At 66.4% G+C, this 56,085-nt stretch carries 50 protein-coding genes and 3 pseudogenes (1 of these 53 only partly in view); 29 read left to right on the top strand and 24 right to left on the bottom strand.

Annotation, left to right across the window (positions count from 1 at the left end; translation table 11 throughout):
• Nucleotides 1-231, bottom strand: partial view of a hypothetical protein gene (locus AB4Y72_RS10235; RefSeq protein WP_441426052.1) — the 5' portion only. It extends 453 nt beyond the left edge of the window; the window shows 231 of its 684 coding nt (coding positions 1-231); its start codon is at nt 229-231; its stop codon lies beyond the left edge, outside the window.
• Nucleotides 232-402: 171 nt separating this feature from the next.
• On the opposite strand from AB4Y72_RS10235, the gene AB4Y72_RS10230 reads away from it, so the two are divergent.
• Nucleotides 403-1,698: a cation:proton antiporter domain-containing protein gene (locus AB4Y72_RS10230; protein WP_441426051.1), complete on the top strand. Its 1,296-nt coding sequence runs from the start codon at nt 403-405 to the stop codon at nt 1,696-1,698.
• A 355-nt stretch (nt 1,699-2,053) separates the two neighbouring features.
• Nucleotides 2,054-2,257, top strand: coding sequence for a hypothetical protein (locus tag AB4Y72_RS10225; RefSeq protein ID WP_441426050.1), 204 nt, complete (start codon nt 2,054-2,056; stop codon nt 2,255-2,257).
• A 91-nt stretch (nt 2,258-2,348) separates the two neighbouring features.
• Here the strand turns inward: AB4Y72_RS10225 and AB4Y72_RS10220 are convergent, their stop codons facing one another.
• Nucleotides 2,349-2,606, bottom strand: a complete 258-nt coding sequence (locus AB4Y72_RS10220) for a hypothetical protein (protein WP_441426049.1) — start codon at nt 2,604-2,606, stop codon at nt 2,349-2,351.
• Nucleotides 2,607-2,697: 91 nt separating this feature from the next.
• On the bottom strand, nt 2,698-3,462 hold the full coding sequence (locus tag AB4Y72_RS10215; protein ID WP_441426048.1) for a carbohydrate kinase family protein: 765 nt from the start codon (nt 3,460-3,462) through the stop codon (nt 2,698-2,700).
• A 191-nt stretch (nt 3,463-3,653) separates the two neighbouring features.
• On the opposite strand from AB4Y72_RS10215, the gene AB4Y72_RS10210 reads away from it, so the two are divergent.
• Entirely contained in the window at nt 3,654-4,178 is a 525-nt protein-coding gene (locus AB4Y72_RS10210; RefSeq protein ID WP_441426047.1) for a GNAT family N-acetyltransferase, read from the top strand.
• Here AB4Y72_RS10210 and AB4Y72_RS10205 read toward each other — a convergent pair.
• From AB4Y72_RS10205 to AB4Y72_RS10190, 4 genes are all read right to left on the bottom strand, one after another.
• Nucleotides 4,175-4,417 carry a CDGSH iron-sulfur domain-containing protein gene (locus AB4Y72_RS10205; RefSeq protein ID WP_441426046.1) on the bottom strand — a complete coding sequence of 81 codons (243 nt, stop codon included), beginning with the start codon at nt 4,415-4,417 and terminating at the stop codon, nt 4,175-4,177. The genes AB4Y72_RS10210 and AB4Y72_RS10205 overlap by 4 nt on opposite strands.
• Nucleotides 4,418-4,474: 57 nt before the next feature.
• Entirely contained in the window at nt 4,475-5,530 is a 1,056-nt protein-coding gene (locus AB4Y72_RS10200; protein WP_441426045.1) for an iron-containing redox enzyme family protein, read from the bottom strand.
• 74 nt (nt 5,531-5,604) lie between these two features.
• Nucleotides 5,605-6,033 (bottom strand): hypothetical protein, encoded by a 429-nt coding sequence (locus AB4Y72_RS10195; protein ID WP_441426044.1) that lies wholly within the window; start codon nt 6,031-6,033, stop codon nt 5,605-5,607.
• A 5-nt stretch (nt 6,034-6,038) separates the two neighbouring features.
• Nucleotides 6,039-6,296, bottom strand: a complete 258-nt coding sequence (locus AB4Y72_RS10190) for a hypothetical protein (protein WP_441426043.1) — start codon at nt 6,294-6,296, stop codon at nt 6,039-6,041.
• 272 nt (nt 6,297-6,568) lie between these two features.
• Between AB4Y72_RS10190 and AB4Y72_RS10185 the strand changes: the two genes are divergently transcribed.
• A complete protein-coding gene (locus AB4Y72_RS10185) occupies nt 6,569-7,300 on the top strand; it encodes a TetR/AcrR family transcriptional regulator C-terminal domain-containing protein (RefSeq protein WP_441426215.1) in 732 nt (243 codons plus the stop codon).
• The gene (locus AB4Y72_RS10180) at nt 7,297-7,560 is read left to right on the top strand and encodes a zinc-ribbon domain-containing protein (protein ID WP_441426214.1); all 264 of its coding nucleotides are present in this window, start codon (nt 7,297-7,299) and stop codon (nt 7,558-7,560) included. Before AB4Y72_RS10185 ends, AB4Y72_RS10180 begins: the two co-directional genes overlap by 4 nt.
• An 82-nt stretch (nt 7,561-7,642) precedes the next feature.
• On the opposite strand, the gene AB4Y72_RS10175 is transcribed toward AB4Y72_RS10180, so the two are convergent.
• From AB4Y72_RS10175 to AB4Y72_RS10150, 6 genes are all read right to left on the bottom strand, one after another.
• Nucleotides 7,643-7,957: a hypothetical protein gene (locus tag AB4Y72_RS10175; RefSeq protein WP_441426042.1), complete on the bottom strand. Its 315-nt coding sequence runs from the start codon at nt 7,955-7,957 to the stop codon at nt 7,643-7,645.
• A 723-nt stretch (nt 7,958-8,680) separates the two neighbouring features.
• Entirely contained in the window at nt 8,681-9,331 is a 651-nt protein-coding gene (locus AB4Y72_RS10170) for a hypothetical protein (protein ID WP_441426041.1), read from the bottom strand.
• A gap of 175 nt (nt 9,332-9,506) precedes the next feature.
• On the bottom strand, nt 9,507-10,943 hold the full coding sequence (locus AB4Y72_RS10165) for an MFS transporter (protein WP_441426040.1): 1,437 nt from the start codon (nt 10,941-10,943) through the stop codon (nt 9,507-9,509).
• Between the two features lie 131 nt (nt 10,944-11,074).
• On the bottom strand, nt 11,075-11,884 hold the full coding sequence (locus tag AB4Y72_RS10160; protein ID WP_441426039.1) for a creatininase: 810 nt from the start codon (nt 11,882-11,884) through the stop codon (nt 11,075-11,077).
• 104 nt (nt 11,885-11,988) lie between these two features.
• The gene (locus AB4Y72_RS10155; protein ID WP_441426038.1) at nt 11,989-13,245 is read right to left on the bottom strand and encodes an aminopeptidase P family protein; all 1,257 of its coding nucleotides are present in this window, start codon (nt 13,243-13,245) and stop codon (nt 11,989-11,991) included.
• A gap of 56 nt (nt 13,246-13,301) precedes the next feature.
• Nucleotides 13,302-14,846 (bottom strand): purine-cytosine permease family protein, encoded by a 1,545-nt coding sequence (locus tag AB4Y72_RS10150; RefSeq protein WP_441426037.1) that lies wholly within the window; start codon nt 14,844-14,846, stop codon nt 13,302-13,304.
• Between the two features lie 123 nt (nt 14,847-14,969).
• On the opposite strand from AB4Y72_RS10150, the gene AB4Y72_RS10145 reads away from it, so the two are divergent.
• Nucleotides 14,970-16,496 carry a PucR family transcriptional regulator ligand-binding domain-containing protein gene (locus AB4Y72_RS10145; RefSeq protein WP_441426036.1) on the top strand — a complete coding sequence of 509 codons (1,527 nt, stop codon included), beginning with the start codon at nt 14,970-14,972 and terminating at the stop codon, nt 16,494-16,496.
• Here the strand turns inward: AB4Y72_RS10145 and AB4Y72_RS10140 are convergent.
• The gene (locus tag AB4Y72_RS10140) at nt 16,493-17,176 is read right to left on the bottom strand and encodes a GntR family transcriptional regulator (RefSeq protein WP_441426035.1); all 684 of its coding nucleotides are present in this window, start codon (nt 17,174-17,176) and stop codon (nt 16,493-16,495) included. The genes AB4Y72_RS10145 and AB4Y72_RS10140 overlap by 4 nt on opposite strands.
• A gap of 137 nt (nt 17,177-17,313) precedes the next feature.
• Here AB4Y72_RS10140 and glyA point away from each other — a divergent pair, with 137 nt between their 5' ends.
• The 9 genes from glyA to AB4Y72_RS10095 all read left to right on the top strand — a co-directional run bounded on the left by glyA (nt 17,314) and on the right by AB4Y72_RS10095 (nt 29,757).
• On the top strand, nt 17,314-18,654 hold the full coding sequence (gene glyA, locus AB4Y72_RS10135; protein ID WP_441426034.1) for a serine hydroxymethyltransferase: 1,341 nt from the start codon (nt 17,314-17,316) through the stop codon (nt 18,652-18,654).
• Nucleotides 18,651-19,871, top strand: a complete 1,221-nt coding sequence (locus tag AB4Y72_RS10130) for a sarcosine oxidase subunit beta family protein (protein WP_441426033.1) — start codon at nt 18,651-18,653, stop codon at nt 19,869-19,871. The genes glyA and AB4Y72_RS10130 overlap by 4 nt, the downstream gene beginning before the upstream one ends.
• Nucleotides 19,872-19,901: 30 nt before the next feature.
• Complete coding sequence (locus tag AB4Y72_RS10125) at nt 19,902-20,246, top strand: sarcosine oxidase subunit delta (protein ID WP_441426032.1); 345 nt, start codon at nt 19,902-19,904, stop codon at nt 20,244-20,246.
• Entirely contained in the window at nt 20,243-23,212 is a 2,970-nt protein-coding gene (locus AB4Y72_RS10120) for a 2Fe-2S iron-sulfur cluster-binding protein (protein WP_441426031.1), read from the top strand. The genes AB4Y72_RS10125 and AB4Y72_RS10120 overlap by 4 nt, the downstream gene beginning before the upstream one ends.
• Nucleotides 23,205-23,840 (top strand): sarcosine oxidase subunit gamma, encoded by a 636-nt coding sequence (locus AB4Y72_RS10115; RefSeq protein ID WP_441426030.1) that lies wholly within the window; start codon nt 23,205-23,207, stop codon nt 23,838-23,840. Before AB4Y72_RS10120 ends, AB4Y72_RS10115 begins: the two co-directional genes overlap by 8 nt.
• Complete coding sequence (locus AB4Y72_RS10110; RefSeq protein WP_441426029.1) at nt 23,840-25,213, top strand: L-serine ammonia-lyase; 1,374 nt, start codon at nt 23,840-23,842, stop codon at nt 25,211-25,213. Before AB4Y72_RS10115 ends, AB4Y72_RS10110 begins: the two co-directional genes overlap by 1 nt.
• Nucleotides 25,214-25,216: 3 nt before the next feature.
• Nucleotides 25,217-26,101, top strand: coding sequence for a formyltetrahydrofolate deformylase (purU, locus tag AB4Y72_RS10105; RefSeq protein ID WP_441426028.1), 885 nt, complete (start codon nt 25,217-25,219; stop codon nt 26,099-26,101).
• An 828-nt stretch (nt 26,102-26,929) separates the two neighbouring features.
• Nucleotides 26,930-29,140 carry a hypothetical protein gene (locus AB4Y72_RS10100; RefSeq protein ID WP_441426027.1) on the top strand — a complete coding sequence of 737 codons (2,211 nt, stop codon included), beginning with the start codon at nt 26,930-26,932 and terminating at the stop codon, nt 29,138-29,140.
• 134 nt (nt 29,141-29,274) lie between these two features.
• Complete coding sequence (locus AB4Y72_RS10095) at nt 29,275-29,757, top strand: sensor histidine kinase (protein WP_441426026.1); 483 nt, start codon at nt 29,275-29,277, stop codon at nt 29,755-29,757.
• Between the two features lie 49 nt (nt 29,758-29,806).
• Here the strand turns inward: AB4Y72_RS10095 and AB4Y72_RS10090 are convergent, their stop codons facing one another.
• Nucleotides 29,807-30,277: a hypothetical protein gene (locus AB4Y72_RS10090; protein ID WP_441426025.1), complete on the bottom strand. Its 471-nt coding sequence runs from the start codon at nt 30,275-30,277 to the stop codon at nt 29,807-29,809.
• Nucleotides 30,278-30,503: 226 nt separating this feature from the next.
• Nucleotides 30,504-32,492: an aconitate hydratase gene (locus AB4Y72_RS10085; RefSeq protein WP_441426024.1), complete on the bottom strand. Its 1,989-nt coding sequence runs from the start codon at nt 32,490-32,492 to the stop codon at nt 30,504-30,506.
• A gap of 381 nt (nt 32,493-32,873) precedes the next feature.
• Between AB4Y72_RS10085 and AB4Y72_RS10080 the strand changes: the two genes are divergently transcribed.
• Both AB4Y72_RS10080 and AB4Y72_RS10075 read left to right on the top strand, forming a co-directional pair.
• Nucleotides 32,874-33,794 (top strand): LysR family transcriptional regulator, encoded by a 921-nt coding sequence (locus AB4Y72_RS10080; protein ID WP_441426023.1) that lies wholly within the window; start codon nt 32,874-32,876, stop codon nt 33,792-33,794.
• Nucleotides 33,795-33,910: 116 nt separating this feature from the next.
• Nucleotides 33,911-34,210 (top strand): hypothetical protein, encoded by a 300-nt coding sequence (locus tag AB4Y72_RS10075; RefSeq protein WP_441426022.1) that lies wholly within the window; start codon nt 33,911-33,913, stop codon nt 34,208-34,210.
• 368 nt (nt 34,211-34,578) lie between these two features.
• Here the strand turns inward: AB4Y72_RS10075 and AB4Y72_RS10070 are convergent, their stop codons facing one another.
• Both AB4Y72_RS10070 and AB4Y72_RS10065 read right to left on the bottom strand, forming a co-directional pair.
• On the bottom strand, nt 34,579-36,057 hold the full coding sequence (locus AB4Y72_RS10070; protein ID WP_441426021.1) for a DUF222 domain-containing protein: 1,479 nt from the start codon (nt 36,055-36,057) through the stop codon (nt 34,579-34,581).
• Between the two features lie 55 nt (nt 36,058-36,112).
• Nucleotides 36,113-37,015 (bottom strand): aminoglycoside phosphotransferase family protein, encoded by a 903-nt coding sequence (locus AB4Y72_RS10065; RefSeq protein ID WP_441426020.1) that lies wholly within the window; start codon nt 37,013-37,015, stop codon nt 36,113-36,115.
• Nucleotides 37,016-37,500: 485 nt separating this feature from the next.
• Here AB4Y72_RS10065 and AB4Y72_RS10060 point away from each other — a divergent pair, with 485 nt between their 5' ends.
• On the top strand, nt 37,501-37,683 hold the full coding sequence (locus tag AB4Y72_RS10060; protein WP_441426019.1) for a hypothetical protein: 183 nt from the start codon (nt 37,501-37,503) through the stop codon (nt 37,681-37,683).
• 122 nt (nt 37,684-37,805) lie between these two features.
• Nucleotides 37,806-38,594 (top strand): annotated as a pseudogene (locus tag AB4Y72_RS10055) (restriction endonuclease); the annotation flags it as partial.
• 402 nt (nt 38,595-38,996) lie between these two features.
• On the opposite strand, the gene AB4Y72_RS10050 reads toward AB4Y72_RS10055, so the two are convergent.
• On the bottom strand, nt 38,997-40,136 hold the full coding sequence (locus AB4Y72_RS10050; RefSeq protein ID WP_441426018.1) for a LacI family DNA-binding transcriptional regulator: 1,140 nt from the start codon (nt 40,134-40,136) through the stop codon (nt 38,997-38,999).
• A gap of 179 nt (nt 40,137-40,315) precedes the next feature.
• Here AB4Y72_RS10050 and AB4Y72_RS10045 point away from each other — a divergent pair, with 179 nt between their 5' ends.
• The 5 genes from AB4Y72_RS10045 (at nt 40,316) to AB4Y72_RS10025 (ending at nt 45,103) form a co-directional block, all read left to right on the top strand.
• The gene (locus tag AB4Y72_RS10045) at nt 40,316-41,176 is read left to right on the top strand and encodes an ABC transporter substrate-binding protein (RefSeq protein WP_441426213.1); all 861 of its coding nucleotides are present in this window, start codon (nt 40,316-40,318) and stop codon (nt 41,174-41,176) included.
• 120 nt (nt 41,177-41,296) lie between these two features.
• Nucleotides 41,297-42,085, top strand: coding sequence for an amino acid ABC transporter permease (locus AB4Y72_RS10040; RefSeq protein ID WP_441426017.1), 789 nt, complete (start codon nt 41,297-41,299; stop codon nt 42,083-42,085).
• On the top strand, nt 42,082-42,879 hold the full coding sequence (locus tag AB4Y72_RS10035) for an amino acid ABC transporter ATP-binding protein (RefSeq protein WP_441426016.1): 798 nt from the start codon (nt 42,082-42,084) through the stop codon (nt 42,877-42,879). Before AB4Y72_RS10040 ends, AB4Y72_RS10035 begins: the two co-directional genes overlap by 4 nt.
• Nucleotides 42,879-43,919 carry a Gfo/Idh/MocA family protein gene (locus AB4Y72_RS10030; RefSeq protein ID WP_441426015.1) on the top strand — a complete coding sequence of 347 codons (1,041 nt, stop codon included), beginning with the start codon at nt 42,879-42,881 and terminating at the stop codon, nt 43,917-43,919. Before AB4Y72_RS10035 ends, AB4Y72_RS10030 begins: the two co-directional genes overlap by 1 nt.
• Nucleotides 43,920-43,981: 62 nt before the next feature.
• A complete protein-coding gene (locus AB4Y72_RS10025; protein WP_441426014.1) occupies nt 43,982-45,103 on the top strand; it encodes an NAD(P)/FAD-dependent oxidoreductase in 1,122 nt (373 codons plus the stop codon).
• Between the two features lie 377 nt (nt 45,104-45,480).
• Here AB4Y72_RS10025 and AB4Y72_RS10020 read toward each other — a convergent pair.
• From AB4Y72_RS10020 to AB4Y72_RS10010, 3 genes and pseudogenes are all read right to left on the bottom strand, one after another.
• A pseudogene (locus tag AB4Y72_RS10020) lies at nt 45,481-45,579 on the bottom strand (PDDEXK nuclease domain-containing protein); the annotation flags it as partial.
• A gap of 222 nt (nt 45,580-45,801) precedes the next feature.
• Nucleotides 45,802-47,859 carry an ABC transporter ATP-binding protein gene (locus AB4Y72_RS10015; protein ID WP_441426013.1) on the bottom strand — a complete coding sequence of 686 codons (2,058 nt, stop codon included), beginning with the start codon at nt 47,857-47,859 and terminating at the stop codon, nt 45,802-45,804.
• Nucleotides 47,856-49,598, bottom strand: coding sequence for an ABC transporter ATP-binding protein (locus AB4Y72_RS10010; protein ID WP_441426012.1), 1,743 nt, complete (start codon nt 49,596-49,598; stop codon nt 47,856-47,858). The genes AB4Y72_RS10015 and AB4Y72_RS10010 overlap by 4 nt, the downstream gene beginning before the upstream one ends.
• Before the next feature lie 152 nt (nt 49,599-49,750).
• Between AB4Y72_RS10010 and AB4Y72_RS10005 the strand changes: the two genes are divergently transcribed.
• On the top strand, nt 49,751-50,485 hold the full coding sequence (locus tag AB4Y72_RS10005) for a VOC family protein (RefSeq protein WP_441426011.1): 735 nt from the start codon (nt 49,751-49,753) through the stop codon (nt 50,483-50,485).
• A gap of 46 nt (nt 50,486-50,531) precedes the next feature.
• Here the strand turns inward: AB4Y72_RS10005 and AB4Y72_RS10000 are convergent, their stop codons facing one another.
• Nucleotides 50,532-51,452, bottom strand: a complete 921-nt coding sequence (locus AB4Y72_RS10000) for a 2-hydroxyacid dehydrogenase (protein ID WP_441426010.1) — start codon at nt 51,450-51,452, stop codon at nt 50,532-50,534.
• A 188-nt stretch (nt 51,453-51,640) separates the two neighbouring features.
• On the opposite strand from AB4Y72_RS10000, the gene lhgO reads away from it, so the two are divergent.
• The gene (gene lhgO, locus AB4Y72_RS09995; RefSeq protein ID WP_441426009.1) at nt 51,641-52,855 is read left to right on the top strand and encodes an L-2-hydroxyglutarate oxidase; all 1,215 of its coding nucleotides are present in this window, start codon (nt 51,641-51,643) and stop codon (nt 52,853-52,855) included.
• A gap of 63 nt (nt 52,856-52,918) precedes the next feature.
• Here lhgO and AB4Y72_RS09990 read toward each other — a convergent pair whose 3' ends face one another.
• A complete protein-coding gene (locus tag AB4Y72_RS09990; RefSeq protein ID WP_091254283.1) occupies nt 52,919-53,098 on the bottom strand; it encodes a hypothetical protein in 180 nt (59 codons plus the stop codon).
• 501 nt (nt 53,099-53,599) lie between these two features.
• Here AB4Y72_RS09990 and uraD point away from each other — a divergent pair.
• From uraD to AB4Y72_RS09975, 3 genes and pseudogenes are all read left to right on the top strand, one after another.
• Nucleotides 53,600-54,097, top strand: coding sequence for a 2-oxo-4-hydroxy-4-carboxy-5-ureidoimidazoline decarboxylase (uraD, locus tag AB4Y72_RS09985; RefSeq protein ID WP_441426008.1), 498 nt, complete (start codon nt 53,600-53,602; stop codon nt 54,095-54,097).
• Nucleotides 54,094-54,435 carry a hydroxyisourate hydrolase gene (gene uraH, locus AB4Y72_RS09980; protein ID WP_441426007.1) on the top strand — a complete coding sequence of 114 codons (342 nt, stop codon included), beginning with the start codon at nt 54,094-54,096 and terminating at the stop codon, nt 54,433-54,435. The genes uraD and uraH overlap by 4 nt, the downstream gene beginning before the upstream one ends.
• Before the next feature lie 304 nt (nt 54,436-54,739).
• Nucleotides 54,740-56,085: pseudogene (locus AB4Y72_RS09975) on the top strand (pyruvate dehydrogenase (acetyl-transferring), homodimeric type); the annotation flags it as partial.

Here is a 56,085-nt window from a genome sequence, read left to right as displayed (position 1 = left end):
CGCGTGGATCGCGATCCACAGGGTGTTGGCGGCCAGCACCCACCAGCTCTGGACGATCGCGGCGAGGGCCAGCCAGCCCAGCCCGGTCCCGGCGAGCACGCCCAGGCTCATGCCGCTGACGCCGTCGCTGGTGCCGGTGCGCTGCACCCGCCGGAGCGCGGGGATTGACCGGACGAGCTCGACGGCGATCAGGACCAGCCCGGCGAGCGCGGCGGACGTTTCGGCGGACAACTGACTCCTTCAGATCGCTGTGGCTATTGCGCAATTGAAGCCACCATAGCCGAGCCGGGAGCGGCACCGAGCGGGCGTTGCCCCCGGACCGGCCCTATGGACTTTGGACGGGGGACTTTGGACAGGGGACCTGACATGGCCGCCGCGCCTAAAATTGAGCATGGATCCGCTATGGAGCTGACGGTCCTGGTCCTCATCACTGCCGCCCTGTTCGGGTGGGCGCTGGTTTCGGCGCGGCTGCAGCAGGCGGACCTGACCGCCCCGATGGTGTTCATTGCTCTCGGCGCGGCCCTGACCTGGTCCGGCCTGGTCGATGGCTCCGCGCCCCCGGAGGCTGTCACTCCGGTGGTCGAAATCACCCTGGTGTTGGTGCTGTTCTCCGACGCCGCCCGCCTGCCGCTGCAGCAGTTGCGCCAGGACGTCGGCCGCTATGTGCGGCTCCTGGGACTTGGCCTGCCCCTGACGATCGTGTTCGGGTGGGCGCTGGCCGCCTGGTTCTTCCCCCACTTCGGGCTATGGCTGGCCCTCCTCGTCGGCGCGGCGCTGGCCCCCACCGACGCCGCACTGGGGGTCCCGGTGGTGACGAATCCGGTGGTGCCTTCGCGGATCCGGCAGCTGATCACGGTCGAGAGCGGCCTCAACGACGGCATCGCCACCCCGGTGGTCATGGTCGCGATCGCCGGCGCGGCCGCCGCAGCGGGCTTGGAGAGCGCCGAGGCCCCGGGCAGCGCGGCCGTCGAGCTGCTCATCGGCGCCGGCGTCGGCGTAGCGATCGGCGCCGCGGGCGGGTGGCTGCTGCAGCTGGCGGGCCGGCGCGGGACCGTTGCCGAGGACTTTGCCGGCATCGGGGTCCTTGCCCTGAGCCTGCTCGCCTACACCTCCGCTGTCGCCGTGGGCGGCAACGGATTCGTCGCGGCGTTCTGCGGCGGGCTGGCCTTCGGCACGTGCGCCGGGCACCGGGCCCCGGCCGCACTGGCCTTCGTCGAGCAAGTGGGCGGCCTGGCTTCCCTGCTCGTGTGGCTGGCCTTTGGAGCCATCGCCGTTCCGACCATGCTGGCGCACTTCGTCCCCCTGAGCATCGTGTACGCGGTGCTCAGCCTCACGGTGGTGCGCATGCTGCCGGTGGCGCTGGCCTCGATTGGTGCCGGTCTCGACCGGAACACCATCCTGTTCGTGGGCTGGTTCGGTCCGCGCGGCCTGGCTTCGCTCGTGTTCGCGCTGCTGGCGCTGGAAGCCGTCGGACCGATCTCCGACGAGGCGGTGGGCGTCATCACGGCCACCGTGCTGCTCAGCGTCGTGGCCCATGGCGTCAGCGCCGCCCCTTTGGCCGCCCGCTACGGACGCGCCGCGGCCGCAGCCGGACCGGAGCCCGGCGGCCCGGTGACGGTCACCCGGGCTCCCACCCGGGGCCTGAGCCGCAGGCACACGCCCCGCGCAAGGGTCCGGCCGGGGCGGGCCCGCCACTAGTCCGCACCGCGCCCGGCCCCGACGCCGGCGCCGCACCTCCCCCGCTGCACCCCTGTGATGAGTCTCACGCGCAATCTTCGCCATCTGGCTTGAGCCTCCGCCGCCGCGCTGTGCACTATGGAAAGGCAAGGCAGGGAAGCGACTTCCCGGGCCGACGCAGCCCCGGCCACCCCGACGCACAGCGTGCGCGGCGGACCGGCGGCAAAGATTTACCCATCCTGGTGGACGCAATGAGGCCAAACCGGTGAGCTCGCAGAGCTGCCCCGAGGTCTCAGGCGTTCCTGGTTTGGCCCACGGCGGCTCCGCATCGGTGCGGCAGCCGGACCTCCGGAATCATGAATGGAAGCACTGAACAATGACGTTTGAAACTGCCCACTCCGTTACCCACAAGCTCTGGGACCGCTCCACCATGCACCACGAACTGGACGCGCTGATCCTCGACCTCTCCGAGCGCCACAACATCGCCAAGAGCAACATCGCGGTCCACGCCAGCGGACCCGGCACCTTCACGCTCAGCCTGAACCACAGCGCAGCAAACCTCGAGGCAGTTTCCGCCTAACAGCACCTCACGACGCAACAGAACGACGACGGCGGGAGCCAGCTCCCGCCGTCGTCGTCGTGTCAGTCCCCCGGATGCCACTGCGGCCCGGTCAGCGGAGTGCCAGGTCCGCGCGCATTTCGGTCTTGACCCGGTACATGTCCTGGTCGGCGGCGAAGAGCAGGGTCCTGGCCAGTTCCTTGTGCCCTGCCGCATCGGCATCCGCCGGGACGGCCGTCTCCGCCCGGCCCACGGACAGGCCCAGCCGGAGCTCGTTCCCGGCGACGGTGACGGTGCCGGCCAGGCGGTTCCGGACACGCCCGGCCACCGTCTCCAGCTCCGCCGGGTCTTCCAGCCGGCGAATCAGCACCGGTGCGCGCTGGCGAGCTCCCGCTCGTACCGGCGCCCTACGGAAGCCTCGGCCGGCCCAGTGTCCGCATCGACCCGGGGGTGCTGCGGAGTCAACGGCCCAGGACGGGGTGCAGATGCTCACTCTCAATGGCGATACGGGCCTGAGCGGCCGCCCCCTTGAGCGCGTCAGGAATCGACGCACCCTGCAAGATCGGACCGAGAAAGCCAGCCATGAACGCGTCCCCGGCGCCGTTCGTGTCCACTACATGGGCGGGAACAGCAACAATCTCATGCTGCGTCCCGTCCGCTTCCAGCGCTATCGCACCTTCCGCCCCGAGTGTGCACACCGCCAGGCGAGGGCCCCGCGCGAGGCAGGCGCTCATAAGCTCCCACGGGTCGTCTGTCCGGTCGCCGTTCATGAAGACGGTGTCGGCCGCCCGAAGGAATGGCTCATGGAACGCGGACGATCCGTCGTAGTCATGCAGGTCCACCCATAACGGTGTTTGCCGGACCTCGTCGCGTTCGAGCAGTGCCAAGCCAAGTTCGCTCAGGTCGATCACGGCGAGATCCGCCGCAGCCACTCTTGCCGCGACAGCGTCAAGTTCATCCTGCGGCGGCGGGGATGGCACCGAAATGTAAAGGGATACCCGGCCTCCGCCGTCGGCCATGAGGTTGACGTGGCGTTCCGTGCGGTCAGACGCAATCGCTTCGATTGTGACGCCGGCCTGGGCGAGGGCGCCGCGTACCAGGTCGCCGGCGTCGTCGGCGCCTAAAGGCGTGCACAAGCGCACGTCTATGCCGATATCCGCCAGGTGCAAAGCCTTGCCCGCTGAGGTGCCCCCGACCGTATGCCAGGAGCGCCGGGCGAATTGCATGTGCGGGACTGGTTCCGGGAGATGGTCAAGGAGGATGAGGTGATTCCACGAAGCGGGGCCACAGACGGCGACCATCGGAGAGACAGACATTTCCTCAGCCTATCCGGCCGTCGTCTCGCTCCCCCAGGCTGTTTCCAGCCGTCTTGTTTGTACCCTAGGACCTGACGCCAAGGTGAGGGGCGAATCGACAAATGCGAATCGGTGAACGCCGTCCTGTCCGGGCTGCCAGGCCCGAGTTGATCGCGCCGACAGGACGTCTGCGTGCGGCCTGGCTGGAGGCGCACGGCGAGTGGGGCCCGGGCGTCCATGAGGATGGTTTCGGGCTGCTGGAAACTGACGACGTCGAATCGCCGGCCGGGTTTGAGGCGTGGATGGTGCGGCTCGCCAGCGAGGCGGGCTGCTGCACTTACCGCTGGATCGTCGACGGCGGCCAGGTCCTGGGCGGGATCGCGTTGAGGCACGAGTCTCACAAGGGGGTGGCGCGGGCCGGCCATATTGGCTTCGGCATCAGGCCCTCCGCCCGTCGCCGCGGATTGGCTGCGTGGGCGTTGGGCCGGATGCTCGCCGAAGCGAAGGCGCTGGGAATGGACCGGGTACTGGTCGTGTGCGAGGTCGGGAACATCGCCTCTGCGAAGACGATCGAAAGCCAATGCGGCGTGCCGGCCAAGCCAAATGTCGCCGATGAGTCCGCCTGGCGGTACTGGATACGGCTCTAACGCGTCCGGTCAGTGGGCGCCGGGACTTCAGTTCGGAACCCGATCAATTTGTGGGTGCCGTCGCAGTAGGGCTTGATCGCGGAGGCGCCGCAGCGGCAGAGCGCGACGGTTTTGCGCTGCCGCGGCACGGCTTCCCCGGACGGGGTGACGATGTCGAAGTCGCCGCGGACCAGGATCGGCCCGTCCGGGCAGACCACGATGGAGCCGTTCTGGGTGGATTCCTGCGGATTCTGGTTCATGGGTGCTCCCTGGCTGGGGTTCGTGTGCCGGCGGGCTGGGGCAGGCGGGATGCCAGGTCAGGCCGCGGCGGGAACGGGCGAGTCGAGCGAGGATCTGCCGCTTTCCCAGGCCCCCATGATGTGCGCCGTGAGGCGCGCGTCGATGGCGAGCACCGCCGTCGCGCCGAACAGGACATCCGGGAAGAGGTCCGGCTCAGCCTCGACGAGACCTCCGGCGAGATCCCTGCCCGCGATCTGTTCGTGGACGGCGTCCGCTTCGACGTGCTCGTCGAAGTAGGCCGTCACTTCGGCCTCGAATCCGAGGCGCCTGAAGCCGTTGCCGTACAGCTGGTTCGGCCGGGAGGACGTCATTTCGTAAATCGCCAGATGCCCTGCGATGGCACCGCGAAGTCTGCGGTTCAGCGCGAACAGGGACATCATGTTGACCGAGGCGAGTGAAATCGCCGGAACGGCGTCCGCGTAGGCTCCGTAGCTGTCATCCAGCCCCAGCCCCCGCATGGTCCGGGCGAAGAGGGCGCTGTGCATACGGTCCGGACGGCCGCCGCCGTACTCGTCAGCTTGAATCTCCACCAGCGCAGCCTTGGCCCGGCCGTTCAGCCTGGGGATCGCCCAGGTGTGCGGATCGGCTTCCTTGAGCTGATAAATCGATTTGTGGACCAGGAATTCACGGAGCTGCCCGAGGGTCGCCTTCTTCGCCACGTGGCGGGACATGCCCGGGCCGCCGTCCTGGGACGCGAGCCCGAACAGAATATCCGCCACGGCGTCGCTGTCCAGCGCCTTGCCAGCCGGGGCCCCGACTGTCCCGGCGGACAGGCTGGCTGCGGATCGCAGCGCCTGCTCGAAAGGTTCCTCCAGGAGCTGGCGGAGCGTGATCAGCCCCGGGTTCCATTCCCAGCGGTCATCCACCCCGTCCAGGCCTCCGTAATGCAGCTCATACAGGCAGAACAGGGCCAACTGCGCGTCGCCGTCGTCGATGATGTCATCGACGAGCGGCAGCTGCCGCTCGGTGAGAGTGTGCAGGGCGTCGTGTGCGGCGGAGTCATGGCTCGGCCCGCCAGCCAGTAGCCGGAACAGGCCCCCACTGATGGGTCCCCGTGCGTCAGGTATCTTCATTTTTTCTCCTACGTCGGCCCCAGCGGCATGGCTGAGGCCGGGACGCGTCGTCGATATGCGGTCAGGCCGCCCGCTCAGGGGTGGCGTATATCCATCTGGAACCCGCACCGGCACCGCAGGACGCGCGTCCTGAGGTAATCGCCCAGAAGATCCCGGGCTCCGGGGTAGGTGGAAACGGGACGCTGCGCGCTACGCCGTTCGGGGTCCACCGCGGACATTGGCTCCTGGCAGTGCCGGTACGTGGCGTCGCGGAGCGCGGCGCCGGCGGTGTTCCCGTTCCGCCCCGGAATGGATGCGAGCAGGGCCGCCGTCGTGGCCATCACGTGAGCGCTGCCGCATTTGGTGCAGCTGATGGCCGCCGCCAGGGTTTCCTGCTGCAGATTCATCACGGTGACGGAGTCTACGAGGACGTGCCGGTCGGTGGCGCAGGCCGCGCACCACGGCCGGCGGCCGCGGGGCTGATGCGCGTCCCGGGGCAGATAGGTGTTTGACGCGGTGGTCACCCGGGTCAGACCAAGCCCGGGTAACTGGCCAGAATGTAGTCCTCTGCGGCCGGCCCTTTCATGCGGAGACCGGTGCGCCTGGGATGGATCTGCTTTTTCTTCATGGCCGCCCAGAAGGCGTCCTCGGGGCGGGGTGCGGCCTGGCCCAGGAAGCACCAGCTGGTGTAGAGGCCGTAGAGCGGGTCACGGCCCAGGCCGTGGTCGGATGCAGGATCACTGGCGGTGGCTTCCTGCAGGAATTGGTCATAGTGAGAAGTTGCCATGAGTGGCTCGCTTCCTCGCGGTGCATCGTGTGCCGCCGTGTGGCTACAGCAGCTAGGCCTCGAGGCCGTGCACGCGGCGCCGAAGCAGTTCCGGTTTGCCGCGTCGCCGCAGATCCGGGATAGAGCGTTGCCGGGCTGGAATCCACGTGCCGCAGACACCAGTCGGAACAACATTTCTACGCTGTAGACTCTAGGCGTAGACTACACATTAAGCAACCTCCTTATTTCCAGGGAAGTCTGCCGTGTTCTCACACCGATCCGAACGGAAGACCATGTCGCCCGAAGCCAATCCGGCACCCTCAACGGGGGCCGCCGCGCCCCCAGCGGTTCCCGGCAAGAAGCGACTCAGCCGCGAGATTGTTCTGTGCGCGGCCCTGGCCCTGGTGGACGCCGAAGGACTCGACGCCCTCACCATGCGCAGGCTCGGGCAGGAACTCGGGCGGGATCCCATGGGCCTGTACCGTTACGCCGAAAACCGCGCGGCCCTGCTGGACGGGGTCTCCGAACTCGTCCTGAACGAACTGGCCGTCATCCCCGATGACCCCGACTGGCAGGCCCAGCTCCGCCGCATTGCCCACGACCTGCGGCACCTGGCGCTCCGACACCCCAACGTCGTGCCGCTCCTCGTCACGCGCCCCCTGTCAACACCCCTGGGCCTCCGGCCGCTGGGGACGCTGCGGCCGCTGGAGCAGATCCTGTCCCTGCTGATCGAGGCCGGGTTCGGCCCCGAGGACGCGTTGCACGTCTATCGCGCGTACTACGGCTACCTCTACGGGCACATCCTCAACGAGCTGCAGGAGTTCATCGTCGATCCCGACGAAAACGAGGCCCTCCTCCGCCTGGGCCTGCACCGCCTGCCGGCCAAAGAGTTCCCGCGCCTCCGCGCCCTCGCCCCGGTCCTCGCCGACTACGACGGGATGGCCGAGTTGGACGAAGGCATCACCATCCTGCTCTCCGGCCTCGCAGCCCGCCTACCGCTTCCGGGAGCCCAGCCCACCCCCTGATCGGGAACCTCTCTGGAAAGGCACCCGCCATCTTTCTCCTCTTTGGCCTCAAGACCGCCCTCCGCGACCTTCCCGGGCGGGCGGCCACCTGCCAGTACTGCCGCCGGCTCGTGCCGCACCGGCTCCAAGAGCGCGCGACAAAATTCACCCTGTTCTTCATCCCCGTCGTCACCACCTCCAGGGCCTACAACATCACCTGCTCCAACTGCGGGCAGCACTCAATGATCAAGGCCCGGCAGAAGAACGCCCTCCTGCGCTAGGAATTCTGCACCAGGAAGCCGCGAAGCGGACCTCTTGCCCGCAGAGGGTGACGGTCCGCAGCACGACGGCGGCCAGGGGTGTCTAGATCGGTGGAGGAACCGCGCCGTAGGAATGTGGCACCGCATGGGGATTGACCGGACGGTCCTCGTCGGATGTGGAGGGCTCCCTCGTGTCGTACGTGCGCGGCGTCCGCAGGTTCCGCGACCGTTTCCGCACCCCCACCGCGACAAATCCAAGACCAGCGAGCAGAAGACCGAGCCCGACGGCGAACATCACCACCGCACCCTGGCCGGCGCTATCCGAAAACACCTCAAACAGCGGGGTCGGCAGGACGAACACCGTGGCCGCCAGCAGTATCAAACCCACTGCAATTTGCCATGTCCCCTTGGACTGCATGGTTCCCCCTCCATGTGGTGCGTCTCAGCCTTGCGACCCAGTAAACCCGACACGTGCTCTTTTAGAAAGGGTTACTCCGGGCACCGGGTAACAGGAGACGCCGCGGTACCAATTCACCCGGGCACGACAAGGTAGGCTGCGTCGAAAGAATCACTGTGTGAATTGGGGAACCGTTGAGACTTGAGTTGTGGCATCTTCTTATCATTCTGCTGGTCGCGGCGGGTGTCGCCGTCGTATTTCTTGTGGCCCGGGTGGCGCGCCGGGTCCGGACCCGCAATCCTAATGGGGACCCGGGGAACGACTCGACCGGCTAACGCCTTGAGCGTTGCTGTTTCCGCCGTTTGACTGGCGAAGCGACATGAGAAGCTGTGCCAAACACAAATGCTCACAAGGGGGAAGCATGGTTTCAATAGGCGCGGCCATCGCGTGGTTCGTCATACCTGTGGTTCTTATCGCAACGGCGCTGTACTGGATCATTCGCCTGGGAGTGAAACACGGCCTTCGGTCGTATGAGGCAGAGAAGGCTAGAGACTCACAGTCCCTGATTTAGGCGGATCGGGCGCGCAAGGCGTTTCGCCCGCGCACCGTTGCCGGCTGGCGAAGGAGATGATCCTATCGGCAAGTCCGGGGACTAGGCTTTCGCCCAGGAAGCCCGGGCTGCAACCTCGGGACGCTTCCGAACGGCGGACACCGAGTACGGGGGGCGAGTGAAACGACCCCTGGTCAGAGGCGAAGGTCTTTGGTGGCGGTGACCCAGTTTCGCGCGATGGCCTTCTGCGCTGCAGCCAGAGTCACCCTGTGTGAGCAGACGGCCTTGTTCAGCCGGGTCTCGACGGCATCCTTGGGATTGGTGGTGCCCGGCGCACCGGCACGGTTCGGTTCGGGCCAGAGGTTAGATACGGCGTTGGTGCCGCCCAGCTGGAGGCTGATGAGGTGGTCGTATTCGGTGGACGCGGCGCGGGTCTGGCCGTACTGGGACAGGCTCAGGGCCTTGGTTTTGTTGGTGTCCGAAGCGGGGGCGCGGACCGTGGCCGTGTAACCGGACTTGCAGATGGTGGAGGTGAGGTTGCCTTCGGTGACGGCCGGGTCGACGGCGCCCGGAGTGCACACCGGATCCGGCAGGAACAACCCGGCGGCGGCGTCAACGGCGCGGGCCCTGCACTGGCCCGGGGCCAGGACCTCGTCAACGGCGACCTTGTGGGGGGAATGCAGCGACTTCACCGGCGGCGCCGATCCGGTGGCCGCCGACGGGGCCGAGGCTCTGGGCGCAGCGGCGTGGGACCTCTGCGCGCTGGTGTAGAGGAAACCGACAATCACCAGGCCGGCGACGAGCAGTGTGACGAACAGGGCAAGGCGCGTGCGGGAGACGGTCATGGTCCTCAGGTGTACGGCAGGTCAAGAGAGCGTGCCCGGTCGGGCAACAAAGAAGGGAAGCCGGGGTTCCCGTCTTCTGTTCTATCCCGCCGGGCCGTCCCGGGACGCGGCGCCGCGCCGATCAGGCTGCCCCATGCAGGGCAGCGACCAGATTCCTGTCAGCGCGAACGGTGGATCACTCCCGCGCGGCGGCGTGGACCTGGCTGACGGGTTTGGTGGCGGGCATGCCGATGACGGCGGCGACGGTGAGGACGGCGACGATCACGACGGCCAGGAACACTGCGGCAGAGGCCGCCACGATTGTCTGCGGATCCGTGTCGCCGTGCGGAGTTCCCGCGTAGACAGCGTTCGCTATCGCGCCGAAAACGGCGACGCCGATGGCGCTGCCGATGGATCGGGCGAAAAGGTTGGTGCCCGTGACCACGCCGCGCTCATTCCATTCGACGCTCGACTGGGCGGCGATGAGGGTCGGGGTGGCGACGAGCCCGAGTCCGAGCCCGACGATGAAGCAGCTGGCCGCGACCACCGCAACGTTGGGGACGGAGGCGGTAAGGGCCAGGACTGCCGTGCCGATGACGGTGACCGTGATGCCGATCAGGGCGGTATTCCGGAACCCGATGCGCAGATACAGGCGGCCGGACTGCGACGCACTGATCGGCCAGCCGATGGTGAGCGCCGCGAGGGCGAGGCCGGCCAGGATCGGGGAGGTCGAGAGAGCTCCTTCGAGGAACGTGGGAACGTAAGAGGTGAGGCCAAGCATGACTGCTCCGACGCCGAAGGCGATCATCGCCGTCGTCGCCAACAGCCGCCGGGACACAACCCACTGCGGCAGGACCGGCTCCGCCGCCCGCCGTTCGACGAGGATGAATGCGGCGAACAACAGCGCACCGCCCGCGAACACTGCGATGCTGACGGCGGAGTCCCAGGCCCAGGCCTGGCCGCCCTCGAGGGCCCCCAGAATGAGCAGGGTGAGCGAAACCGTGAGCAGCCCCGCCCCCAGGTAGTCGACCCGGTGCTTCACGGGCTCGATGTTCTCGTGGAACGATCGGGCCAGCATCCATCCGGCTACCAGGCACAGCGGGATGTTCACGAGGAAGATGCCGCGCCAGATTCCGAGTGCGGCAAACACTCCCCCGAGCGTCGGGCCCACCACCGAGGAGACCGCCCACACGCTCGCGAGGTAGCCCTGCACCTTGGCCCGCTCTGCCAGGGTGTAGATGTCGCCGGCGATGGTGACGGCCATCGGCTGGACTGCTCCCGCGCCCAGGCCCTGGACCACGCGGAAGGCGATGAGGACAGGCATGCTCCAGGCAACTCCGCAGAGAATCGAGCCGAGCAGGAACAGGCCGATACCGAGGAGCATGATCGGCTTGCGGCCGATGGTGTCGGAGAGCTTCGCGTAAACAGGCACCGACACGGCCTGCGCCAGGAGGTAGGCGGAGAACAGCCACGGGAACGACGCGAACCCGCCGATGTCGTGCACGATCGAGGGCACGGCCGTCGCCACAACGGTCGCATCAATCGCCACCAGCCCGGTGGAGAGCATCAGTGCGATGAGGACTGGTCCGCGTTTGGAGCGGAAGCCGACTCCCTCGGCCGTCGATGTCGTCATGTGGTCTTCGTTCCCATCCGCGTGCAGGGCGCGTTGCGCGCAGAACCGGTTGCGGCCCCGATTGCATAACTGCACGGTTCACCGAATTAGTCCCGGACGTCCCGACGACGTGGCTCAGCCGCTGATTGCGTCTACGCCACCCCGGGGACAGCCGTCACGGCCGGTTCGCGGGCCAGCTCGCTTGCGAGGTCTGCGGTCAGGTCCTCGACAACCTGCCCGTACAGCAGGTTCCCCTTGGCGGCGCTGGACCCGGCCGCCGAGGAGAGGCAGCCGGTGGCCGGCGTCCGGTCGGGCACCACCGGGAGTCTGTCGAAGCGCGGCAGGACCGCGGCAGGACCGTCGACTAGTCGGTCCATGGCAACCCTGGCCGGTTCCAGGTGCAGCATGAGTGAAGTTTCCAGGACGCCGCCGTGCTCAATGTCCCAGCCCGGGAAGCCGTCCGGGTAGACCTGAGTCAGTGTTTCCTGGCTGACAAAGTCCCAGTAGGACAACAGCAGCACGCTCTGCTTCGCCCCGGACCCGATCCCCAGCTCTTCCAGGGCGAGATCGATTCCCTCGTACAGGAACTGGTAGTTCTCGTAGTGGCCGTTGAGAAAGACCACGTGCCGCACGCCCTGGTTTAGGAAGGACTTGACGAGGTTGCGCGCCACGCCGATCAGGGTGCCGCCATCCAGGCTGGTGGTGCCAGGGAGGTGGTTGCCGCCGCCGGACTTCTGTTGCGACTTGTATCCGTAGGCGATGGGCTGGGCCACGAGCGCACCCAGCCGTCTGGCGACACCCTCGGCGAAACGGGACGACAGGATGGTATCCGTTCCAAGGGGAAGGTGTGGGCCGTGCTGTTCCAAGGAACCGACGGGGATGAGGACGATCGCCTTCCCGGAGGCGAGGGCCTCGCGGTAGCCGAAGGCATCCATGTCTTCCAGGAATACTGACTTGTTCATGCTGCTGGAGCTCCTTGTTTAGTGCGCCTGCAGGGTGCGGCACCACGGTGGCCGTGGCGCCGCACCCTCATCGCTGCCGCTGGCGTTGGTGTCAGGCGTTGGTGTCAGGCGCCGATGATGTTGTACTCGGGGCCGAAGGGGAACTTGGTGATGTTTTCGGCCCCGTCCTCACCGACCACGAGAATGTCGTGTTCCCGGTAGCCGCCGGCACCGGGCTGACCGTCCAGGACGGTGATCATCGGTTCCATAGAGACCACCATGCCCGCTTCCAGCACGGTGTCGATGTCCTCGCGGAGCTCGAGTCCGGCTTCCCGGCCGTAGTAGTGGCTCAGGACGCCAAAGGAGTGTCCGTAGCCGAAGGTCCGGTTGGCGAGCAGTCCGTGGCCTACGTAGATCTCGTTCAGTTCAGCGGCGATGTCCTTGCAGACGGCTCCGGGCTTGATCAGTTCCAGGCCGCGCTTGTGGACTTCGACGTTGATGTTCCACAGTTCCAGGGAGCGGGCGTCGGGTTCGCCGTAGAACAGGGTCCGTTCCAGGGCGGTGTAGTACCCGGAGGTCATCGGGAAGCAGTTCAGGGACAGGATGTCGTGCTCCCGAATCTTGCGGGTGGTGGCCCAGTTGTGGGCGCCGTCGGTGTTGATACCCGACTGGAACCAGACCCAGGTGTCGCGGATTTCCGAGTCCGGGAAGGTCCGGGCGATTTCGCGGACCATGGCCTCGGTTCCGATCAAGGCCACCTCATATTCGGTGATTCCGGCGGTGATGGCGTTGCGGATGGCCTCGCCGCCGAGGTCCCCGATGCGGGCGCCGTGCTTGATGACCGCGATCTCCTCGGCTGACTTGATCATCCGCTGGCGCATGGCTGCCTGGGCCACGTCCACCAAGGCGGCGGATGCGAAGGCTGCCTGGATCTTGTTGCGGTTGTCCAGCGGCAGCGAGTCGTCTTCGACGCCGATCCGGCGGGGGTTAATGCCGCGGGTGCGCAGCGCCTCCTGGATGGCGAAGATGTAGTTGTCCCGGCGCCAGTCCGTGTAGACCACATTGTCGCCGTAGCTGCGCCGCCACGGCATCCCGGCGTCGATGTTTGCCGTGACGGTCACGGTGTCGTCTTTGGTGACCACCATGGCATACGAGCGGCCGAAGTAGGTGAAGAGGAAGTCGGAGTAGTACTTGATGGAGTGGTAGCTGGTGAGGACGACGGCGTCGAGGTCCTTGTCTGCCATGATGCGGCGCAACCCGGCGAGGCGGCGCTCAAACTCGGCATCGGAGAACGTGAGGCTGACTTTCGTGCCGTTATTCAGGACCTTCAGGCGCTCCAACTCAGAGACGTTCGAGGCAAGGGCGGCGGTGGAGATGGTCACGGGTTATTCCTTTGCAATTTGGGGGGTAAACATTGGGGATTGGCATTTGCCGGCTCTCAGGCCACGGGGGCCGGTTCCTGAACGGGGATCTTTTCCTCGCAGGCGTCGCCGTACTCGGCCAGTACAGCTTCTTCCTCCAGGTCGAGGCGGATGCCGATAGGCACTCCGGCCCTGATGCGCCGGCGGAAGCGGGGATAGCCGAGGGCAAAATAGACGGCCGAGGAGGTAACCGTTCCGGCCAGCCAGGAGAAATCGACGCCGCCCATCGCAGTCGCAATCGGCCCCTGCAGGGCAGGGATCCCGCCGTACATGAACAGCCACGTCATGAAGATCCCGGCGAAGAAGGCGATGAACGCAGAGGGGTTCACGGATTTCAGGGCGGTCTTCTTCGAATCGAGGAACAGGTAGGAGAAGTCCTTGTGGTGCCGCTCGAAGATGAAGTAGTGGACGGCCATGATGCCGCCCCACGTCGCCACCCAGGCCACGATGGCGCCCAGCCAGGTGTCGAGGATCATCGCGAAGTCCTCCGCGAACATGAATCCGATAACCGCGAACATGGACAGTATGCCGACCATGATGGACAGCTTGCGCCGCGAGATCTTCACGTCCAGGGCCTGGAAGGCAACGCCGAAGGTGTAGAGGTTGATGATGTTCGTGGCGATCGGTCCGTGGATGACCAGCAGGATGACCGGGATGGCCAAGGTGCCGAAGTTGGAGACGATCAGTTCGCCGGGGTCGGCCTGTCCATTCTTGGTCGCGAGGCTGGCCCCGAGAATGCCCAGCCAGACTACGGGCAGGAACTGCCCCAGGACGCTGACGGCGAACAACTTGGCGGGCTTGACCTTGCGGCTGACGAAGCGGGAGTAGTCCGGGGCGTAAGTGAACCAGCCGATACCCCAGCCGATGCCGATCACGGTCATGATCGAAGACATTGCAGCGATGCGCGGCAGGCCCTCCAAGACGGCGCCGGCCGGTCCGGCGTAGCTCCAGTTGATATCGAGCTGGGTCCAGGCCACGATGGACATCCCCACGAGCACGATGATGGTGGGCGGCATCGTGATCCGCTCGAACTTGGAGATGGCATGGTATCCCCGGTAGCAAATGGCAACCTGGACGGTCATGATGACCGCGGCGACGGCGATGCGCACCATGATGTTTTGTTGGCTGGGGTCGACCCAGCCGATCATGCCGAACAGTGCCAGAATCAGGTCCAGGATGACCCACGTGTTCACTGCTGACCAGCCAATGGCGATGGTCGCCTGGATGGCGGCCGGCAGGTAGGCTCCCCGGCGGCCAAATGCGCCGCGGGCAAGCAGCATGCCGGTCGCACCGGTCCGCTGGCCGAGGATGACGAAGAATCCAAAGCCCGCCATGCCAATGATGTTTCCGACGATCAGGACTATCAGGGTGTCGCTCAGGCCCAGGCCGAGCTGGATGCCGAGGGCCCCGAGGATCCAGTTGATGGGGGCGACGTTGGCGCCGGCCCAGATCCAGAACTGGCCGGAAAGTTTCGTGGTCCGTGCGGATTCAGGAATAGGTTGCAGGACATCTTCAACCTCGACAGTGGCCGCTTCGTGCGTGCCTTGTTGAGCTTGGTTCATGCTGTGCCTCAATTCACTACGTTGTGATGAAGAACGGGAGTGGATCCAGTTTATTGGTGACCTGCCCCACAAAGTAGAGACCTTTTGATTACACTGAAGGCGTATTGAGTGACAATATGACGCATGCTCAAGGGGTCAACCATCATGATCACGCTCGCTGAAGTGCTTACTAACCCCTCCATGGCGGCCGCCAGCCCGCTGATGCGCAGCAGCGTCCCCGGGACCTTGGAGCGGGCTGTCCGCTGGGTACATTCCAGCGAGGTACTCGAAATCGCCCCGCTTCTGCGCGGCGGGGAACTGCTGCTCTCCGGCGGGGAGTCGCTCCTGGCCCTGCCGGCGAAGGAGCAGGAGGACTACATCCGCAGCCTTGCGGTGCGGCATATCGCTGCCTTGGCCCTGCAGACGGCCGGCCAGGCGGCCCCATTGTCGGAGCGGCTCGTTGCCGCGGCCGATGAGTACGGGCTGCCGCTGATAGAGCTGCGCTCCGTGGCCCCCTTTGTGGACATTGCCGAGGCCGTCAACCGGCTGGTGGTCAACGAGCAGGCGGCCGCCCACTTGGTGGTCGACGACGTCTCCCGGCGGATTGCGCGCCAAATCACCGACAGGGGACCCCACCTGCCGACCATCCTCGAATTGGTGGCCACGACCCTGGGGGCTGAGGTCTCGCTGGAGGCCCCCGACGGATCGCTCCTCGGCCGCGCGGGGGAGGCCGTCGACGAGGGAGGGTCGAGGGCCGAGGCCGGCATCGTGGTCGGCGGCCAGCTTGCTGCCCAACTAACGCTCCGCTCCCCGTCGGAGGACCCGCTGCTGCTCGAGCTTGCAGCCGACCGCCTGTCCGGAATCCTGGCCCTCGCCCTGGCGCAAGCCTTTCGGCCCACACCAGCGCAGGTGGCCGAGGCACGCCTGCTGGAAGCGGTGATCGAAGGTGGCGACGCCGAATCCGTCCAGCGACTCTGGCTGCAGGCCGGGCTCCAGGCAGGCCACGCGGCGATTGTGGCCGTTTTCCGCACGGCCGGAAGGGATGCTAATTTCCCTGCCGTGGAACGAGCGCTGCACGTGCGCGGAGTGCAGGTGAAGTCCCACCTATGGGACGGTGAGCGCGCGGTACTGCTCGCCCTGCCGCACCAAGGCGCCCGGGCGGCGCGCGAAGTGCTGCTCCGCGCCGCGCGGGAGTCGCTGGCCGGTTCGGACACGTGCGCCACCTTCGGACCAAACGTGGCCGACGGCTCCCGCGCGCACGACTCCTACGTAGAAGCGCGGGAAGTCATGAAGCTGGGCATGCCCGCAGCGGGCGATGTTCTGGATGCCATGGACTTCCTGGGCCGCCGGATTCTAGCCGCCGTGCCGCATGCGGCCTTCCTGGACTCCTATGTGGAGTCAGCGCTGGGAGAAGTGCTTGAGTGGGACCGGAAGCATGGCACTGCCCTGCTGGCCACCCTCCTGTGCTGGCTCGATACGGGGTGCAACACGACGGCGTCGGCCGTCGCCTTGAACGTTGAACGGCAGACAATGCACAAGCGGCTGAACAAGATCCAGGCCCTGCTGGGCGGGGACCCCCGCACCTCCGGCAGGTTGTTCGCCATCCATATCGCCGCGGCGGCCGCCGCCACCGCGGGGCCCGGGCCGCACCCGCCGGGGCGGACACTTTAGAGCACGCTGCGGACGGTTTTCTCGAAGCTGGTCACGTGCTCCAGTGCCAGGCTGGCGGCCAGCTCGGCGTCGCCGTCGGCAACGGCATTCAGCAAGTCGACATGTTCGGTGATGTGCCCGGCAACGGACGGGATCTTGTCCAGCACCAGGCACCAGATTCGGGTCGCGAGGTTGTCGTAGCGGATCAGGGTGTCTTCCAGATGGGGGTTGCCCGCGGCCGCATAGATCAGCCGGTGCACGGTGAGGTCATAGCGCATGAGCTCGCGCTTGTCGCGTGGCGTGGCGTCGATCCCGGCGTCGATCCCGGCGATGGTCCGGGCCACCTCCCGGAGCTCCGAGCGCATGTCCGCGCTGGCGTTCGTTGCGGCGCGGCGGGCCGCCAGCGGTTCCAGTAACTCGCGGATGTCCGAGACATCGGCCAGTTCCGTTATGTCAACGATGGTGGCGAACGTTCCCCGGCGGGGGTAGGAGACAACCAGGTGATCGATTTCCAGGCGCTTGATGGCCTCGCGGACGGGAGTCCGGCCCACTCCGAGCTCCGCGGCAAGCTGGCCGTCGTTGATCGGGGCGCCGGGCTTGATCTCAAGCATGATCAGTTTGTCCCGCAGACGGCGGTAGGCCGCCTCGGCCAAGGAGATCTCCCCCTCCTCCGCTGCCGGCATGAGGTGTGCTGCGCTCATCGAATATCCCCTTCCCCCCAGCGGCCCCTCCGGCCGGCGGCCGAGGACCTATTGACTCTCTTGTGAGTTTCACCATACCATTGCTCTCACACTGATATATCAATTAGTCAGAAGTAGTATTTCAAAGGAGCAGTCGAATGGTTGGGCAGCTGAATCACCGGTTATCAGAAGTGGACATTGAAGTAGCGGACGCCGTGAACAGGGAGCTCCTGCGGCAGCAGGCCACCCTCGAAATGATCGCCTCCGAGAACTTCGCCCCTGCCTCGGTCATGGAGGCGCAGGGCTCGGTCCTGACGAACAAGTACGCCGAGGGCTACCCCGGGAAGCGCTACTACGGCGGCTGTGAGCACGTTGACGTGATCGAACAGCTCGCCATCGACCGGGTCAAGGCCCTGTTCGGCGCGGAAGCGGCGAACGTGCAGCCCCATTCCGGTGCCCAGGCCAACGCCGCCGCCATGTTTGCCCTGCTGGAACCGGGCGACACCATCATGGGCCTCTCGCTGGCGCATGGCGGCCACCTCACCCACGGCATGCGCATCAACTTCTCCGGCAAGCTCTACAACGTGGTCCCGTACCACGTGAGCGAGCACAACCATCTGGTCGACATGGCCGAAGTCGAGGCCCTGGCCCTCGAGCACCGTCCCAAGATGATCGTCGCCGGCTGGTCGGCCTACTCCCGGCAGCTGGACTTCGCGGAGTTCCGCCGGATCGCGGACCTCGTGGGCGCCTACCTCATGGTGGACATGGCACACTTCGCCGGCCTGGTCGCCGCCGGGCTGCACCCGAACCCGGTGCCCTATGCCGACGTCGTCACCACCACCACGCACAAGACCCTCGGCGGCCCGCGCGGCGGGGTGATCCTGAGCAAAGAGGAGTACGCGCGCAAGATCAACAGCGCCGTCTTCCCGGGCCAGCAGGGCGGCCCGCTGGAACACGTGATCGCGGCCAAGGCCGTGGCCTTCAAGATCGCCGCGTCGGCCGATTTCAAGGAGCGCCAGGAACGCACGCTCGAGGGCGCCAGGATTCTCGCGTCCCGGCTCCTGAAGGATGACGTCGCGGCATCAGGGATCTCAGTGGTCAATGGCGGCACGGATGTCCACCTGGTTCTGGTGGACCTGCGGCACTCGGAGCTGGACGGTCAGCAGGCCGAAGACAGGCTGCACCAGATCGGCATCACGGTCAACCGCAACGCCGTTCCCTTCGACCCCCGCCCGCCCATGGTCTCCTCCGGGCTGCGGATCGGCACCCCCGCCCTGGCCACCCGCGGCTTCGGCGCCGCGGAATTCACCGAGGTGGCGGACATCATCGCCTCCGCGCTCATTTCACCGGCAACAGAGAACGAACTCGACGACGAAACCGCCGCAGGCCTCCGCGGGCGCGTCAGCGCCCTGGCGGCACGCTTCCCGCTCTACCCCCACCTTGGCGGCAACGCGGCCGCAACGGGTCTTGAGGCAGAACTGATTGGAGCAGCACAATGACCACCGAACACCTGCCGGAGCACCCGGACTTCCTCTGGCGCAACCCGGACCCCAAGTCTTCCTACGACGCCGTGATTGTCGGCGGCGGCGGACACGGACTCGCCACCGCCTACTACCTGGCCAAGAACCACGGAATGACCAACATCGCCATCCTGGAAAAGGGCTGGCTCGCCGGCGGCAACATGGCCCGCAACACCACCATCATCCGTTCCAACTACCTTTGGGACGAGAGCGCTGCCATCTATGAGCACTCCCTGAAGCTGTGGGAGATCCTGCCGGAAGAACTCGAATACGACTTCCTGTTCAGCCAGCGCGGTGTGATGAACCTGGCCCACACCCTGGGCGACGTCCGCGAAAGCGTCCGCCGCGTCGGGGCCAACAAGCTCAACGGCGTCGACGCAGAGTGGCTGGACCCAAAGCAGGTCAAGGAACTCTGCCCCATCCTGAACATCAACGACAACATCCGCTACCCGGTCATGGGTGCCACCTACCAGCCGCGCGCCGGCATCGCCAAGCACGACCACGTCGCGTGGGCGTTCGCCCGCAAATGCGACGAGCTCGGCGTGGACATCATCCAGAACTGCGAAGTCACAGGCTTCCTGAAGGACGGGAATCGCGTCGTCGGAGTCAAGACCAACCGCGGCACGATCCACACCGAAAAGGTCGGTCTCTGCGCGGCAGGACACAGCTCGGTGCTGGCGGAAATGGCCGGCTTCCGGCTTCCCATCCAGTCCCATCCTCTCCAGGCCCTGGTGTCGGAGCTCCACGAGCCCGTCCACCCCACCGTGGTCATGTCCAACCACGTCCACGTCTACGTCTCCCAGGCGCACAAGGGCGAACTGGTCATGGGCGCCGGCGTCGATTCCTACAACGGCTACGGCCAGCGCGGATCATTCCACGTGATCGAGCACCAGATGGCAGCCGCCGTCGAGCTATTCCCCATCTTCGCCAGGGCCCACGTGCTCCGGACCTGGGGCGGGATCGTGGACACCACCCTGGACGCCTCCCCGATCGTCGGCACCACCCCGGTGGAGAACATGTTCGTCAACTGCGGGTGGGGAACCGGCGGATTCAAGGGCACCCCGGCGGCCGGCCTGACGTTCGCGCACACCATCGCCACCGGAACACCGCACAAACTCAACAAGCCCTTTGCTCTCGAGCGCTTCGAAACCGGCGCCCTGATCGATGAACACGGCGCCGCCGCCGTTGCCCACTAAGAAACCTGCCCACTAGAAAGAGGTACGGACATGCTCCTGATTCCCTGCCCCAACTGCGGCCCCCGCGACGAGACCGAATTCCACTACGGCGGCCAGGCGCACATCGCCTACCCCGAAAACCCGGCGGACCTCACCGACCGCGAATGGGCCGAGTACCTGTTCTACCGCGACAACACCAAGGGCGCCTTCGCCGAACGCTGGCTGCACAGCACCGGCTGCCGGCAATGGTTCAACATGCTCCGCGACACGCTCACCTACGACATCCAGGCCGTCTACCCGATGGGCCAGCCTCGCCCTGACAAGGAAAACACAGCCACAGGATCCACGGCCCCCACCGTCACCAGCCCCGTCTCCCCGGAAGGAGCAATCAAATGACCGCTCAGAGCCAGCCCGCGCGTCTTGGCACCGGCGGACGCATCGACCGCAGTGTCACCTGGCGTTTCACCCTGGATGGCCGTGAATACACGGGCCACCCCGGCGACACCCTCGCCTCCGCCCTGCTGGCCAACGGCCGGCTGCGGGCGGGCAACTCCCTCTACGAGGACCGCCCCCGCGGCATCATGTCCTCGGGAGTCGAGGAATCCAACGCCCTGGTCAAGATCGCCGCCCGGTTCCCGGGCCACGTGGCCGAGTCCATGCTCCCCGCCACCACGGTGTCCCTCGTGGACGGCCTCAGCGCCGAATTCCTGAGCGGGCTGGGAAAGCTGGATCCGGGCGAGGACCGCGCCGAGTACGACAAGAAGTATGTCCACACCGATGTCCTCGTGGTCGGCGGCGGCCCTGCAGGCCTCGCCGCGGCACGCGAGGCCGTCCGTGCCGGCGCCCGCGTCATCCTCATTGACGACCAGCCCGAGCTGGGCGGCTCGCTGCTGTCCGGGTCCACCGATCCGGCCCTCGCGGAGAGCATCGAGGGGGTACCCGCCCTGGACTGGGTGTCCGACGTTGAGGCCGAGCTGATCTCCGCCGCCGAGTGCACTGTGCTGAACCGCACGTCTGCCTTTGGCTCCTACGACTCCAACTACGTCATCGCGGCCCAGAACCGGACGGACCACCTCCTGACCCCGGCCGCGCCCGGCGTGTCCCGCCAGCGGATCTGGCACATCCGCGCCGCCCAGGTGGTCCTGGCCCCCGGCGCCCACGAACGGCCCCTGGTCTTCGAGAACAACGACCGCCCCGGCATCATGCTCGCCTCCGCGGTCCGCAGCTACCTCAACCGCTACGCGGTGGCGGCGGGGAAGCGAGTGGTCATCAGCACCACCAACGACAGCGCCTACGCACTGGCCGCCGACCTCCGCGCCGCCGGCATCCGCGTCGAAGCCGTCGTGGACGCCCGTCCGCAGCTGAGCGACACCGCAGCGGCGGCAGCCGCCGCCGGCACGCGGGTGCTGATCGGCAGCGCCGTAGCCAACACCACGGCTGCTTTGTCCGGCGACGGCCGACTTCTCGGCGTCACCATCCGGAGCATCAACGACGACGGCGAACTCACCTCCGGCGTCGAACAGCTCGCCTGCGATCTGCTGGCCGTCTCCGGCGGCTGGTCCCCCGTGGTGCACCTGCACTCCCAGCGCCAGGGCAAGATCCGCTGGGATGATGAGCTGGCGGCGTTCGTGCCCAGCAGCGTGGTCCCGAACCAGCTGGTGGCCGGGGCGGGCCGCGGCAGCTTCGAACTCGACGACTGCATCGCCGAAGGCATCTCCGCCGGGGCAGCAGCGGCCGGCGCCGCCGGCTTCGACCCTGAAAACTCCGGCGCAGCCGCCGATCCGCTAGTCTTTTCCGAACCGAAAGCGTCCGGCCCGACCCGCCAGCTCTGGCTCGTCCCCGGACAGGACGGCGGCCCGGACGACTGGCACCACCACTTCGTCGACTTCCAGCGCGACCAGTCCGTGGCCGACGTCCTGCGCTCCACCGGGGCCGGCATGCGCTCGGTGGAACACGTCAAGCGCTACACCTCCATCAGCACCGCCAACGACCAGGGCAAAACCTCCGGGGTGAACGCAATCGGCGTCATCGCCGCGGCACTGCGGCAGGCAGGCGAAGCGTCCCGGGGCATCGGGGAAATCGGCACCACCGCGTACCGCGCCCCCTTCACCCCCGTGGCGTTCGCCGCCCTCGCCGGACGCCAGCGCGGAGAACTCTTCGACCCGGCCCGCCTCACCTCCATCCACCCCTGGCATGTCGCCCACGGCGCCCTCTTCGAAGACGTCGGCCAGTGGAAGCGTCCCTGGTACTACCCGCAGGCCGGGGAGGACATGGACGCCGCCGTCCTGCGCGAATGCGCTGCCGTCAGGGAATCGGTGGGCTTCATGGACGCCACCACCCTGGGCAAGATCGAGATCCGCGGCAAGGACGCCGGCGAGTTCCTGAACCGCATCTACACCAACGCGTTCAAGAAACTGGCGCCGGGTTCGGCCCGCTACGGTGTGATGTGCACCCCGGACGGGATGATCTTCGACGACGGCGTCACGCTACGCCTCGACGAGGACCGGTACTTCATGACCACCACCACCGGCGGCGCAGCCAAGGTCCTGGACTGGCTGGAGGAATGGCTGCAGACCGAATGGCCGGAACTGGACGTGCACTGCACCTCCGTCACGGAGCAGTGGTCCACCATCGCCGTCGTCGGGCCCAAGTCCCGCGCCGTCGTGGCGAAACTGGCCCCGGAACTGGCGGCCGACGGCGGCCTCGACGCCGAGGCCTTCCCGTTCATGACGTTCAAGGAAACCACCCTCGCGTCCGGCGTCCGGGCCCGGATCTGCCGGATCTCGTTCTCCGGTGAGCTCGCCTACGAAATCAACGTCCCGTCCTGGTACGGGCTGAACACCTGGGAAGCCGTGGCAGCGGCCGGAGCCGAATTCAACATCACCCCCTACGGCACCGAAACCATGCACGTGCTGCGAGCGGAGAAGGGGTACCCCATCGTGGGCCAGGACACCGACGGGACCGTCACCCCGCAGGACGCCGGCATGGAATGGGTCGTCTCCAAGGTCAAGGACTTCATCGGCAAGCGGTCCTACGCCCGCAAGGACGCCGGACGCACCGACCGGAAGCACCTGGTCAGCGTCCTTCCCGTGGACGGCACCGTCCGCCTGCCCGAGGGCACCCAGCTCGTGGAGCAGGGGATCACCGTCAACCCCGCCTACGGGCCGGTGCCCATGCAGGGATTCGTGACCTCGAGCTACCACAGCGCGGCGCTGGGCAGGTCTTTTGCCCTCGCCCTGATCAAGAACGGCCGCAACCGCATCGGTGAAACCCTGGTGGCCGCCGCCGGGGACCAGCTGGTGGACGTTGTTGTCGCAGAAACCGTACTTTTTGACTCGGAAGGGGCCCGCAAAGATGGCTGACACAGCAGCACTCGAAAATTCCAAGAAGATCCAGACCCTCCGGAAGAGCCCGGCGTCGCTCCTGCAGTCGGCGTTTGAAGCCGGATCCGTTGCGGGCACCGTGGAGCTGCGCGAGGTGCCGTTCCTGACCATGGCCGGGCTCCGGGTCGAGCCTGCCTGCGATGCCGGGGAACGACTGGGCACCCGGACCGGCGGCCTGCCCTCCGCGTCAGGGGAGGTCAGCGGCAGCGGCGAAACGGCAGTGCTGTGGCTGGGTCCACGCGAGTTCCTGCTCGTGGCCCCCGCGGAATCCCACGAAAGCCTGGGCGGGGACCTTCCCGGCGCGCTCTTTGAGGCGTTGGGCGACGGCGAGGGCCAGGTGGTGGATCTCTCCGCCAACCGCACCACGTTCGAACTCTCCGGCCCCCGGGCGCGGGCCGTCCTGGAGAAGGGGTGCTCGCTCGATCTGCATCCCCGCGTCTTCCGGGCCGGGACGGCGCTGTCCACGGAAATCGGCGGCATCCCGGCCATTCTGTGGAAGACCGCGGAGGAGACCTACCGGATCTTCCCGCGGGCCTCCTTCGCCGAGTTCCTGGGCCGCTGGCTTCTTGACGCCATGCGCGAATTTGCATCCACCGAGGTCCCCTGATGGCGCTCAGCGTCCTGGACCTGTTCTCCGTTGGCATCGGGCCGTCCTCCTCCCACACGGTCGGCCCGATGCGGGCGGCCAAGCGGTTCGCTGACGGGCTCAAGAGCGACGGGCAGCTAAGCGCGACCACGAGGGTGCAAGCCGAATTGTTTGGATCCCTCGGCGCCACCGGCCGGGGCCACGGTTCGGACAAGGCCGTGGTCCTGGGCCTCCAGGGCCAGTCCCCCGAGACGGTGGACACCGGAACCGCCGAGGACCAAGTGGCGGCCGCCGCACTGGACGCCGAGCTCCTGATTGGCGGGGACCACCGGGTGGGCTTCAACTGGGACGAGGACGTGGTGCTGCACCGCCGCAAGTCCCTGCCCGCCCACCCCAACGGCATGACCTTCCGGGCACTGGACCACACCGGGGCAGTGCTGAAGGAACGCAGCTACTACTCAATCGGCGGCGGCTTCGTCGTTGACGGCACGGCGCAGGGCGCCGACCAGGTGGTGGCGGATGACACCGTCCTGCCCTACCCCTTCACCACGGCCGACGAACTCCTGGGCATCTGTGACCGCGAGCGCATGTCCATCTCCGACGTCATGCTCGCCAACGAACTCGTTTGGCGCAGCGAGCCTGAACTCCGGGAAAAGCTCCTGGCCCTGTGGGCGGTCATGCGCCAATGCGTGGACAACGGCTGCGCCGCCGAGGGAATCCTCCCCGGCGGGTTGAACGTCAGGCGCCGGGCGCCGTCGCTCTTCAAGACCCTGACGGCGGACACCGGCGTCACCGATCCTTTCCGGGCCATGGAGTGGGTGAACCTCTTCGCCCTCGCGGTCAACGAGGAAAACGCCGCGGGCGGGCGCATCGTCACCGCCCCGACCAATGGCGCGGCCGGCATAGTGCCCGCGGTGCTGCACTACTACGTCAAGTTTGTTCCCGGAGCCGACGACGACGGCGTGGTCCGCTTCCTGCTCGCGGCGGCCGCCGTCGGAATCCTGTTCAAGATCAACGCCTCCATCTCCGGAGCGGAAGTGGGCTGCCAGGGTGAGGTTGGTTCTGCCTGCTCCATGGCAGCAGCCGGGCTGTGCGAGGTGCTCGGCGGCACCCCCGAACAGGTGGAGAACGCCGCCGAAGTGGGCATAGAGCACAACCTCGGCCTGACCTGCGACCCCGTGGGCGGCCTGGTGCAGATCCCCTGCATCGAACGGAACGCGATCGCCAGCGTGAAAGCCATCAACGCCGCGCGGCTGGCGCTGCACGGCGACGGCAGCCACAAGGTGTCGCTGGACAAAGCCATCAAGACCATGCGTGAAACAGGAGCGGACATGAAAACCAAGTACAAGGAAACCTCCCGCGGAGGCCTCGCCGTGAACGTCATCGAGTGCTGACCCGTGAATACCGTCACTAGCACCGCCGCCGACTACGTTCTGACCCTCGATTGCCCGGAGACCCGGGGAATCGTCCACGCCGTGTCCGGATTCCTGCTGGAGCAGGGCTGCGACATCCTCGAGAGCAAGCAATTCGACTCACAGGACGACCGCCATTTCTTCATGCGGCTCCACTTTGCCGCAACCGGGGACTCCCCCGGCGGCCCGGCCACCCTTGATACGCTCCGGGAGGCCTTCGGGCCCGTGGCCGAAAAATTTGGCATGCAGTGGCACCTGCGTGCCGAGGGGACGAAGTGCCGGGTCTTGGTCATGGTGTCCAAATTCGAGCACTGCCTCAACGATCTGCTGTTCCGCGCCCGCATCGGCGAACTGCCCATCGATATTGTCGGGGTCGTCTCAAACCATCCGGATCACCGCGGGATCGTGGAATGGCACGGCATCCCCTTCTTCCACGTGCCCGTCACCGCCGCCACCAAACCAGAGGCCGAGGGCCGGCTGCTGGAACTCATCGGCGAGCTCGACGTCGACCTCGTCGTCCTGGCCCGCTACATGCAGGTCCTCAGCGATGATCTCACCCGCAAGTTGGACGGCCGGGCCATCAACATCCACCACTCGTTTCTGCCCAGCTTCAAAGGTGCCAAGCCGTACCACCAGGCGTACGCCCGCGGCGTGAAGACCGTCGGCGCAACCGCCCACTACGTCAACGCGGAACTCGATGAGGGCCCGATCATCTCCCAGCAGGTGGTGGAGGTGGACCACACCTACACTGCCGACGACCTCGTGGCCGCCGGCCGGGACACCGAGCGCAAGGCACTGTCCAACGCCGTCCGGTGGCACTGCGAAGGCCGTGTGTTCCTCCAGGGAAACAGGACGGTCGTCCTGAAGTGACCACCGACGGCCGGCGGGAACCGTTACGCCGGACCGGACGACGGCGGGAGCTCCCGCCGTCGTCCGGTTGCGTCTGGTGCCGTTCACCTGGACGGTGCCGGCGCCCGAGTGGTTGTGACGATTTCGGCTTCGTCCGCGCTCACGAAGATGCAAGCACCGCCGGCACCGCCACCTCCGCCGCCGCCGCCACCCTCATTAGTCAGAACACCGCTAATTGCGTCCCAAGCGCGGCCGGTGAGGTCCTCCGCCGCATCCCATATACCCGACAAACTGAACGCAACTGCGTCAAACCCAGGACCCGCTGTCCTTGAGAGACCTGGCGTCTTGCCTTTTGCATCGCATTCGGCTGTTAATAGTGCGGCCCGGCCGTGCACCATTGCACGAATTCGATCGCCTGGGCCGGACGCTAAAGGTTCAGATGTAAAAACACCGGGCACATGCGCAACCGGCTCAAAAGAAATGTCAATCATTTTCTCTCCGTTGATCCCCAGATTCGGAGTCGTTTAACAGATGCGGAAGCATGAGCTCCGCATACGCGACATTCCACCGCGGCATTGCAATTCAGCGCGGGAATAATCGGCACACAGGCGTATTGGCTGGTCAGTCTCTGAGTTGTCCCCCCATCATCGACTTTCACTCGTCATGCTCCTCGCAGCAGAAACTAAAGTCAACGGGCCTTTAGTCCTTGCGGGCCCGTCACCCCAGCTGGAAGCGGAGGCCGGCCGCAGGTCTTAGAACTGCCCCGGGCGCCCGCTCCCCCGAACACTAATCGTTTATCGAACCCACCAGCAATGTTCAAGAAGGGATTGTGGTGGTTATGATTCGGTCATGCCGAACCCGCGATTGTCTCTCGCCCTGGAACGGATTGGCCCTGGCGACTGGGAGATATTCGAGAAATTCGCATCCGAGTTCCTCGCCGTCGAATATCCGGCCCTGCGCACGATGGCCGCCCCGAACGGAGACAAGGGCAGGGACGCCGAACTATTCACAATTGGCGGTGTGCCGAGAGTTGCCTTTCAATACTCCGTCACGGCGAACTGGAAGACAAAAATCACGAGCACGCTGGACACCCTCCAGAAGAATTGCCCTTCGGTCAGCACCATGATCTACATGACCAACCAGGTGATTGGCCCGGCCGCCGATGAACTCAGGGAAGAGTCCCGCCGTGACCGGAACATCACCGTGGATATCCGGGACCGGTCGTGGTTTGTGGACCGCGAGGCGTCCCATCCGCAACGACGAGTGGCCAGTGAAGAGCTGGCCAAGAGATTTGTCGATCCGCTCCTGTCCAAACGCGGGGTCATCGACAGAACAGCCACCTTGACCGCGGATGAGAGCAAGGTCGCCGTGCTGCACCTGGCCCTCGACGGCGAAGACCAGACAACCGACCAGAGTCTTACCAGGAGCTGCTTCGATTCATTGGTCCTGGCGGCGCTTCACGATTCGAACGCGGACAACAGGCTCAGCCTGGCCGAAATCCAGGACGGCGTCGCCCTCCGCATGCCCGTGGGGAAGCGGGCGCAGGTTGATGCCCTGACCCTGAGCGCATTGAACCGCCTGTCCCGGAAAGGACCCGTCAAGCAGCACAAATCAGCGTCCGGGGCTGAGGACACGTACCATCTCAGCTTTGAGGAGGCCAAGCGGATCAATGATCAGACGGCCGGGTTCCTTCTCGATGAAGCTTGTCTCGATGCGAAGCTCACGGCGGCGGTGCGAGCCCTCGACCTGCCGGAGGCACTGAGCGACGCACAGGTGGCGGACGTTTCCCGGCAGCTACGCACAGTGCTGGAGGAAACCCTCCTGGAACGCGGTGAGTCGTTTGCCGAAGCCGTGGAAACAGGAGAACCGTTCCAGCTCAGCCCGGTAGCCATCGCGGACAGAATCACCGCAAACGGCGGCATCCCTGAGCTCAGTTCCGATGCCGCGGCCGCCGCCATCATGCACGTGCTGGAGCAGCCGTCGCCTCAGACCCAGTCCCATCTCCGCCGGCTGGCTGACGCCTACACGCTGTTCGCGTTCCTGAAACAGACCCCGGACGTCCAGAAAGTCATGCTCAACGTCTTCAGTGAGGGCGACATATGGATGGACACCACCGCGATCCTGCCGCTTATCGGCGAGAGCCTGGTGGACGATCCGGAAGAGCGCCACTTTACGATTTTGATGCGGGCAGCGGTCGACGCCGGGCTGCTGCTGTACGTCACGGACGGCGTCGTGGAAGAGGTTGAAAGACACCTCAACCTGGCCGTTGCCTATGGTCACAACAGGACGTCGGCGTGGACGGGACGAGTCCCGTTCCTCTACTCGGCCTTCGTGCTCTCGGGCCGGCCGGAGACTGAGTTCCTGGACTGGCAAAGGAACATCTGCGGACGCGAACAGCCGCTGCAGGACGTCAGCGACTACCTCGCCGACGAATTCTCCATCGAGACCAAGAGCCTCATCGAGTACTCCGACGCCGCATCGCTCGAACTTCGGGGCGCCGTCCAGGAACTCTGGAATGAGACTCACGAGCGACGGCGCCAACGGGGTGACTACGGCGCCGAGCAGGGGACGCGGTCCCGGCTGGTTGCCCACGACGTCGAAAACTCGGTGGGCGTCATCGAGTACCGGCGGACGATTGGGCCATCCCCCATGGGCTACCTCGCCTGGTGGCTGACGTTCGATGGGACAGCGATGAAAATGAAGGACCACTTGCGCGAACGCCTTGGCCCGCAAGCGCCCGCGTCGCCGGTTTTGAGTCCGGATTTCCTCACTCAACTGCTTCGCCTGGGCCCCCTCCGCACGGCCATCGAGCAGGATCTGAGGGTGCAGCTGCCCCTGCTCACGGACATGAGCGTCAATCACTACGCCCCGCAGGCCCTCCTCGATCTGGCCAGGGAAACGAGGGAAAAGTCCTCGAGCCAGAATGAACGGGTGGTGCGCCGCGAAGTCCGTGACGCGGTGAACCGGGCCCGGCAGCAGATGGGCCCGGCGGCGGTAGGCGGCGTCCGGGCCATGGAGGACCGAATTTCGGCGTCCATCAAACGCCAGTCGCCGGCGTGAATCCGGCCGGCGGACACATATAACCAGCAGTTGGGCGGCGTCACCACGCACAAAGCAGACGACGGCGGGACCTCCGGCTGCTGCCCTCGGCGCGGCACAAGAAAATGCCAACGACACAAGCGCACAGTAAGAATATGAAATCACTACTAAGCGATGGCGTCGTCGCCGTACGTGGCGTCCTCACCGATACACAACCGGTCGATTTCCATGCCCTTGGGCTCACCGGCGCAATCGACCGTCTGACCCTTCCCCTCCGCAAACGCGGCACCGTGGTGCATCTGGAGACTCCACACCACCGCATGGAAGTAGACCGACAGTCCGCAAGTCTTCTGTACCGGGCAGCGCAGGAGCTCCTCAGCAATGTCTATAAATTCGCTGAGGCCTCAGCTGTGACGGTCCGGCTCGGCTGCGTCGCCCACGGAATGAGCCATGGCGTTCAGCTCAAAGTGACCGACGACGGCGGTGGTTTCGACGTGCCGGCAGCCATGACTGGCCGGCACACCGGCATGGGACTGCGCCTCATGCTCGTGGCCGTAGGCCTTGCCGGCGGAGAGGTGATCATCGATTCGTCCGCCGCCGCGGGAACCTGTGTGACGATAACGCTGCCCTTGGACTAGCGTTGGCTGCGCGCCTTCTGCTCGGGACCCGCAGCCGGGCTGGCGTGCCTCAGGTCCGGGCCTCTGCGGGGCCGGCGTCCGCGTCGGGGCTCTCGCCGCTGGTAGGCCGCACACTCACGGACGGCAACGGCTCCTCATCGGCGGGCCGAAAAAATTGCCAGGCCGCGAATCCCGCGGTCACCGCGACGGCCACCGCCCCGGCAATCAACCAGGCTTTCCGGGAAGCCGTCCGCCTCGATTTCGCCGGGGCAACATGCGGTGCGACCCGCTTCAGACCCTCGTGAACGCGGGGAGTGAGAGTTTCCACTTCGCCTGCGAGTTCGTCGGCGAGCCGCCGCAGACCGGCTTGGATCCTCGGGGACGCAGATTCAATCCCGGTATCGAACCCCGCGATCACTTTGTGCAGTGCCGCCTCCACCTCGGGAGTGGCCCACTCCCTCCCCTTGGTCAGCTGAGACATGAGATTCTCGGAAAGTTGGCGGACCTGATCTGCCTGGGGGGTGAGTTTTGCCGTGCGCATGAGTGCCTCCTCGGTGTGTGATGGATCCCCATAGCCTACGGCTGCCGGCGCCGTCGAAACAGGCCTTGCCTGCGGCGGTCACCAAGAACGCCGGGCCTCCTTCGCGAACGCTGGACGGTGCCGAAAGAGCCGTAGAGCCAGAATGAACGGAAGGTGCGCCGCCAAGTCCGCGACGCGGTGCAAAAGGATAACCCAGCAGCCGAACGCGTTGGAGCGGTGAAAATGCCTATCCGGTTTCTCCTGGCTCCGCGGCTTCCTGCGCTTTCCGGTCGCGCAGCCACGGGATCAGGCCACCGGCGAGTAGCATCTCGACCTGCCGCGGTGAGAGCGTGTGCCGGACGGCGTAGTCCTGGTCCCGGGTCTCGTTGCGTACGCGGATCTCTTTGCCTGTCGCGAGCGCCTCGCGCAGCCCGGTCAGCAGGAGCACGTCGCCTTGGTGGATACGGTCGTGATCGGCCGCATCCGCGAACTCCAGCGCCAGCACCCCGAAGTTGGCCAGGTTCTGCCAGTGGATCCGTGCGAACGAGGCGGCCACCACCACCCGCAGCCCGAGGAACCGCGGGGTAATGGCGGCGTGCTCCCGGGAGGACCCCTGGCCGTAGTTCGTGCCGGCAACCACAATATGACCGGACGTATCCCGGGTTTCGCGGGCCCGTGCAGGATAGGTCTCGTCGATCTGGGAAAAGGTGAATTCGGCCAGCTTCGGAATGTTGCTGCGGTAGGGCAAGGCACGCGCCCCGGCTTGCAGGATCTCGTCCGTGGAGACATCATCGCCCAGGACCAGCGCGACTGGTGCCTCTATGCGATCGGCGAGCGGTCCGAATACCGGAAGCGAGGAGATGTTTTCGCCCTTGACCAGGGTCACCTTCGCGGCTTCCTCCGGCGGCAGCGGCTCCTCCAGCATGGTGGTGTTCACGCTCGACACCGCGGGCAGTTCGAGCCTGGGATATTCAAGTCCGAACAGTCCCGTCAGGTCCCGCGGGTCGGTGATCGTTCCCGTCAAGGCGGCAGCCGCCGCCGTCTCGGGCGAGCACAGGTAGACCGAGTCTTCCTTGGTGCCCGAACGGCCCGGAAAATTGCGCGGCATGGTGCGCAGGCTGTTGGTCCCGTGCGCCGGAGCCTGGCCCATGCCGATGCAGCCCATGCATCCGGTCTGGTGCAGACGGGCGCCCGCACGGACCAGGTCGAAGGTGGACCCCATCTTGGTGAGGTCCTGCAGGATCTGACGGGAACTCGGGTTGACGTCGAAGGAAAGCCCAGACGCCGCCTGCCGGCCCTTGACGATCGCGGCCACCATCGCGAAGTCCCGCAGCCCGGGGTTCGCGGACGAGCCGATCACCACCTGCGCCACCGGCCTGCCTGCGACCTCCCGCACCGGAACCACATTGCCTGGCGAACTGGGGGCGGCGATGAGCGGCTCGATCGCGGAGAGGTCGATCTCCTCGGTCACATCGTAAGTAGCATCGGCGTCAGCAAGGAGCTCCGTGAAGTCCCCCTCCCGCTGCTCGGACCGCAGGAAGGCCCGGACCTGTTCATCGGCTGGGAAGACCGTGGAGGTCGCCCCCAGCTCGGCGCCCATGTTGGCGATCACATGCCGGTCCATCGCGGTCAGCGTCGCCAGGCCGGGGCCGAAGTACTCGAGGATCCGGTTCACGCCGCCCTTTACGCCGTGCCGGCGCAGCATTTCGAGAATGACGTCCTTGGCGCTCGTCCACGGCGGCAGCTCACCGATGAGCCGCACACCCCAGATCTGCGGCATCTTGAGGTAGAGCGGCTCCCCCGCGATGGCCATGGCCACCTCGGTACCCCCGACGCCGATAGCGAGCATCCCGAGTGATCCTGCGGCCGGGGTGTGACTGTCCGAGCCGACCATGGTCTTGCCCGGGACGCCGAACCGCTGCATGTGGGTCGGATGGGACACCCCGTTGCCGGCCTTCGAATACCACAGGCCGAACCGGCGGCAGGCCGAGCGAAGAAAGTCATGGTCCTCCGCGTTCTTGCTGTCGGCCTGCAAAAGGTTGTGGTCGACGTACTGCACGGACACTTCAGTCCGTGCCCGGTCGAGTCCGAGTGCCTCCAGTTCAAGCATGACCAGGGTACCGGTCGCATCCTGGGTGAGTGTCTGGTCAATATGCAGACCAATCTCGGACCCCGGAACCATGCTGCCGGAAACCAAATGGGACGCGATGAGCTTCTGCGCGACGTTGTATGCCACGGCTATCTTCCTTAACTCAAGGGCAGTGCGCAGGCGCCTAAGCCGACAACGAATCGGCGGCCTCCGGGGCAATCCGCCTACTCCAAAACTAGTCCCCTGCGGGCGACCGGAAAAGTAGGAATCGGACCGCTGCACACCGGGGCGAGGAAAAGCCTCCGTCACTCCAGCCGCGCCTGCCGCTGGGCGTTACCGGCTGCGCACGCAAGAGGTGAGTTGCGTAGTTCGACCGGTACCGCGCCGAGAAGATAATCCCCTAGTCGCTCCGCGAGTGATGCCCGCGGACTCGTCGCCGGCCTGACGCTTCGGCACCCGAGGGGACACTTTTTCAGTGGCGTCCCTAGACCATTGGCATCGGCCGGAAGGGTGCTGTAAACCGATCTCATGTTCTTCCGTCAACTTGAGTACATGGTGGCCTTGGCCCGCGAGCGTCACTTCCTGCGGGCGGCCCAGTCTTGTTCGGTTTCCCAGCCGGCGTTGTCGGAGGGGATCCGGAAGCTGGAGGAGGAGCTGGACGTTCCCTTGATCCACCGGGGCAACAAATTTGAGGGCCTGACAGCCGAAGGGCAACAGATTGTCGTCTGGGCCCGGAGGATCCTCGCGGACCGTGATGGGCTGAAAGAGGAGATCGACGCGATGCGCGCCGGGCTCAGCGGACGGCTGCGTTTTGGGTCCGTTCCGACGGCTTCGATCGCGGTGTCCCTGCTCACAGCTCCATTTTGCGCTAAGCACCCGCTGGCGCGGGTGCAGGTTGTGTCTGACCTGAAATCCGAGGATGTTCTTCGAAGGCTGCAGAATTACGAGATCGACGCCGGCATCACCTACATCCGGGATTCCATCCCCGGCGAGTTCCAGGTGGCCCACCTGTACATGGAGAAGTACGTCCTGCTGACGGCCGCCGACACAGGGACTGGGGTCGAGCCGGCAACCTGGGCGGCTGCCGCGGCCCTTCCACTCTGCCTGCTGGATCCAGTGATGCAGGGCAGACGGCGTCTCGATGACGTGTTTGCCGAGGTGGGTGTCATGCCGTCACCCCGGGTAGAAACCGACTCGGTGTCATCGCTCTTCGCGCAAGTAGCGACGGGGTCGTGGGCAACCGTCGTGCCGTCCGCCTGGCTTCACGTCTTTGGCGTCCCAGCCGGGATGTGCGCGTTGCCCTTGGTGGAGCCGGAGCGCGCCATACCCGTCGGACTTGTCACCCTCGCCTCGGAGCCGGGCTCCGTGATGGCCCGCGCCATGGCCGCCGTCAGCCAGGTGACGGACCTCACGTTCCTGGAGGACCTCCCTCTCGAGCAGGCACCATAGACGCCGCCTATTGTGGGATCGTTTTTCCTTGTTTGATACCTATGATGCATAGGCGGAAGGTGGATCTCAGGCGGCTACCGTCTCGGCCCGCCAGCCTTCCTATCATTGGAGATCCCGTGATAACCCAGACCCGAAATCCCGCCATTTCAGGGAGTCCCTCCTCCACTTCCGGGACTACTGAAACTCCACTGACGGGCCGCTACGCAGCATCCGGCCGTTACACCGACGTTGACGTGCTCGTCCGGGGCGACGCCCGCCGCGCCGTCCGTCCGGGCAGCTACACCGACGTGGATACCCTCACCCACCCAAAGTCCGGCATCGTCCGTCCGGGCAGCTACACCGACGTGGATACCCTCACCCACCCAAAGTCCGGCATCGTCCGTCCGGGCAGCTACACCGACATGATGCTCCCCTAGGCCAGGTCTCCGGCCCAGGGCGTACCGGAAGCTACGCAGAGACAGACGCCGCGCAGGCTAAAACGCCCGCAGCATGCTCCCCAAAGGTCTCACCCAAGGACGTCTGTCGCAGCTGGCCGCCTCCCTCCATGCAGGCCTTCCGCCAACGCATGACCTTGGCGCACGCGGGACCCTTTGCCACCGGGAGCGTCTTGCATGCTCGTCCGCAAATAAACCTCGCCGCTCGTCACCGCACACGAGAGGTGGGTTCACACCCAGCGGACGACGACGGGACCTCCCGCCGTCGGACGCTTGAGTTCGGCGCCGCTCCCCAACAGGGCCGACCAGCCGCCGTCGGACGCGAGGATGGCACCGTTGGAGCGCCGATCCTACGCCGCGATGAACACTGCCCAGTCAGGAAAGGGATCCACGGGTAATGGTGGATCGGTCTCTCCGGGTCCGACGGCACCGGCAACCACGTCAGGCCAGTCGGGCGGTTCCGACTCCCGGCCGTCACCCGCATCGCCGAGGTACCGCGGCCAGTAAGGCTGTTCCCAGTCCTGTTGTTCGCTGGGATACGAGCGTCCCGCAGGTGAGATCCAGCCGGGTGGCTGGTCCCGGGTGGCGTCAACCGGTTTCCATGCCGTGGTGTGTCTGAGTCGGTGGTGCCGCCGGCATGGCTGGCCCAGATTGGTGACGCCGGTGCTGCCACCATCGGACCAAGCCAACACGTGGTCCGCTTCGTTATCCAGGGAATGGTTATTGCAGCCGGGAAAGGGGCACCGGCCATCCCGAAGCCGCAACCATTGGCGCATCGCCTTCGGGACCCGGTAGCTGGTCCGCCCGATCTCCAGCGGCGCTCCACTGCGCGGATCGGTCAGCACACGCAGGAACGATTCGGCGCCATCCCCCACAAGCCGGCGGGCCATGCTCGGCGGAATGGGACCGTAGCCGTCCAGCGTGGCCGGTTCCGATTCGACACCCAAAAGGGACAGCGCAGGCACGGTCACCAGGACCTGCGCCTTGGGTGACGGGGTTCCTTCCGCCACCCCCGCCAGCAGCCAGTCCGCGGCGACGTCGGCACGGAGCTGGGTCAGGGTCCGGGATTCATTCGGCCCCTGCAGGGCACGCGCCGCTTCCGTGGCACGGGACCATACACCCACCGCCACATCCGCAGTCAGATAGGCAGAGAGCCAGGCCATGCCGTCCCGGTCCGGCACATATTCCAGCCGACGGTCCTCCACACCCTTGCGGTGGCGCGCTTCGATGCTGACCGGATGGTGCAGTTCACGCCATCTGCGCGCCTTGGCCCGGAACCTGCCCGGCACCAGCTCCCCCGCCGGGCAGCCACGCGCGGCAAAGGGCGCTTCGGGGTCCAAGAAATGAGCCTCCAAATCAGCCGCCGCGGCGGGGTCCAGACTGGACGTTTCATCACACATCACCCGCGCGTGTTGCCATGAAATACTTCCTGCCTGGAGCGCAGACAGCGTCAGGGGCAACCCAGTGGTCAGGGTGGCTGACTCCGACAGGAGCGCCGCCGCCGATCTTTCACTCACGGTCAGGACACAGGCCACCTCTGCTGTCACCGCCATTTCCTGGGCGGTGCGCTCCTGCGGGGAAACGGCTGGGTCCGCCATGGCGGCGGCAGCACGGGCATATCCGGCGGCGAAGTGCACCTTCAGCGCGGCAAGCCTGGCTTCCATGCGGCCCACCTCAGCCATGCCGTCCAGGCACGCGTCCGCTTCATCCCGGAGAAGGTCAGCGCCAGTCGAGGCCACGTTCCCGGCTCCGCGACCGGCACATGCAGCCATTGCAGCGAGGGAGGCCTCCATGGCCTCCAACGTCTCGGCAACTGCTCTGCCTTCCATACCAACACCATAGAAGGAGCCACTGACATTAATAGGAGCGCCATTAATGCCGGCGTCAGAGTTGCAGGCGAAGTCCGTCATCCAGGATCTGCGTGATGCCGAACTTTCCTACGCTGAACATCCGCGGATTGTCGTCGGAGTTGCTCAGCATGGCGGTGGACAGGATGAGGGCCCAGCCGCGGGCCCTTATCCAGGTGTCCCCGTCCGCTGCGGAGCCAAAGGCGCGCATGAAGCGGCGGCGAGTGTCGGCGTCGAACATCAGCCACCCCACCGCAAGATCGACAGCCGGGTCCCCTGCCCCGACGTCGCCGAAATCGATGACGCCGGCCAGGGAGCCGTCGTCCGCCAGCAGGATGTTGCCGGGGTGGAGGTCCCCGTGGAGCATCATCGCCGGACCGTCCCAGGCTTTGGCGGCACAGGCCTGCGCCCACACGGCTCTCAGCGCTGCCGCGTGCGGGTAGCGTTCGCGGTCCCCGAGCCGTTCCACCAGCACAGAGTCGCGGTCTGTCAGCGGCACGCCTCGGAAAGGATTCACCGGGACGCCCGTTTCGGCGGGCACGTGAAGGGACAGCAGGAAATCGGCCAGGCCTGCAGCCGACGGCCCACGGGCCGCCGGGCCGACGTCGGCCGCGGCGGCTCCGGGGACCCACCGCACAATGCTCCACGGCCATGGAAAGTCCGACGTCGGCCTGCCGGCGTGGACGGGGACAGGAACCGCAACCGGGGAGCGGCGAGCTATGTCGGGAAGATAGCGCTGCTCATGCAGTATCAGCGGAACGGCCTCCGCCCTGCGCGGCAGCCGGACGGCCAGGCTGTCTCCTAGCCGGAAGGTCGCGTTGTCCCAGCCGTTCGCAACCCGCGCTATCGGACAATCGCCGAGGTCGGGCCGCTGGTCGCGGACGAGGCGCTGGACCACCGCGTTAGTCAATTCCACCGTGGCTGGCGGCATTTCCGCCATTCAGAAACCCCGCCTTCCTTTGTGCCTGCAATGCAGTCCGGTCCTTTTCTCTTGTCCGAATATAGTTCACGACCTAAACGCGAACGGGGTGCGGAACTGGATCAGCGTCGAACACCGGACTCTCCAACCACGAGTACGCTCCGACCCCCGTCCGCCCCAGCCGCAGGCTCACCGCCGACATGGAAGTATTCACTTATGACTCTCGATAATGATGACGCCAACCTGCCGGCGCAATTGGACTCCCAAGGCTAGACGACTCGACCGAAGTCAGCCGTAGCTGGGACCACATCGGGGCCATCATTGTCGATGCCAGCTTGCAGCGACGACAGAACTACCACGCGACCGTCAGGCCACGCGTTGTCGCTCTGGTCGCGGCATGGCCGGATGCCGCCACGACCACTGGATTCCGGCGGCGCCTCGATACCGGGACGCTTTCCGAAGTTATCAGCTGGCCGTCCCCTGGCCGTCTCGCCCAGGTAGAGGACATGACGCGCGTCTTGGAGCCTCAGGGCATCGAGACGGTAGTCGAACTCCGAGGAGCGCTTGGTGACCATTCCAGCAGGGCCGTTCTCCGGGAGGCTCTTGGCACCGTGCGGCACGTCAGTCCCAAAACGCTGGATTACATCGACACCTTGAGCGAAACATCAACGGACGCTGTCGACGAGTAGTTACGGGGCGGTCCAGCCTCTTGGCATCGAGGAGCTACGGGCATATTGCTGCGGTGATCAGGGCAGCAGCATCGGCCCGGAGACCCCGACCCTGCATTGGGACAGGTTGAAGTGGTGCCGTCGCCGTGACCAACGCCCGGATCGCCATCCTTACCAACGGTGAGGTGTACCAATTCTTCACGGACCTCGATGCGCCGAACCGCATGGATGCCAAGCCGTTCCTCGTGCTCGAATTGAACGACATCGACGAAACCCTCATTCCGGAGCTGCAAAAACTGTCCAAAGACGTCTTTGATCTCGACTCGATCATCAGCGCGGCCGGGGAACTGAAATACATAGGGGAACTCAAGAGGACACTGGCGGCACAATTCAAGGAGCCGGAGGACGAGTGGATTAAGTTCCTCACTGGTCGCGTGTATACCGGTCCCTACACCCAGAAGGTGCGTGAGCAGTTCACCGCGCTGGTAACCAAAGCGTCCAAGCAGTTCCTAAATGACCAGGTCAACGAACGGCTGAAGAAAGCCCTCGGCGCCCCGGCCTTCCCGCAAAATGACGACGCAACAGTGGCTGCCAGCGTTACCAGCGCACCCGTGGCCGAAGCGGACCTGGCCGAAGCTGACGGCCTGGAGACAACGCTGGAGGAAATCGAGGGGTACCAGATCGTGCGGGCCATCGTCTGTAGCGAAGTGAAGCCTGCTCGCGTAGCGCAGCGGGATGCCAAGTCCTATTTCGCGGTGCTGCTGGACGATAACAACCGCAAGCCGATCGCGCGCCTGCACTTCAACCGCACCCAGAAGTACATCGGGATATTCGACGACAACAAGGAAGAAACGCGAGTGCCCATCAGCTCACTGGAAGAGATCTACGAGCATACGGAAGCACTCCGCGCGAGCGTAAAGAGCTACCTGTAAGCGCCGAAACTGCTAGCCCAGCCCGGGGCAATATGATTTCGCAGTTGAGACAAGCGGACGACGGCGGGACCTCCCACCGTCGTCCGCTTTCGTTAGGTGCGACTCCCCTCGCCCGGCTGCGGCTCATCCCCGAACACCCCGAGCCGACCCGCTGCAGCGGGAGCGGGCACGGGTCTTTTTGGTTCGGGCCGAGGTCCGCGGGGAGGTTGCCGGGTATCTGCGCGCCGCGTTGATCGAGGCGTGGATCCAGTGGGCCGCGCGGACGGATTCAGATCCGGTGTCGTCCTTGGTGGCGGCTGTTGGGATCCTGGGGGTGCCTGCAGCTTAGACCTTTGGACTTTGGATCACGGGCCCGTCGGGGAGAGCGGCTCCAAGGCACCGTGCGAAGGCCGATATCGGATATTACGTCAGGTCGGCGTGAACTGACCCAATTTGCGCCCGGTGTCCCGCTCGGCTTTCAGCTGATGAATTCTTTTGCGGGGCTGGTGTCCCTACGGATCCCCGCCGGATCAGCGTCGCAGTGAACTTGGGCGCCGGGGCCGCGGGCGGCAACCCTTCGATTTGGCGGATCAGTGCCTTTGCGGCGGCCGCGCCCATGTTGTACACGGGCTGCGCGATGACTGTCAGAGGCGGGTTGGTCAGGCGCGTCCAGGCGAAGTCGTCGTACATGAGGAACGAGACGTCCGCCGGGATGGCGAGTCCCAGTTCCTGTATCGCCTCCACAACGCTGAGAGCGATAAGCCCGTCGGATGCGACGACGGCGGTGGCCGGGTTCGGCATGAGGAGGACATCGCGGGTAATGCGGCGGATGGATTCCGCATCGCCGGCGTTCAACCGCACGAGGTCCTCAGGGAAGGGCAACCCCTGCTCGTGGAAGGCCTGCTGCATGCCGTCGAGCCGGTCCGCGATCTGCGAGGAGTCGAGCAGCATTCCGGCGCGGTACGGAGATTCGGTCGTTAGGGTGGAAATGAAGGCGATCCGGCGGTGGCCGGCCTGCAGAAGGTGCCGCGTGGACTCGTACGAAATATCGGCCATATTCACTGCCATAGTCTCTATGTCCATCTGCCCGGCCTTTCGGTCCAGCAGGACCATGGGCCGGCCGGAATCCTGAACGTGTTGCAAATGTTCCGTTTCCACCGAGGACGCCGGGGCCACGATCAGGCCGTCCACACGCTTGTCCAGCAGCACTTGGACGGCGTCCACTTCGGCGGCCGTGTCTTCGTCGGTGTTGACCAGGATGACGTTGAATCCGCTCTTCTTGGCGGTGTCAGTGATGCCCCTGGTGGCCAGGCCGAAGTGGGGGTTTTCGATGTCACCGACCACCACCCCGATGGTGTGTGATTTGCCCGTGTTCATGCTGCGGGCCAGCTCGTTCGGACGATAGGACAACTGCTCTGCCGCAGCCAGAACGCGCTCCCGGACCTCCTCGCTGACAGCACCGTAATTTCCCAGCGCGCGGGCAGCCTGGGCCTTGGACACCTGGGCGGCCTTTGCGACATCCGCAACCGTGGTGTCCCGTCGCCGTGAACCGTTACTGCTCATGTGCGGCCTTTCGAAGGGGCCTTGACGGCCGTTGTGGTGTGGGTTACATTTTTTAGCAACCCCGATGTGAGTCCGGTCTCAATCCTAAGCGTTGAGACCGGTCTCAGCAAGGGATTCAGACAGAGGGCCGAAGGCCGCCTAACTTCCACGATGGGAATAATGAAGTGACTAAACGATCGATGTTTCGCCCGGGGGTGATCGTTGCGGCCGCTGTTGCAACGCTTCTGGCACTTTCAGGCTGCGGCGGTTCGTCCCCTGCGGCGTCCTCGACGGCCGAGAACCCGTACGGACTGATCCAGCCGGGCACTATCCGGGTGGCGAGCCTGGGCGACTCAAAGCCCTACACCTTCACTGATGCCCAGGGGAACTTCACCGGCTTCGACGTCGAACTGTTCAAGGACGTGGCCCACCGCGCCGGGGTGGACAATGTGGTCTTCACCGGACAGGACTTCTCCGGTCTGCTGGCCGCCGTCTCCAACGGCCAGTTCGACGTGGGCGTGGCCGCCATCGGCATCACGGACAAACGCAAGGAAACGGTTGACTTCTCCGACGGCTACCTCGCCGGCTACCTGACGGTCCTTACCACCAAGGACTCAGGCATCAAGGATGCAAACGGCTTGTCCGGCAAGCGTCTCGGCGTGGTCCAGGGAACCCTGCAGGAGGCTTACGCGGTCAAGAACTTCACCTCCGCGAACCTGGTCCGCTTCCCGGACAACAACACCGCGATCTCGGCCGTCAACAGCGGCGCCGTGGACGCCCACTTCCTCGACTATGAGGCCGCCAAGTCCTACGAGAAGCAGTACGGGCTGGTCAGCGCCGCCGACATCCCATCCTTCGACGCCCCGGCCGGCTTCGCCATCGCGAAGGGCAAGACCGCCTTCAAGGATGCCCTGAACAAGGGCCTGGCAGCAGCCATGGAGGACGGCACCTGGAAGAAGCTCTACCAGAAGTGGTTCCCGGGCTCCCCGATGCCCAAACAGTACCTGCCCAAGGCCGAGCAGACGGCAAGCCCCGCCCCCAGCCCGTCCGCCAGCAAGTAAACATCCCACACGCGCCGCAAACACGCACGTCCGGCATCCGGCCCGACTGCCACCTGACCGGGCGGGCCGCCACCGGCGGTCCGCCCGGGATCCACAAGCTACCTACGTCTGAGAGCAACCATGGACTGGTTCAGCACCATCATCCGTACATTTTTCGATTTCAAAGCGATGGCCGAAGTTCTGCCCCAACTCCTCGGCGTCGGACTCCTGAACACCCTCATCATCTCCATCGCCGCCACCATCATCGGCGTCGGCCTGGGCATGATCATCGCGGTCATGGGTATCTCGCCCTCCAGATGGCTGCGGGTTCCGGCCCGGATCTATACCGACCTCTTCCGCGGCCTGCCCGCGATCCTTACCATCCTGCTGATCGGCCAAGGCTTCGCCCGCTTCAGCCAGTCGATCTTCGGCCCCTCCCCGTACCCGCTGGGAATCATCGCGCTGAGCCTGATCGCCAGCGCCTATATCGGCGAAATCTTCCGCGCCGGCATCCAGAGCGTCGACAAAGGCCAGGGCGAGGCATGCCGTGCCCTGGGCATGAGCTACGCCAAATCCATGGCTCTGGTGGTGGTCCCGCAGGGTATCCGGCGGGTCCTGCCGGCCCTGGTGAACCAGTTCATCGCCATCGTCAAGGACTCTTCACTGGTGTACTTCCTGGGCCTGCTGGTCACCGAACGGGAACTCTTCCGCGTCGGGCAGGACGCCGCCGTCCTCTCCGGCAACCTCTCGCCGCTGGTCATGGCCGGCATCTTCTACCTGGTCATCACTGTCCCCCTGACCCACCTGGTCAACTACTTCGACAACCGCTTCCGCACCGGCCGCCGCCGGCCAAGCGCGCCGACCAGCGGGCTGAAGGAAGTCACAGAACTCGACGCGGCATCACCGCTGATCACCGGGAGCAACACATGAGCCTCGCAAGCAACAGCACCAGCAGCACCACCGGTGCAAAGAAGACCGCCCCGGACATCGAAACGTTCCACGGCTCCAGCCTGGAACTGCAGAACCTGACCATGGCGTACGGGGACATCGAGGTCCTCCGCAACGTCAGCCTGACCGTCGCCCCCGGCACCACCACCTGCATCATCGGTCCCTCCGGTTCGGGCAAGTCCACGCTGCTGCGCGGCGTCAACCGCCTGCACGAACCCAAGAGCGGGGACGTGCTCCTGGCCGGCGAGAGCGCCCTGGGTGTCAAGCCGGACATCCTTCGGGCCCGCATCGGCATGGTCTTCCAGCACTTCAACCTCTTCCCGGACCACACCGCCCTCGAGAACGTCGCCCTGGCCCTGTGGAGCGTCAAGGGCATGCCCAAGGCCGAAGCCAGGGAACGCGCGGCCCGCCGCCTCGCCGAGGTAGGTCTCGCCGAACGCGCCGACCACCGGCCCCGGGACCTCTCCGGCGGACAGCAGCAGCGCGTCGCGATCGCCCGCGCGCTGGCCATGGAGCCCGAGGTCATGCTCTTTGACGAGGCCACGTCCGCCCTGGATCCGGAACTGGTTAAGGGCGTGCTGAACCTCATGGCAGGCCTGGGCCGCCGCGGCATGACCATGCTGGTGGTCACCCATGAGATGGGCTTCGCCCGCAAGGTCGCCGACCAGGTTGTCTTCATGGACGAAGGCGAAGTTGTTGAGTCCGGCACGCCGGCCGAACTCTTCGACAACCCCCAAAGCAAACGCCTGCAGCGCTTCCTATCGGAAGTGCTCTGATGCAGAACAGCGCAGGGGCACCCATCCGCACCGCCGTCGTCGGATTCGGAATCTCGGGCAAGGTCTTCCACGCACCGCTGATTGCCGCGGATCCCGGCTACTCGCTGGACGTGATCGTCACAGCCGATCCGGAGCGCGCCGCGGAGGCGGCAAGGCTCTACCCGCATACCAAGGTCGTCCCGACCCCGGAGGATTTGTTCGCCCTCGCCGCAGCCCTTGACCTCGTCATCCTCGGCACACCTCCGCTGACCCACTTCGATCTCGCCGCAACGGCGATCGCCCACAACCTCCACGTGGTGGTGGACAAGCCCTTCGTCACCACGGCGGCCCACGGTGCAGAACTCATCACCAGGGCGTCCGAGGCCGGCGTGCAGCTCACGGTCTTTCAGAACCGCCGGTGGGACGCCGACTTCCTGACGCTCCAAAAGCTCCTCAGGGACGGCGCACTGGGGGAGGTCCGGACTTTCGAGTCACGCTTTGAATGGTGGCGGCCGGAGGGCTTCGGGAACTGGCGGGACTCGGCCACCCTGGCCGAATGCGGCGGCATCCTCCACGACCTCGGCGCCCACCTGATCGACCAGGCCATCCAGCTCTTCGGCCAGGTAGCGGACAGCTACGGGGAGACTGCCAACCGCGGACATCCCGACGGGGCCGACACCGAGGCCTTCGTGTCCCTGCTCCACGACTCCGGGGTCCGGTCACGGCTGTGGATGAACGGGATGGCGGCCCAGGTTGGTCCGCGCTTCCACGTCCTGGGCTCCGACGCCGGCTATACCAAGTGGGGCCTGGACAGCCAGGAACCTGCCCTCGCCGCCGGCATGACGCCGTCGGATCCTGCCTACGGCGTGGATCCCCAAACCCATTGGGGGACCCTGGGTATCGACGGCGGCGCAGTGCCCGTGCCGGCCGAGAAGGGTAATTACCCGCGGTTCTATAGGAATCTCGCTGCAGCCCTCCGCGGCCAGGGGCCATTACCGGTTCAGCCCGGCGAGTCCCTCGAAGTCCTGAAAATCATCGAAAAAATCCACGCCCTCTCCTAACCGGGTCACTTCCGGACGAGCCAGCACCCGTACAGCCACAATTCTTTAGAAAGGGAGAACCCATGTCCTCCACTGCTTCAGCCAAACGCGTCGCCATCATCGGCGGCGGCATCCTCGGCGTCTCCACCGCGGTCCACCTGCTCCGCGAAGGCGCCTCCGTCATCCTCCTGACCGAACGCGGCCTGGCCAGCGAGGCGAGCGGCCGTTCGCTGTCGTGGCTGAACTCCGCCGGGGAACGGTCCACCCCGTACCACCAGCTCCGGGTCGCCGGCGTAGACCGCTACCGCACCCTCTTCGCCGCCGACCCAGGCCGGGACTGGCTGCAGTTCGGCGGCGGACTGATGTGGAATGCAGCCGGGCAGCGGGCCGTCACGGAAGCCCGCCACTCCTACGAAAAATCCGTCGGCTACGACTCCAAGCTCCTGGCACCTGAACAGATTCCCTCCGCCACACCGGGCATCGATGCCAACGCCGTACCGGACAACGCCATCTTCAACCCCGGCGAGGGCTGGGTCAGCCTGCCCGACCTCGTGGACTTCCTGATGGAGGAATTCCACGCCCGGGGCGGCGAACTGGTCCTCAACGCCGGCAAGGCGTCCGTCACGGTCGACGCCGGCCGGACCACCGGCGTCGAGACCGCCGCGGGCGGGACCTATGAAGCGGACGCGGTGCTCGTAGCGTGCGGCGCCGCCACGCCCGCCGTCGTCGCACCCCTCGGCGTCGAGATTCCCAACGGCTCCCCGGTCTCCATGTTGGTGCTGACCAAACCCGTGGACCACAAGCTAAAGACCGTGCTGAACACCCCGCGGGCCGCCGTCCGGCCCAACCCCGGCAGCACCTTGGCCCTGGATCACGACTGGTACGAGGGGCACATCACCGAACACGCCGACGGCTCCTTCAGCATCCCCGACGAGGTGGTCCAGGAACTCGCGGATGAGGCATCCAAGCTCATCGCCGGCAATCCCGACCTCAAGCCCGCGTCCTGGAAAATCGGGTACAAGCCCATCCCCGGGGACGGCGAGCCGGTCCTCGGCGAACTCGACCAGGTGCCCGGCTGCTTCGTGGCGTTCACCCACTCGGGCGCCACGCTCGGGCTCATCGCCGGCGAACTCCTCGCGGGCGAGATCCTGACCGGCAAGAAGCACCCCATGCTGGCAACCTTCCGGCCGGGACGCTTCTCCTAGACCGTCTGCAGGCAGGGCCGCCTGTCGGTCCTGCCTGCAGACTACCGTCGGGGAGGCAGGCAGCCAGTGCGGAGCCGGACTTGCAGATGGCGGAGGCGGGGGCCTTCGGTAACGGCCGGATCGATCGCGCCCGCGGTGCAGGCCGGGTCCGGCAGGTCCAGACCGGCGGCGCCTACGGTGTGGACCTTGCACTGTCCCAGGTCCGGGTCTCGTCGACGGCTATCTTGGTCCGGGGAGTGCACGGACTTCACCCTAGGGGACGCGGCACCGGACGCCGCGGGGGCTGCGGCGGCAGTGCCGGCGGAGGATGCGGGAGCGGGCGCGGCTGCTTTCGCGGCGTGGGCGACGACCGCGGTGGCGGCCAGGGCTATGGTGCCGCGCCGGAGCATGCCGTCCACGAGTGCGACGCAGAAGTTGACCTTGCCGGCATATTCGGGTTGGAATTTGTCAGTCTTCAGTTCGATGACCACATAGCGCGTTGGCCGCACCAACGACGCACTTCACAGATAATGTTCGGCACCGCTCTCCCGTCAGGAACGGGGCATTTAGTGCAGACACTGTCTGCACCATCGTTCTGCTCGACTGTTCTCCCGGCCTGACAATGGGTCCTGAGTCTTGTCACTACCGGAGTCTGTGCGTCCGATCCGACGGCCGATAGCGGGCCGTCGCCGCCCCAGGCCGACGGACGAAATGTTCCTCTAAACCTCCGCCACCGGCGCCGCGAACTGTGCCGCGTACAGCGCCGCGTACGCCCCGCCGGCCGCCAGCAGCTGGGCATGGTTCCCCTGCTCCACGATCTGGCCGGCTTCCATCACCAGGATGAGGTCGGCGTCGCGGATGGTGGAGAGCCGGTGGGCAATGACAAACGAAGTCCGGTCGGACCGCAGCGCGCTCATCGCCTTCTGCACCAGCACCTCGGTGCGGGTGTCCACCGAGCTGGTGGCCTCGTCCAGGATCAGCACGGACGGCCGGGCCAGGAACGCCCGGGCGATGGTCAGCAGCTGCTTCTCGCCGGCGGAGACGTTGCCGCCCTCGTCGTCGAGCACGGTGTCGTAGCCCTGCGGCAGGGACCGCACGAACCGGTCCACGTAGGTCGCCTTCGCCGCCTCCAGGATCTCGGCCTCCGAGGCGCCGGGTCGGCCGTAGGCGATGTTGTCCCGGATGGTCCCGCCGAACAGCCAGGTGTCCTGCAGCACCATGCCCATCCGCGAGCGCAGCTCGTGCCGGGACATGAGGGAAACGTCCACGCCGTCGAGGGTGATCCGCCCGGCGTCGAGCTCGTAGAAGCGCATCATCAGGTTCACCAGGGTGGTCTTGCCGGCTCCGGTCGGGCCCACAATGGCGACGGTCTGCCCGGGTTCGGCCACCAGGCTCAAATCCGAGATCAGCGGCTTGTCCGGGGAGTACGCAAAGGACACGTCCTCGAACTCCAGCCGCCCGCGGGTCACCTCGGGTTCCATGGCAACCGAGGGGTCAGCCGACTGTTCGTCGGTGTCCAGCAGCTCGAACACCCGCTCGGCCGAGGCCACGCCGGACTGCAGCAGGTTCGCCATGGAGCCCAGCTGGGCCAGCGGCTGGGTGAACTGCCGGGAGTACTGGATGAACGCCTGCACGTCGCCCAGCTGCATCGCCCCGGAGGCCACCTGCAGGCCGCCCACCACGGCGATCCCCACGTAGACCAGGTTCCCGATGAACGTCATGGCCGGCATGATCAGCCCGGAAATGAACTGCGCGCCGAAGCTCGCCTGGTACAGCTCCACGTTCTTCTGCCGGAACCGCTCCTCCACCTCGCGCTGCCGGCCGAACACCTTCACCAGCGCGTGCCCGGTGTACGTCTCCTCGATCTGCCCGTTCAGCTCGCCGGTATGCCGCCACTGCGCGACGAACAGCTTCTGCGAGCGCTTGGCGATCACGGTGGTAGTGACGAGGGTCAGCGGAATGGTCACCAGGGCAATGATGGCCAGCGTGGGCGAGAGCAGGAGCATCATCACCAGCACCCCCACCACGGTCAGCAGCGAGGTCACGGCCTGGCTGATGGACTGCTGCAGGCTCTGGGAGATGTTGTCGACGTCGTTCGTCACCCGGCTGAGCAGCTCGCCGCGCTGCACGGAATCGAAGTAGCGCAGCGGCAGCTTATTGATCTTCGCCTCGATCCGCTCGCGCAGCCGGAAAACCGTCCGCTGCACGACGCCGTTGAGGATATACGCCTGCAGCCAGGCGAACGCCGACGCCAGCACGTACAGCACCACCGCCCACAGCAGCACGGTGGCCAGCGCCGTGAAGTCGATCCCGGTGCCGGGCGTCAGCGTCATAGCGCTGAGCATGTCCGCCTTCTGGTTCTCCCCGGCGGCGCGCAGCTGGGCGATCAGCTGGGCCTGGCTCACCCCGGCGGGCAGCTGCTTGGACACGACGCCGGCGAAGATCAGGTTGGTGCCCTCGCCGAGGAGCCGGGGCCCGATCACCGAGAACGTCACGCTCACGACGGCGAGCATCAGGACCAGCGTCAGCCACAGCCGTTCGGGCCGCAGCTCCCCCAGCAGCCGCCGGGCGGACGGGCCGAAGTTCATCGCCTTCTCCGCCGGAATGTTCATCCCGGCGAACGGGCCGCCGCGGCCGGGTCCGCCCGTCGGGCGGGGAATCCGCATCGGGGTCTGCGCCGCCGGACCGGCGGCAGGGGCCGTGCCGGGGGCGGCGGAGGCGGCGGCGCCGGGAACGGCGGCGGGGGCCGGCGTCGGGGCCTTGTCGGTGCGGCTCATGCTGCCTCCTCCGCCGCGAGTTGGGAGTTCACAATTTCCTGGTACGTCTCGGACGTCGCCAGCAGCTCCTCGTGCGTGCCGTGCGCGACGATCCTGCCGCGGTCCAGCACCAGGATCTGGTCCGCGTCCGCAATGCTGGAGACCCGCTGGCCGATGATGACCATGGTGGCCCCGGCCGTGTTCTGTTTGAGCGCCCGCCGCAGCCGGGCGTCGGTGGCGGTGTCCAGTGAGGAGAAGGAGTCGTCAAAGATGTAGAGCTCGGGGCGTTTCACGAGCGCCCGGGCGATCGCGAGCCGCTGCCGCTGGCCGCCGGAGACGTTGGTGCCGCCCTGCGAGATCGGCGCGTCCAGGCCGCCCTCCATTTCCCGGACGAAGTCCTCGGCCTGCGCAATCGCCAGCGCCTGCCAGAGCTCGTCCTCGGTGGCGTCGGGCTTGCCGTAGAGCAGGTTGCTGCGGACCGTGCCGGAGAACAGGTAGGGCTTCTGCGGGACCAGGCCGATGTGCCCCCACAGCAGGTCCGGGTGGAGCTCGCGCACGTCCACGCCGTCGATCCGCACCGACCCGGACGTCGCGTCGAAGAGCCGCGGCATCAGGTTCACCAGGGTGGTCTTGCCGGAACCGGTGGCCCCGATGATCGCCGTCGACTGCCCCGCCCGGGCGGTGAAGTTCACGTCCGAGAGGACCGGCTGCTCGGCGCCCGGGTAGGCGAACCCGACGTCGTGCATCTCCAGCTCGCCCCGGGCCGCCCGCCCGGCCGGGCGCGAGACCGGGCGCAGCGGCGGCCGGACGCTGGACTCGGTCCCGAGCACCTCGCTGATCCGGTCCGCCGAGACGGACGCGCGCGGGATCATGATCGCCATGAACGTGGCCATCATGACGGACATGAGGATCTGCATGAGGTAGCTCAGGAACGCGATCATGGTGCCCACCTGCATGGACCCGTCCTCGATCCGGAACGAGCCGAACCAGATCACGGCCGCGCTGGAGACGTTGAGGACCAGCATCACGGTGGGGAACGCGAGCGCCATGAGCCGGCCGGCGCGCAGGGCGGTGTCCGTGACGTCGGTGTTGGCCCGGGCGAAGCGGGCGGTCTCGACGTCCTCCCGGACGAAGGCCCGCACCACGCGGATACCGGTGAGCTGTTCGCGCAGCACCCGGTTGACGGTGTCGATCCGGGCCTGCATGAGCCGGAACAGCGGCACCATCCGGATGATGATCGACCCCACCGCGGCCAGCAGCACGGGCACGCTGACCGCGATCAGCCAGGACAGCTGCAGGTCCTGCCGCATGGCCATGATCACCCCGCCGATGCAGAGCATGGGCGCCGTGACCATGAGCGTGGCGGACATCAGGACCAGCTGCTGGACCTGCTGGACGTCGTTGGTGGAGCGGGTGATGAGGCTGGGCGGGCCAAACCGGGTGACTTCCTGCTCGGAAAACTCGGCCACCCTAGTGAAGATCGCGCCGCGGACGTCCCGGCCCAGCGCCATCGCGGCCTTCGCACCGAAATACACGGCGCAGATGGTGCAGGCAATCTGCAGCAGCGTGACCATGAGCATCATGCCGCCGACGTGCAGGATGTAGTCCGTGTCCCCCTTCGCGACGCCCTGGTCAATGATGTCCGCATTCAGGGTGGGCAGGTACAGCGAGGCGATGGACGCCGCCAGCTGGAAGACGACGACGGCGGCCAGCAGCCGCCGCTGCGGCCGCAGGTATTCAACGAGCAGTCTCCAGAGCATCCGGTCTCCACTTCACGCGTCACGGACAGTTTCCCACAGAACGATGTGAGGGTCAGTTTACGTCCGGAAGCCGTGAGCGGACCGGGTTCCTCTCAGGGCGAAGCCGGGGCGCGCCTCCCGCACCGGGCAGCCGCTGGATAGGATCTGGCGGTATGACACTGCGACTTGTCCAGGTGAACTTCAAAGCTCGGGATGACTCGGCGCTCGGCCGGTTTTGGGCGGATGCCCTCGGGTGGGGTGTTTCCAGCGAGGGACCCGGGGTGACCAACGTTGAACCCGTGGGCTTCGCTTATCCGGACCCCGCCGCCGTCTGCATCGACGTCGTCACCGTCCCGGACCCCGAGACGGTGCGGTACCGCGCGCACCTCGATCTCGCCACCACCTCTGCGGCCCATCAGGCGGAGCTGGTGGCGCACCTGCTGGAGATCGGCGCGACGCCCGCCAACGTGGGCCAGGGTGATGTGCCGTGGACCGTGCTGGCCGACCCGGAGGGCAACCTGTTCTGCGTGCTGGAGCCCCGCGCGATCTACCGGGACACCGGGCCGATCGCCGCGGTGGTGGTCAACTGCGCGGATCCACGGGCCATGGCCCGGTTCTGGGGCGGGGCGACGGACTGGACCCTGCACGAGGTGACCGACGACCTCGCGAGGCTGCGTTCGGCCACGGGTGTCGGGCCGTATCTGGAGTTCCTCCGCACGCCCGGCGCGAAGACCGTGGGCCGCGTCCATCTCGACCTGAAGCCCTACCCCGGCGATGACCAGGCGGCAGAGGTGGCCCGGCTGCGGGCCCTGGGCGCCACCGACGCCGACATCGGCCAGGGCGAGGTGCCCTGGGTGTGCCTCGCCGACGCCGAGGGCAACGAGTTCTGCGTCCTCACCCCCGGCTGACGCGGGGCACCGCGCCGGGCCTCGGCGGGCCGTAGCCCACGCCGTCTCAGCCGTTCAGCACCACGTTCGCCGGCGGCTCGCCGGCGAGCATGAGGTCGATCTGCCGTTGCAGCAGCCGGCCCATCCGCGGGCGCATCGCCGAGCTCGCCCCGCCCACATGCGGGCTGATGATGACGCCCGGGGTCCGCCACAGCGGGTGGTCCTGCGGCAGCGGCTCGGGATCGGTGACGTCCAGCGCCGCGCGGATCCTCCCGGAGGCGGTGTGCCGGACCAGGGCCTCGGTGTCCGCCACCGGGCCGCGGGCCACGTTCACCAGGAGGGCGCCGTCCGGCACGGCCGCAAGGAAGGCGTCATCAATCAGGTGCCGGGTGGAGCCGCTGAGCGGAACCCCCACCACCACGATGTCGTGCTCCGGCAACAGCGCGTGCAGGTCGGCAATGCCGTGGACCTGCCCGCGCTCATCCGTCCGTTCCCTGCTGGCCACCCGGGTCACGGACGTCTCGAACGGCAGGAGCCGGTCCTCAATCGCCTTGCCCACCCCGCCGTAGCCCACAATCAGGACGCGCCGGTCGGCCAGGCTGGCCGTGGGCCTGGCATCCCACCGGCCCTCCTGCTGACTCCGGATCAGGCGGGGCAGCTCGCGCTGGCTGGCGAGGATCAGGGCGAGCGCCAGTTCCGCGGTGGAGGTCTCGTGCACACCGGACGCGTTGGCGAAGATCCGGCCGGCCGGCAGGAACTCCGTCACGCCGTCGTACCCGATCGACTGGCTCTGGACCAGGGCCGTCTCCACCTGTTCCAGGCTCTTCAGGACCTGCGGGCCGCCCATGTACGGCGGCACCACGATGTCGAGCCGCGGCCGCGGCGGCGCACCGGCGAAATCCCACTCCAGGACGGTGACGTCCGGATGCGGCTGAAGGTACTCCCGCAGCGAGGCGTCCGGCAGGCTGACAGTAATTTTCCGGGTCATGAGTTCAGCCTAGTAGAGCCGGCGACGCTGCCGCCGCTCGCGGGCCCACTCACCGGAGCGGCTGGCCCGCGCCGCCGGGCACCCGTGGACGCCCCTGCCATCCGGGCGCCGTTCGGGATAGGGTCCACTGCAACAGGCGTAGAGGTGCCTGCTGTTGACGTTGGGATGCAGGCGGGAAGGTGGCGCGCGTGGCGGCTCGGATCGGGATCATTGGCGGCGGGATCGTGGGCATGGCGATTGCCCGCGCCCTGGTCCATACCGGGGACTTCCACGTCACGGTGCTGGAAAAGGAACACCGCGTGGCCGCGCACCAGACCGGCCACAACTCCGGCGTGGTCCACGCCGGCCTCTACTACCAGCCGGGATCGCTCAAAGCCGTCCTCTGCGCCCGCGGCCGGGCCCTCACCCGTGACTACTGCCGCGACAAGGGCCTGCCGTACCGCGAACTGGGGAAGCTGGTGGTCGCCGTGACCGAGGAGGAGCTGCCGCGGCTAAACGAAATCGAACGCCGGGCCCGGGAGAACCGCGTCCCGGGCATGAAACGGCTCACCGGGGCGGGACTGCGTGAGATCGAGCCGCACGCCGCGGGCGTCGCGGCGGTCCACTCGCCGCACACCGCCGTCGTGGACTACGCCGCCATCACCGAAGCCATGGCGCAGGACGTGCGGAGCGGCGGCGGCTCGGTGCTGCTGGGCCAGGAGGTGGTGGCCGTCAGTCACGTCGGCGTCACCGTGCACGTCTCCACGCCGGCCGCGACGCACACCTTCGACCGGCTGGTGGTCTGTGCCGGGCTGCAGTCGGACGTGGTGGCACGGATGGTCGGGGCCAGCCCGTCGCCCGCAATCCTGCCGTTCCGCGGCGAGTACAGGGTGATGGCCGCGGCCCGGAGCCACCTGGTGCGCGGGATGATCTACCCGGTGCCGGACCCGCGCTTCCCGTTCCTGGGCGTGCACTTCACCCGCGGCGTGTACGACGACGTTCACGTCGGCCCCAACGCCGTGCCGGCCCTGGCCCGTGAGGGCTACTCGTGGGCCCGGGTGTCCCTGCCGGACACGCTGGCCTCGCTGCGGTGGCCCGGAGCCCCGGCCCTGGCCCGGCAGCACTGGCGGATGGGTGCCCGGGAAATCTCGGCGTCGCTGTTCAAACCGCTCTACTTCGGACAGGCCCGGCAGTTCCTGCCCGAACTGCGGCCCGGCGATCTCGCCAGAAAGTCCGGTGCCGGGGTCCGGGCCCAGGCCTGGGCTGCCGACGGCTCGCTGCTGGACGACTTCGCCGTGGACCGGCTCGGCCCGGTCACGCTGCTGCGCAATGCGCCCTCCCCCGCGGCGACCTCCGCCCTGGCAATCGCCGACCACGTCCTGGAGCACCACCTGCAGATCGCCCCGCACCGGCTGCCCAACTAGGACTTTCGAAAGACCCGAGGCGCTCAAAGATGGCCCCGGCCGGCCGTGGTGGAGGCGGGCTGCCTAGCGGCCGAACAGCTTGGCGAAGAAGCCGGTCTTGGTGGTGGTTTTTGTGCTGGTTTCGCCCTCGTGGCCGCGGCAGCGGTCGGCACTGGGGACGCCCCGCATGACCTGGTCAACGTGCTGGCCGCAGCCGGCCCAGGTGGTCTTTCCGCACTTCTTGCAGGCAACTGCACGGCACATCCGGGTACTCCTCTGTCGGTGGATCTAAGATGCTGAGCATACCCCCAGGGGTATATGGACAGCAAATCCGTTGCACCAAGAAGAAGTCGCTGGCAAGGGATGGATTGGGGGTCGCGTGGGCGGACGATAGAAGTACCGGACCCTGCACCTACGCCGGGCAGAATCCGTCAGCGAGCCGCCCGTTGCGAACGGGCGAGCCAAAACCGGGAGCGCCGGCAGGCGCCGGAGAACTGGGAACAGAGCGACGTCGCGGCTATTCACGGCTGAGCCCAGCTGCTTCCGCGGCGATTTCGGACAGGTGTACCCCGGATCCGGGGTGCACCTGTCCGCTTCCGTAGCGGTCGTCGGAATCCGCCGCGGAATCCGGCCGCCGGTTGACACCCGGCACACGGTACGGTTCAATCTTTTGCATATGCTGAAATAACAGTTCCACGATACGAATATCTTTGTCCGTATAGCCCTACGCCGTGGATGCCAGCATTGACGCAAAGGATCTGGCACATGCTGTTGGAAGACTTTAACGCGGCCGGACCCGCCGAGGCCGCGGCCGCGCTGCGACCCTGCCTGGACATAGAGCGGTGGATCGAGGCGATTGTCCAGGGCCGGCCGTTCGGCAGCGCCGCGAGCCTTCTGGAAACGGCCAACCGTGCGGCGGACCCCTTTACCGGGCAGGAGGTGGCGGCCGCCCTGGCCCACCATCCACGCATCGGCGAACGGGCCGCAGGAAACAGCACGGAGGCCCGGCTCTCCCAGTCGGAGCAGGCCGGCCTGGGCACTCCGGACCCGGCCGTTGCGGCAGCCATCGCCGAGGGGAACCGGAGCTACGAAGAAAAATTCGGCCAGGTCTTCCTGATCCGCGCCGCCGGCCGCAGCCGGGAAGAAATCCTCGCCGCCCTCAACACCAGGCTCGCGCACACCCGGGAACAGGAACAAGCAATCATCGGCCAGCAGCTGCGCGAAATCGCAGTACTCCGACTCGAAGGACTGATCGGCACATGAGCACCTCCCACGTCACCACCCACGTGCTGGACACCGGCACCGGCAAGCCCGCCGCTGGCGTCGCCGTAACCTTCCACAAGCTCGACGGCGAGCGTTGGGTCAAGATCGCGGCAGGCGCCACGGACGACGACGGCCGCATCAAATCCCTCGGTCCGGACAAACTTCCGTCCGGCACGTACCGGCTGGGCTTCGACACCGGAAGCTACTACGAGGCCGCCGGGACCGAGACCTTCTTTCCCGAGGTCACGCTGACCTTCGCGGTGTCCGAATCCCAAGACCACTACCATGTCCCGCTCCTGCTGAGCCCCTTCGCTTACTCCACGTACCGCGGCAGCTAACTACACGCTCGGGCCGGCATCAGACACACGTTCGCCCCGCCATCCAGCCCGAATCACACCGGGAACAGGCTCCCTGTCGGATGGCGGGGCGAATCCATGCCCCGGGTGCGCCCCGCACAGCATCGCGGGAACCCCGTCACCCCGCAGTTATGGGGCCCTTCCAACCGATTGTGACTTCAGGGCCCCGGTGATGCACTGCCGGTGTTGACGCGCCCGGGCCCCGTCGATAATCTCGAATTGCAAGAAAGTTTTCTCACAGAATGAAAACTTGGGCCAACCATTCAACGATGAAAAGAGGCTGGACGTGGCTGCAGGAGAAGATACCTCCCATATCCTCAGCGGGTTGACAAACCAGCTGCCTGATCGTGATCCGGAAGAGACCGCCGAATGGATGGAGTCCCTGGACACGCTGATTCAGGAACAAGGCACCGAACGTGCCCAGTACATTATGCGCAGCCTGCTCCAGCGGGCCGGGGCGCAGAGCGTGGGCGTTCCGATGGTCACCACCACGGACTACGTCAACACCATCCCGGTGGACCAGGAAGCACCGTTCCCCGGAGACGAGGAAATCGAGCGCAAGTACCGCGCCTGGCTGCGCTGGAACGCCGCGGTCATGGTGCACCGGGCGCAGCGTCCGGACATCGGCGTCGGCGGGCACATCTCCACCTACGCCGGGGCCGCGACCCTGTACGAGGTCGGCTTCAACCACTTCTTCCGCGGCAAGGACCACCCCGGCGGCGGGGACCAGGTCTTCTTCCAGGGCCACGCCTCCCCCGGCATGTACGCCCGCGCCTTCATGGAAGGCCGGCTGACCGAAGAGGACATGGACGGCTTCCGCCARGAGAAGTCCAAGGAGGGCCACGCYCTGTCCTCCTACCCCCACCCGCGGCTGATGCCGGAGTTCTGGGAATTCCCCACGGTCTCGATGGGCATCGGCCCGATGAACGCCATCTACCAGGCMCAGTCCAACCGCTAYYTGCACAACCGCGGCATCAAGGACACCTCGGACCAGCAGGTCTGGGCGTTCCTGGGCGACGGCGAAATGGACGAGCCGGAGTCCCGCGGGCTGCTGCAGCTCGCGGCCAACGACAAGCTGGACAACCTCAATTTCGTCATCAACTGCAACCTCCAGCGCCTCGACGGACCCGTCCGCGGCAACGGCAAGATCATGCAGGAACTTGAGGCCTTCTTCCGCGGTGCCGGCTGGAACGTCATCAAGGTCGTCTGGGGCCGCGAGTGGGACAACCTGCTGGCCAAGGACGAGGACGGCTCGCTCGTGAAGATCATGAACGAGACCGTCGACGGCGATTACCAGACGTACAAGGCCGAGTCCGGCGCGTTCGTCCGCGAACACTTCTTCGGCAAGACCCCGCAGACCAAGGAAATGGTCCAGGACCTCTCCGACGACGAGATCTGGAACCTCAAGCGCGGCGGCCACGACTACAACAAGGTCTACGCCGCGTACAAGGCCGCCACCGAGTTCAAGGGCAAGCCCACCGTGATCCTGGCCCACACGGTCAAGGGTTACGGCCTGGGCACCCACTTCGAGGGCCGCAACGCGACCCACCAGATGAAGAAGCTCACGATGGCCGACCTCAAGGCCTTCCGCGACCACCTGCGCATCCCGATCACGGACGACCAGCTCGAGGC

Source organism: Arthrobacter sp. YAF34, from assembly GCF_052113245.1.
Lineage (GTDB): Bacteria > Actinomycetota > Actinomycetes > Actinomycetales > Micrococcaceae > Arthrobacter.
The sequence above is the reverse complement of the archived record's forward strand: the minus strand, read 5'-3'. Positions and strand labels throughout refer to the sequence as shown.

What these genes read in the sequence shown, in the direction of transcription:
- AB4Y72_RS10040 (WP_441426017.1), top strand. Translation starts at nt 41,297, where the DNA reads ATGGACTGGTTCAGCACCATCATCCGTACATTTTTCGATTTCAAAGCG.
- AB4Y72_RS10215 (WP_441426048.1), bottom strand. Translation starts at nt 3,462, where the DNA reads ATGCAATTCGCCCGGCGCTCCTGGCATACGGTCGGGGGCACCTCAGCG.
- AB4Y72_RS10225 (WP_441426050.1), top strand. Translation starts at nt 2,054, where the DNA reads ATGACGTTTGAAACTGCCCACTCCGTTACCCACAAGCTCTGGGACCGC.
- AB4Y72_RS10070 (WP_441426021.1), bottom strand. Translation starts at nt 36,057, where the DNA reads ATGGAAGGCAGAGCAGTTGCCGAGACGTTGGAGGCCATGGAGGCCTCC.
- AB4Y72_RS10060 (WP_441426019.1), top strand. Translation starts at nt 37,501, where the DNA reads ATGACGCGCGTCTTGGAGCCTCAGGGCATCGAGACGGTAGTCGAACTC.
- AB4Y72_RS10050 (WP_441426018.1), bottom strand. Translation starts at nt 40,136, where the DNA reads ATGAGCAGTAACGGTTCACGGCGACGGGACACCACGGTTGCGGATGTC.
- AB4Y72_RS10065 (WP_441426020.1), bottom strand. Translation starts at nt 37,015, where the DNA reads ATGGCGGAAATGCCGCCAGCCACGGTGGAATTGACTAACGCGGTGGTC.
- AB4Y72_RS10125 (WP_441426032.1), top strand. Translation starts at nt 19,902, where the DNA reads ATGCTCCTGATTCCCTGCCCCAACTGCGGCCCCCGCGACGAGACCGAA.
- AB4Y72_RS10205 (WP_441426046.1), bottom strand. Translation starts at nt 4,417, where the DNA reads ATGAACCAGAATCCGCAGGAATCCACCCAGAACGGCTCCATCGTGGTC.
- AB4Y72_RS10150 (WP_441426037.1), bottom strand. Translation starts at nt 14,846, where the DNA reads ATGAACCAAGCTCAACAAGGCACGCACGAAGCGGCCACTGTCGAGGTT.
- AB4Y72_RS10100 (WP_441426027.1), top strand. Translation starts at nt 26,930, where the DNA reads ATGCCGAACCCGCGATTGTCTCTCGCCCTGGAACGGATTGGCCCTGGC.
- AB4Y72_RS10045 (WP_441426213.1), top strand. Translation starts at nt 40,316, where the DNA reads ATGTTTCGCCCGGGGGTGATCGTTGCGGCCGCTGTTGCAACGCTTCTG.
- uraH (WP_441426007.1), top strand. Translation starts at nt 54,094, where the DNA reads ATGAGCACCTCCCACGTCACCACCCACGTGCTGGACACCGGCACCGGC.
- AB4Y72_RS10170 (WP_441426041.1), bottom strand. Translation starts at nt 9,331, where the DNA reads ATGACCGTCTCCCGCACGCGCCTTGCCCTGTTCGTCACACTGCTCGTC.
- AB4Y72_RS09990 (WP_091254283.1), bottom strand. Translation starts at nt 53,098, where the DNA reads ATGTGCCGTGCAGTTGCCTGCAAGAAGTGCGGAAAGACCACCTGGGCC.
- AB4Y72_RS10005 (WP_441426011.1), top strand. Translation starts at nt 49,751, where the DNA reads ATGACACTGCGACTTGTCCAGGTGAACTTCAAAGCTCGGGATGACTCG.
- AB4Y72_RS10130 (WP_441426033.1), top strand. Translation starts at nt 18,651, where the DNA reads ATGACCACCGAACACCTGCCGGAGCACCCGGACTTCCTCTGGCGCAAC.
- AB4Y72_RS10200 (WP_441426045.1), bottom strand. Translation starts at nt 5,530, where the DNA reads ATGAAGATACCTGACGCACGGGGACCCATCAGTGGGGGCCTGTTCCGG.
- AB4Y72_RS10015 (WP_441426013.1), bottom strand. Translation starts at nt 47,859, where the DNA reads ATGAGCCGCACCGACAAGGCCCCGACGCCGGCCCCCGCCGCCGTTCCC.
- AB4Y72_RS10185 (WP_441426215.1), top strand. Translation starts at nt 6,569, where the DNA reads ATGTCGCCCGAAGCCAATCCGGCACCCTCAACGGGGGCCGCCGCGCCC.
- uraD (WP_441426008.1), top strand. Translation starts at nt 53,600, where the DNA reads ATGCTGTTGGAAGACTTTAACGCGGCCGGACCCGCCGAGGCCGCGGCC.
- AB4Y72_RS10115 (WP_441426030.1), top strand. Translation starts at nt 23,205, where the DNA reads ATGGCTGACACAGCAGCACTCGAAAATTCCAAGAAGATCCAGACCCTC.
- AB4Y72_RS10025 (WP_441426014.1), top strand. Translation starts at nt 43,982, where the DNA reads ATGTCCTCCACTGCTTCAGCCAAACGCGTCGCCATCATCGGCGGCGGC.
- AB4Y72_RS10095 (WP_441426026.1), top strand. Translation starts at nt 29,275, where the DNA reads ATGAAATCACTACTAAGCGATGGCGTCGTCGCCGTACGTGGCGTCCTC.
- glyA (WP_441426034.1), top strand. Translation starts at nt 17,314, where the DNA reads ATGGTTGGGCAGCTGAATCACCGGTTATCAGAAGTGGACATTGAAGTA.
- AB4Y72_RS10120 (WP_441426031.1), top strand. Translation starts at nt 20,243, where the DNA reads ATGACCGCTCAGAGCCAGCCCGCGCGTCTTGGCACCGGCGGACGCATC.
- AB4Y72_RS10210 (WP_441426047.1), top strand. Translation starts at nt 3,654, where the DNA reads ATGCGAATCGGTGAACGCCGTCCTGTCCGGGCTGCCAGGCCCGAGTTG.
- AB4Y72_RS10090 (WP_441426025.1), bottom strand. Translation starts at nt 30,277, where the DNA reads ATGCGCACGGCAAAACTCACCCCCCAGGCAGATCAGGTCCGCCAACTT.
- AB4Y72_RS10010 (WP_441426012.1), bottom strand. Translation starts at nt 49,598, where the DNA reads ATGCTCTGGAGACTGCTCGTTGAATACCTGCGGCCGCAGCGGCGGCTG.
- AB4Y72_RS10160 (WP_441426039.1), bottom strand. Translation starts at nt 11,884, where the DNA reads ATGAACAAGTCAGTATTCCTGGAAGACATGGATGCCTTCGGCTACCGC.
- AB4Y72_RS10140 (WP_441426035.1), bottom strand. Translation starts at nt 17,176, where the DNA reads ATGAGCGCAGCACACCTCATGCCGGCAGCGGAGGAGGGGGAGATCTCC.
- AB4Y72_RS10175 (WP_441426042.1), bottom strand. Translation starts at nt 7,957, where the DNA reads ATGCAGTCCAAGGGGACATGGCAAATTGCAGTGGGTTTGATACTGCTG.
- AB4Y72_RS10230 (WP_441426051.1), top strand. Translation starts at nt 403, where the DNA reads ATGGAGCTGACGGTCCTGGTCCTCATCACTGCCGCCCTGTTCGGGTGG.
- AB4Y72_RS10110 (WP_441426029.1), top strand. Translation starts at nt 23,840, where the DNA reads ATGGCGCTCAGCGTCCTGGACCTGTTCTCCGTTGGCATCGGGCCGTCC.
- AB4Y72_RS10000 (WP_441426010.1), bottom strand. Translation starts at nt 51,452, where the DNA reads ATGACCCGGAAAATTACTGTCAGCCTGCCGGACGCCTCGCTGCGGGAG.
- AB4Y72_RS10080 (WP_441426023.1), top strand. Translation starts at nt 32,874, where the DNA reads ATGTTCTTCCGTCAACTTGAGTACATGGTGGCCTTGGCCCGCGAGCGT.
- AB4Y72_RS10165 (WP_441426040.1), bottom strand. Translation starts at nt 10,943, where the DNA reads ATGACGACATCGACGGCCGAGGGAGTCGGCTTCCGCTCCAAACGCGGA.
- AB4Y72_RS10145 (WP_441426036.1), top strand. Translation starts at nt 14,970, where the DNA reads ATGCTCAAGGGGTCAACCATCATGATCACGCTCGCTGAAGTGCTTACT.
- AB4Y72_RS10035 (WP_441426016.1), top strand. Translation starts at nt 42,082, where the DNA reads ATGAGCCTCGCAAGCAACAGCACCAGCAGCACCACCGGTGCAAAGAAG.
- AB4Y72_RS10030 (WP_441426015.1), top strand. Translation starts at nt 42,879, where the DNA reads ATGCAGAACAGCGCAGGGGCACCCATCCGCACCGCCGTCGTCGGATTC.
- AB4Y72_RS10190 (WP_441426043.1), bottom strand. Translation starts at nt 6,296, where the DNA reads ATGGCAACTTCTCACTATGACCAATTCCTGCAGGAAGCCACCGCCAGT.